Annotated in this window: 50 protein-coding genes, 3 tRNA genes and 1 pseudogene (1 of these 54 running past the window's edge); 49 read left to right on the top strand and 5 right to left on the bottom strand. The window is 58.8% G+C overall.

Going from position 1 to position 57,671, the window contains the following annotated elements; translation table 11 throughout:
* The 9 genes and pseudogenes from DXD49_RS03595 to DXD49_RS03635 form a co-directional block, all read left to right on the top strand.
* Positions 1 to 195: pseudogene (locus DXD49_RS03595) on the top strand (GDP-mannose 4,6-dehydratase); the annotation flags it as partial.
* Between the two features lie 12 nt (positions 196 to 207).
* Positions 208 to 1,683 (top strand): sugar nucleotide-binding protein, encoded by a 1,476-nt coding sequence (locus DXD49_RS03600; RefSeq protein ID WP_117794225.1) that lies wholly within the window; start codon positions 208 to 210, stop codon positions 1,681 to 1,683.
* Positions 1,683 to 2,264, top strand: coding sequence for a DapH/DapD/GlmU-related protein (locus tag DXD49_RS10010; protein WP_117794226.1), 582 nt, complete (start codon positions 1,683 to 1,685; stop codon positions 2,262 to 2,264). Before DXD49_RS03600 ends, DXD49_RS10010 begins: the two co-directional genes overlap by 1 nt.
* The gene (locus DXD49_RS03610) at positions 2,251 to 3,246 is read left to right on the top strand and encodes a glycosyltransferase family 2 protein (protein ID WP_117794227.1); all 996 of its coding nucleotides are present in this window, start codon (positions 2,251 to 2,253) and stop codon (positions 3,244 to 3,246) included. The genes DXD49_RS10010 and DXD49_RS03610 overlap by 14 nt, the downstream gene beginning before the upstream one ends.
* Positions 3,243 to 4,496: a hypothetical protein gene (locus DXD49_RS03615; protein ID WP_117635098.1), complete on the top strand. Its 1,254-nt coding sequence runs from the start codon at positions 3,243 to 3,245 to the stop codon at positions 4,494 to 4,496. Before DXD49_RS03610 ends, DXD49_RS03615 begins: the two co-directional genes overlap by 4 nt.
* Positions 4,497 to 4,498: 2 nt before the next feature.
* Positions 4,499 to 5,758, top strand: a complete 1,260-nt coding sequence (locus DXD49_RS03620; RefSeq protein ID WP_158564852.1) for an oligosaccharide flippase family protein — start codon at positions 4,499 to 4,501, stop codon at positions 5,756 to 5,758.
* A gap of 10 nt (positions 5,759 to 5,768) precedes the next feature.
* On the top strand, positions 5,769 to 6,863 hold the full coding sequence (locus tag DXD49_RS03625) for a polysaccharide pyruvyl transferase family protein (RefSeq protein ID WP_117794229.1): 1,095 nt from the start codon (positions 5,769 to 5,771) through the stop codon (positions 6,861 to 6,863).
* A gap of 8 nt (positions 6,864 to 6,871) precedes the next feature.
* On the top strand, positions 6,872 to 7,900 hold the full coding sequence (locus DXD49_RS03630) for a glycosyltransferase (RefSeq protein ID WP_117635101.1): 1,029 nt from the start codon (positions 6,872 to 6,874) through the stop codon (positions 7,898 to 7,900).
* Positions 7,901 to 7,904: 4 nt separating this feature from the next.
* A complete protein-coding gene (locus DXD49_RS03635; RefSeq protein ID WP_158557597.1) occupies positions 7,905 to 8,744 on the top strand; it encodes an SDR family NAD(P)-dependent oxidoreductase in 840 nt (279 codons plus the stop codon).
* Between the two features lie 35 nt (positions 8,745 to 8,779).
* On the opposite strand, the gene DXD49_RS03640 is transcribed toward DXD49_RS03635, so the two are convergent.
* Together DXD49_RS03640 and DXD49_RS03645 are read right to left on the bottom strand one after the other, a co-directional pair.
* Positions 8,780 to 11,365 (bottom strand): transglutaminase domain-containing protein, encoded by a 2,586-nt coding sequence (locus DXD49_RS03640; RefSeq protein WP_117794231.1) that lies wholly within the window; start codon positions 11,363 to 11,365, stop codon positions 8,780 to 8,782.
* 194 nt (positions 11,366 to 11,559) lie between these two features.
* A complete protein-coding gene (locus DXD49_RS03645) occupies positions 11,560 to 12,231 on the bottom strand; it encodes a hypothetical protein (RefSeq protein ID WP_117794232.1) in 672 nt (223 codons plus the stop codon).
* An 862-nt stretch (positions 12,232 to 13,093) separates the two neighbouring features.
* On the opposite strand from DXD49_RS03645, the gene DXD49_RS03650 reads away from it, so the two are divergent.
* Positions 13,094 to 13,978, top strand: a complete 885-nt coding sequence (locus DXD49_RS03650) for a DUF4238 domain-containing protein (protein WP_117794233.1) — start codon at positions 13,094 to 13,096, stop codon at positions 13,976 to 13,978.
* Positions 13,979 to 14,080: 102 nt separating this feature from the next.
* On the opposite strand, the gene DXD49_RS03655 is transcribed toward DXD49_RS03650, so the two are convergent.
* Positions 14,081 to 14,749: a hypothetical protein gene (locus tag DXD49_RS03655; RefSeq protein ID WP_147347828.1), complete on the bottom strand. Its 669-nt coding sequence runs from the start codon at positions 14,747 to 14,749 to the stop codon at positions 14,081 to 14,083.
* A gap of 349 nt (positions 14,750 to 15,098) precedes the next feature.
* Here DXD49_RS03655 and rfbB point away from each other — a divergent pair, with 349 nt between their 5' ends.
* The gene (gene rfbB / locus DXD49_RS03660; RefSeq protein ID WP_199568961.1) at positions 15,099 to 16,118 is read left to right on the top strand and encodes a dTDP-glucose 4,6-dehydratase; all 1,020 of its coding nucleotides are present in this window, start codon (positions 15,099 to 15,101) and stop codon (positions 16,116 to 16,118) included.
* Positions 16,119 to 16,293: 175 nt separating this feature from the next.
* Here the strand turns inward: rfbB and DXD49_RS03665 are convergent, their stop codons facing one another.
* Positions 16,294 to 16,635, bottom strand: coding sequence for a hypothetical protein (locus DXD49_RS03665; RefSeq protein ID WP_117794236.1), 342 nt, complete (start codon positions 16,633 to 16,635; stop codon positions 16,294 to 16,296).
* A gap of 286 nt (positions 16,636 to 16,921) precedes the next feature.
* On the opposite strand from DXD49_RS03665, the gene DXD49_RS03670 reads away from it, so the two are divergent.
* From DXD49_RS03670 to DXD49_RS03715, 10 genes are all read left to right on the top strand, one after another.
* Positions 16,922 to 17,854 carry an Abi family protein gene (locus DXD49_RS03670; RefSeq protein WP_117794237.1) on the top strand — a complete coding sequence of 311 codons (933 nt, stop codon included), beginning with the start codon at positions 16,922 to 16,924 and terminating at the stop codon, positions 17,852 to 17,854.
* A 1,066-nt stretch (positions 17,855 to 18,920) separates the two neighbouring features.
* Positions 18,921 to 19,580, top strand: a complete 660-nt coding sequence (locus tag DXD49_RS03675) for a hypothetical protein (protein ID WP_117794238.1) — start codon at positions 18,921 to 18,923, stop codon at positions 19,578 to 19,580.
* 167 nt (positions 19,581 to 19,747) lie between these two features.
* Entirely contained in the window at positions 19,748 to 20,059 is a 312-nt protein-coding gene (locus DXD49_RS03680) for a hypothetical protein (protein ID WP_117794239.1), read from the top strand.
* A gap of 128 nt (positions 20,060 to 20,187) precedes the next feature.
* Entirely contained in the window at positions 20,188 to 20,508 is a 321-nt protein-coding gene (locus DXD49_RS03685) for a helix-turn-helix transcriptional regulator (RefSeq protein WP_117794240.1), read from the top strand.
* Positions 20,509 to 20,576: 68 nt separating this feature from the next.
* Positions 20,577 to 20,810 carry a hypothetical protein gene (locus DXD49_RS03690; protein WP_117794241.1) on the top strand — a complete coding sequence of 78 codons (234 nt, stop codon included), beginning with the start codon at positions 20,577 to 20,579 and terminating at the stop codon, positions 20,808 to 20,810.
* A complete protein-coding gene (locus DXD49_RS03695; protein ID WP_117794242.1) occupies positions 20,795 to 21,028 on the top strand; it encodes a hypothetical protein in 234 nt (77 codons plus the stop codon). The genes DXD49_RS03690 and DXD49_RS03695 overlap by 16 nt, the downstream gene beginning before the upstream one ends.
* Before the next feature lie 230 nt (positions 21,029 to 21,258).
* Complete coding sequence (locus DXD49_RS03700; RefSeq protein WP_233505273.1) at positions 21,259 to 22,230, top strand: LacI family DNA-binding transcriptional regulator; 972 nt, start codon at positions 21,259 to 21,261, stop codon at positions 22,228 to 22,230.
* A gap of 184 nt (positions 22,231 to 22,414) precedes the next feature.
* On the top strand, positions 22,415 to 23,815 hold the full coding sequence (locus DXD49_RS03705) for a PTS transporter subunit EIIC (protein WP_117735025.1): 1,401 nt from the start codon (positions 22,415 to 22,417) through the stop codon (positions 23,813 to 23,815).
* A gap of 107 nt (positions 23,816 to 23,922) precedes the next feature.
* Positions 23,923 to 25,464 carry a glycoside hydrolase family 32 protein gene (locus tag DXD49_RS03710; RefSeq protein ID WP_117735026.1) on the top strand — a complete coding sequence of 514 codons (1,542 nt, stop codon included), beginning with the start codon at positions 23,923 to 23,925 and terminating at the stop codon, positions 25,462 to 25,464.
* Between the two features lie 95 nt (positions 25,465 to 25,559).
* Positions 25,560 to 26,552 (top strand): PLP-dependent transferase, encoded by a 993-nt coding sequence (locus DXD49_RS03715; protein ID WP_158550225.1) that lies wholly within the window; start codon positions 25,560 to 25,562, stop codon positions 26,550 to 26,552.
* A gap of 101 nt (positions 26,553 to 26,653) precedes the next feature.
* Here the strand turns inward: DXD49_RS03715 and DXD49_RS03720 are convergent, their stop codons facing one another.
* On the bottom strand, positions 26,654 to 26,998 hold the full coding sequence (locus tag DXD49_RS03720; RefSeq protein ID WP_117735028.1) for a winged helix-turn-helix domain-containing protein: 345 nt from the start codon (positions 26,996 to 26,998) through the stop codon (positions 26,654 to 26,656).
* 193 nt (positions 26,999 to 27,191) lie between these two features.
* Here DXD49_RS03720 and DXD49_RS03725 point away from each other — a divergent pair, with 193 nt between their 5' ends.
* The 28 genes from DXD49_RS03725 to ffh all read left to right on the top strand — a co-directional run.
* Positions 27,192 to 28,703: an IMP dehydrogenase gene (locus DXD49_RS03725; protein WP_117758167.1), complete on the top strand. Its 1,512-nt coding sequence runs from the start codon at positions 27,192 to 27,194 to the stop codon at positions 28,701 to 28,703.
* 370 nt (positions 28,704 to 29,073) lie between these two features.
* On the top strand, positions 29,074 to 31,650 hold the full coding sequence (gene leuS, locus DXD49_RS03730) for a leucine--tRNA ligase (protein WP_117794243.1): 2,577 nt from the start codon (positions 29,074 to 29,076) through the stop codon (positions 31,648 to 31,650).
* Between the two features lie 258 nt (positions 31,651 to 31,908).
* Positions 31,909 to 32,403 carry a ribosome maturation factor RimP gene (rimP, locus tag DXD49_RS03735; RefSeq protein WP_117794244.1) on the top strand — a complete coding sequence of 165 codons (495 nt, stop codon included), beginning with the start codon at positions 31,909 to 31,911 and terminating at the stop codon, positions 32,401 to 32,403.
* Position 32,404: 1 nt separating this feature from the next.
* Positions 32,405 to 33,652 carry a transcription termination factor NusA gene (gene nusA, locus DXD49_RS03740; RefSeq protein WP_006234042.1) on the top strand — a complete coding sequence of 416 codons (1,248 nt, stop codon included), beginning with the start codon at positions 32,405 to 32,407 and terminating at the stop codon, positions 33,650 to 33,652.
* Positions 33,653 to 33,743: 91 nt separating this feature from the next.
* A complete protein-coding gene (gene infB, locus DXD49_RS03745; protein WP_117735032.1) occupies positions 33,744 to 36,458 on the top strand; it encodes a translation initiation factor IF-2 in 2,715 nt (904 codons plus the stop codon).
* An 11-nt stretch (positions 36,459 to 36,469) separates the two neighbouring features.
* Complete coding sequence (gene rbfA / locus DXD49_RS03750) at positions 36,470 to 36,880, top strand: 30S ribosome-binding factor RbfA (protein WP_006234038.1); 411 nt, start codon at positions 36,470 to 36,472, stop codon at positions 36,878 to 36,880.
* Positions 36,873 to 37,916 (top strand): bifunctional oligoribonuclease/PAP phosphatase NrnA, encoded by a 1,044-nt coding sequence (locus DXD49_RS03755; protein ID WP_089571696.1) that lies wholly within the window; start codon positions 36,873 to 36,875, stop codon positions 37,914 to 37,916. The genes rbfA and DXD49_RS03755 overlap by 8 nt, the downstream gene beginning before the upstream one ends.
* Before the next feature lie 15 nt (positions 37,917 to 37,931).
* Entirely contained in the window at positions 37,932 to 38,864 is a 933-nt protein-coding gene (truB, locus tag DXD49_RS03760; RefSeq protein WP_117794245.1) for a tRNA pseudouridine(55) synthase TruB, read from the top strand.
* Positions 38,861 to 39,868: a riboflavin biosynthesis protein RibF gene (ribF, locus tag DXD49_RS03765; RefSeq protein WP_233541739.1), complete on the top strand. Its 1,008-nt coding sequence runs from the start codon at positions 38,861 to 38,863 to the stop codon at positions 39,866 to 39,868. Before truB ends, ribF begins: the two co-directional genes overlap by 4 nt.
* On the top strand, positions 39,861 to 41,960 hold the full coding sequence (dnaG, locus tag DXD49_RS03770) for a DNA primase (protein WP_117794246.1): 2,100 nt from the start codon (positions 39,861 to 39,863) through the stop codon (positions 41,958 to 41,960). Before ribF ends, dnaG begins: the two co-directional genes overlap by 8 nt.
* A gap of 110 nt (positions 41,961 to 42,070) precedes the next feature.
* Positions 42,071 to 43,420 carry an RNA polymerase sigma factor RpoD gene (rpoD, locus tag DXD49_RS03775; RefSeq protein ID WP_117742812.1) on the top strand — a complete coding sequence of 450 codons (1,350 nt, stop codon included), beginning with the start codon at positions 42,071 to 42,073 and terminating at the stop codon, positions 43,418 to 43,420.
* 165 nt (positions 43,421 to 43,585) lie between these two features.
* Positions 43,586 to 43,660: transfer RNA gene (locus tag DXD49_RS03780), tRNA-Asn, on the top strand.
* Between the two features lie 34 nt (positions 43,661 to 43,694).
* A tRNA-Asn gene (locus DXD49_RS03785) sits at positions 43,695 to 43,769 on the top strand.
* Between the two features lie 34 nt (positions 43,770 to 43,803).
* Positions 43,804 to 43,878: transfer RNA gene (locus DXD49_RS03790), tRNA-Asn, on the top strand.
* Positions 43,879 to 44,039: 161 nt separating this feature from the next.
* Complete coding sequence (locus DXD49_RS03795; RefSeq protein ID WP_195919456.1) at positions 44,040 to 44,429, top strand: Asp23/Gls24 family envelope stress response protein; 390 nt, start codon at positions 44,040 to 44,042, stop codon at positions 44,427 to 44,429.
* A 27-nt stretch (positions 44,430 to 44,456) separates the two neighbouring features.
* Positions 44,457 to 46,118, top strand: a complete 1,662-nt coding sequence (locus DXD49_RS03800) for a DAK2 domain-containing protein (RefSeq protein WP_117794247.1) — start codon at positions 44,457 to 44,459, stop codon at positions 46,116 to 46,118.
* 10 nt (positions 46,119 to 46,128) lie between these two features.
* The gene (gene recG / locus DXD49_RS03805; RefSeq protein ID WP_117794248.1) at positions 46,129 to 48,306 is read left to right on the top strand and encodes an ATP-dependent DNA helicase RecG; all 2,178 of its coding nucleotides are present in this window, start codon (positions 46,129 to 46,131) and stop codon (positions 48,304 to 48,306) included.
* A complete protein-coding gene (rsmD, locus tag DXD49_RS03810) occupies positions 48,303 to 48,959 on the top strand; it encodes a 16S rRNA (guanine(966)-N(2))-methyltransferase RsmD (RefSeq protein WP_117794249.1) in 657 nt (218 codons plus the stop codon). The genes recG and rsmD overlap by 4 nt, the downstream gene beginning before the upstream one ends.
* A complete protein-coding gene (gene coaD / locus DXD49_RS03815) occupies positions 48,952 to 49,449 on the top strand; it encodes a pantetheine-phosphate adenylyltransferase (protein WP_117742816.1) in 498 nt (165 codons plus the stop codon). Before rsmD ends, coaD begins: the two co-directional genes overlap by 8 nt.
* 68 nt (positions 49,450 to 49,517) lie before the next feature.
* Positions 49,518 to 50,015: an ATPase gene (locus DXD49_RS03820; RefSeq protein ID WP_040358176.1), complete on the top strand. Its 498-nt coding sequence runs from the start codon at positions 49,518 to 49,520 to the stop codon at positions 50,013 to 50,015.
* Positions 50,015 to 50,569 (top strand): DUF177 domain-containing protein, encoded by a 555-nt coding sequence (locus DXD49_RS03825; protein ID WP_117794250.1) that lies wholly within the window; start codon positions 50,015 to 50,017, stop codon positions 50,567 to 50,569. The genes DXD49_RS03820 and DXD49_RS03825 overlap by 1 nt, the downstream gene beginning before the upstream one ends.
* A 64-nt stretch (positions 50,570 to 50,633) precedes the next feature.
* Positions 50,634 to 50,813, top strand: a complete 180-nt coding sequence (gene rpmF / locus DXD49_RS03830; protein ID WP_022094017.1) for a 50S ribosomal protein L32 — start codon at positions 50,634 to 50,636, stop codon at positions 50,811 to 50,813.
* An 87-nt stretch (positions 50,814 to 50,900) separates the two neighbouring features.
* Positions 50,901 to 51,920, top strand: a complete 1,020-nt coding sequence (gene plsX, locus DXD49_RS03835) for a phosphate acyltransferase PlsX (RefSeq protein ID WP_117762909.1) — start codon at positions 50,901 to 50,903, stop codon at positions 51,918 to 51,920.
* A gap of 124 nt (positions 51,921 to 52,044) precedes the next feature.
* Positions 52,045 to 52,287, top strand: coding sequence for an acyl carrier protein (locus DXD49_RS03840; RefSeq protein ID WP_117794251.1), 243 nt, complete (start codon positions 52,045 to 52,047; stop codon positions 52,285 to 52,287).
* A gap of 3 nt (positions 52,288 to 52,290) precedes the next feature.
* Positions 52,291 to 53,016: a ribonuclease III gene (gene rnc / locus DXD49_RS03845; protein WP_117794252.1), complete on the top strand. Its 726-nt coding sequence runs from the start codon at positions 52,291 to 52,293 to the stop codon at positions 53,014 to 53,016.
* 10 nt (positions 53,017 to 53,026) lie between these two features.
* Entirely contained in the window at positions 53,027 to 56,563 is a 3,537-nt protein-coding gene (gene smc / locus DXD49_RS03850) for a chromosome segregation protein SMC (RefSeq protein ID WP_117794253.1), read from the top strand.
* Entirely contained in the window at positions 56,563 to 57,480 is a 918-nt protein-coding gene (gene ftsY, locus DXD49_RS03855; RefSeq protein ID WP_117794254.1) for a signal recognition particle-docking protein FtsY, read from the top strand. The genes smc and ftsY overlap by 1 nt, the downstream gene beginning before the upstream one ends.
* A 10-nt stretch (positions 57,481 to 57,490) precedes the next feature.
* Positions 57,491 to 57,671, top strand: partial view of a signal recognition particle protein gene (ffh, locus tag DXD49_RS03860; protein WP_117794255.1) — the start only. 1,295 nt of this gene lie beyond the right edge of the window; only the first 181 of its 1,476 coding nucleotides appear in the window; it begins with the start codon at positions 57,491 to 57,493; its stop codon lies beyond the right edge, outside the window.

The following is a 57,671-nucleotide window of genomic DNA, read 5'->3' on the forward strand; positions in this document are numbered from 1 at the left end:
GCCGACCGCCCCGGCCACGACCGCCGCTACGCCATCGACTCGACCAAGCTCCAGCGCGAGCTCGGCTGGAGGCCGGCCCACACCGACTTCGCCGAGGGCCTGAAGCAGACGATCGACTGGTACGTCGCCAACGAGTCCTGGTGGCGCCCGGCCAAGGAGGCCACCGAGGCCCGCTACCGCGCGCAGGGCCAGTAGGAGGGGAGAGACATGGCAGACATCGCATTCGAGAAGGACCTCTCCGTCGCCGAGACCGGCATCGGGGGCCTCAAGGTCGTCGACCTGGCCGTCCACGGCGACTCGCGCGGCTGGTTCAAGGAGAACTGGCAGCGCGCCAAGATGTGCGCCCTGGGCATCCCGGACCTCCGCGTCATCCAGAACAACATCTCCTACAACGACAGCCGCGGCGTCACGCGCGGCATCCATGCCGAGCCCTGGGACAAGTTCATCTCCGTGGCCCGTGGCTCGGTCTTCGGCGCCTGGGTGGACCTGCGCGAGGGCAGCGAGACATTCGGCAAGGTGTTCACCTGCACGCTCGACCCGAGCAAGGCCATCTACGTCCCGCGCGGCGTTGGTAACTCCTTCCAGGCGCTCGAGGACGGCACCGCCTACACCTACCTGGTGGACGCCCACTGGTCCCTCGAGCTGAAGAGGACCTACACCTTCGTGAACCTCGCCGACCCCGAGCTCGCCATCGAGTGGCCGATCCCGCTCGACGAGGCCACCGTCTCCGAGGCCGACCTCAACCACCCGATGCTCGCCGACGTCGTCCCGATGGCGCCGAAGCGCACCCTCGTCACCGGCTGCAACGGCCAGCTGGGCCATGCGGTGCGTGCGCTCGCCGAGGAGCGCGGCGTGGCGAAGGACTTCGACTTCTGCGACATCGACACCTTCGACATGTCCGACCCGGAGGCCTACTCGCAGTACGACTGGTCGCTCTACGGCACCGTCATCAACTGCGGTGCCTACACGGCCGTGGATAAAGCGGAGACCCCCGAGGGCCGCGTGACCGCCTGGAAGGCCAACGCGACCGGGCCGGCGCTGCTCGCACGCACCTGCGCCGGGCACGGGATCACGCTCGTCCACGTGTCCAGCGACTACGTCTTCGACGGCACCGCCGAGGTGCATGACGAGGACGAGCCCCTCAGCCCGCTGTCCGTCTACGGCCAGACCAAGGCCGCCGGCGACATCGCCGTAGCGGGGTGCCCCAGCCACTACATCATGCGCTCCAGCTGGGTCATCGGCGAGGGCCACAACTTCGTCAAGACCATGAAGGCGCTCTCCGACCGCGTCGCCGACCCCGAGGACAAGCTGGACAAGGGCACCGTCGTGGACGACCAGCTGGGCCGCCTGACCTTCACGCGCGACATGGCCGAGGCCATCTTCCACGTACTGGGGACGCACGCCCCCTACGGGACCTATAACTGCACCGGCTCCGGCGCCGTGAAGAGCTGGGCGGACATCGCCCGCGCCGTCTTCGGGGCCGCCAACGGCAACGGCGACAGGGTCGTGCCGGTCAGCACCGCCGACTACTACGCGAACGCCGAGGGCCCCATCGCCCCGCGCCCGGTCCACTCCGCGCTCGACCTGTCCAGGCTCGAGGCCGCCGGCTTCCACATGCCCGACTGGGAAGAAGAGCTGGGGGAGTACCTCAAGACTTTCGCCATGCAGGATGGTGAAGCCTAATGTTTGGTCAATATGGTCCTTCTGAGACGTTTAAAAATGTGTGGGCGCTACTTCTCACCAAGGTGTTGTTCCCTGGTGCGAGACTTGTCCGCCGCCCCTTTTACCTTCGTGGTGGCAAGTGCCGCTTCGTTTATGGTGAGGGTTTCACCTGTGGTTATTCTTGTCGTTTCGACCTTGCTGGTGACGGCACCCCTCTAATTGTCGGCAAGAACTGCAAGATAAACGATCGAGTTCATATCTCTGCGCATGAGAGTGTCGTTATCGGAGATAACGTGCTCATGGCTTCGAATATTTTTATATCTGATAACAGTCATGGGTCCTATGGCGACGATCCCTCGTTGCCCGATATGGCGCCTGATGATCGAAAGATAGTTACTAAGCCCGTGCGCATTGGCGATAACGTGTGGATAGGCGAAGGTGCAGCGGTGATGCCCGGTGTGACCATTGGCAACGGTGTGATTATCGGTACCAATGCGGTGGTGACTCGCGACGTTCCCGACAACGTAATCGTTGCCGGGGTTCCCGCTAAACCCATTAAACGATTTGTCGGTGAGGGGTGGCTTCCCAGTGGAAAACGGTAAGACCCCAAAGGTAAGCATCGTCGTCCCCATGTATAACGTGGGCGAATGCGCCGCGGCTTGTCTTCGCTCCCTTATGGGCCAGACGTATAAAAATATAGAAATTTTGGTCGTTGATGACGGGGCGACCGACAATACGGCAGATATCTGTGTCCGTACCATTGCAGATGACGATCGCGTTAAGCTTGTGCACAAGGAGAACGGAGGCCTATCCTCCGCTCGAAACTTCGGCCTTGCCTGCGCCACAGGTGACTTCGTTACATTTGTGGACGGTGACGACGTTCTGGACGAGAGGGCTGTAGGACATATGGTTGCCCTTGCGCAGAAGACCGGTGCGCCCCTTGTCACATGTGAATATAAGAAAATTGATTCGACTGAAGACTTTGGTTGTCAAGAGATTGGTGAAGGCAAGATCGTTTCCGGCGACGAACTTCTTGGAATGTTGCTTCTGCTTAACGGTGAGTCCGGCTCTGCCTGCGCGAAGCTGTACGCTAGGGAACTATTCCCACTCCTTGCGTTTCCCGAGGGGCAACTGTTCGAGGACTTTGGCGTTGAAGCTACTGTCTTCTCTAGCGTTGATAAGGCTTGTATTTCTGGCGCAGAGCTTTATGGCTATCTTGCCCGCGAGGGTTCCATTACTACGAATAAGAAATACGAAGACAAGCACCTTGAGGGCATGGAAGCGTCTTTGTCAACTGTGAGAGACGTGGTTGATGATAGACCTGAGTTGAAAGATGCGTTTGCTTGCTTTGAGGCTTTTTGCTCTCTTCGCGTTGCGTCGAGGCTGGATTTGAATAAATGCATCGACAGGCGCAAGGCTAAGGCTTATGTCCTTAATGCGAGGAAACGCTGCAGGAAGGTCGCCGGCAACCCTCTTGCGAGCAAGACTTGGCGCTTTCGCTGCGGGCTTTTTGCATCTTCGCCAGCACTTCATAATCTTGTATACAGCCTTTACGGCAACTTGACCGGAAAGGTCGTAGGATGATGGATACACTCGAGCTTGATTTGACAAACTCGCATCGCATTGTTCCTCGCAAATCTGACGCCGGTGCATATAACAACGCCTATTTTCTCCTCGCCCTTCTATCATGCTTTCTCTTTCCTTTTGCTTCGATTTTCTTCATTATTCTTTATATTAGGTCCGAGAAGCATTCGAGTGTGGGCCTGGCGATTCTGGTTGGTCTTTGCTCTGGCGCAATTGCCTATGGGGTTAATACGACATTAATGGCTGACATTGATCGATATACCAACAGTCTGCCTATCTTTCGTGAGACATCATTTTGGGACCTCCTTTCAATCAAGGGTGTCTATTCCTCTGTGGGGTCTCATGGTTACAACCTTTTTGCTTGGATTGTTTCGAGATTTAATGATGACCATCTTCTGCGAAGCGCAGTTACAGCAACTTTTTACTCAGTCTTGGCCTTTATTGTTGACGATTATGCCGTGCTTCAGGGGTGGTCGTTTAGGAGGACTTGTGCCGCCCTTTTGATTTCAGTGGCAATCCCACCGTTTTTCAACGTTCTCTCTTATGCAAAAAGTACCCCGGCTTTTTCGTTGCTTCTGTTGGCACTCTATTTGGACTTTGGGAAGCGTACCGGGCCGGTTGTATTGATTTTGCTTTACGCCTTTGCCGCCTCTACTCATTCATCTGTTTTACCGGTGATAGCTTTAAGAGTTGTGCTGCTTTTCGTAAAAAATGAGATTGCCATTTACGGCATCAGTCTTGCATTACTTCCTTTATCAAATATGCTTTCCGCCGCCTTACCGGCCTCCTTCAGGACGATACCTGTTCTTTCTCTATTTATGAGCGCTTTGGATAAGTTTTCTGTATATAGCGAGTTCAGCGATTGGGGATGGGCCGCAGCATCTCAACATAGTGTGTTGCTTATGGGGTACCGATATTATTTTGAAGCTATCGCTGTTTTCTGCATCCTTTTGGTGTTTAGGCGTTACGACGTTTCTAAATCCGGTTTGCTTGTTTTTTCAGGCATTTGGTCTGCCCTATGCATTGCAGTTTCAGTATTTTTTGCCGCAGATGTTTTCTTTCGGTATGCGATGCCTTGCTCAACGTTGTTTGTCTTAGCTTCTTTGAGTCATAAGGATGATGCCGTAAATCTATTTATAGATATCGCACTTGCGATTATTGCGGTTATCGGTTTTGTCGTTCAGTGGGCTTATCTCGCAAGCGTCGCCGATATGTCCTGCTTTATTCTTCATGGTTTGTTCGGAGTTTAGTTTTGATTTCTCAACACAAACATTTCTACAGCAATGTCGTTTGGCAGTACGGACTGCAGATTGTTAAGTACATTTTTCCCCTCATTACGCTGCCTTATCTGACACGTGTGCTTCTGCCGGAGGGTTACGCGATCTACGCGTATGTTGTGTCGTTCATGACTTTCGCCCAGACTTTCGTCGATTTTGGCTTCAACCTTTCCGGTACTAAACGCATAGCAAAATCCGAGACTGTCGAAGAGGAGAACCTGGCTATCGGCGCTGTGACAGAGGCTCGCCTGTTGCTTGGTGTAGTGACCGGCGCTGTCGTTGTTGTTGTGGCCTGGTTCATCCCCATTACTCATTCGAACATGCTATATACCATGCTTGCATTTGTTGCTGTATTCGGTAAGGCAGTTGCTCCGGACTTTCTTTTCCAGGGACATGAAAACATGGGCCCATTGACGACTCGCTATTTTGTCTCGAAGGGTGTCTCTACTGCCTTGACGTTCGTCGTTGTCCATTCTATCGATGACATTCTGTGGATTCCTATTCTCGACATCCTTTCGAGCGTTATTGCCCTTGCCTGGTCTTTCATTTCCGCCAAGCGAATGTTCGGTACCACCATTACGTTCGTCCCCCTATGCGAGGCGCTTTCAGAGCTGAAGGTTTCCGCGCTCTATTGTTTCTCGAACATGGCCTCCGTCGTTTTTTCCGGTTTCACTACGCTTTTGATTGGTATCGTGATTACCAACAAGGCGATGATTTCCTACTGGTCCCTTGCTGTGACTGCAATTAATGCCATCCAGTCCCTTTATTCGCCAATTGTGAACAGTCTGTACCCCCATATGGTCAAGGGGGGTGACTACGGTTTTGCAAGGAAGTTGCTCCTTGTCTCTATACCCGTTCTGCTCATTGGCACCATCGCTTTCGCAGCGCTTTCCGATGTAGTTATGCTCGTGCTCGGTGGCAAGGACTATCTATCAGGTTCCTGGGTTATCGCCTGGGCTTCACCCGTACTCCTGTTTTCCTTCTATGCAACGATGGTCGGCTGGCCGATTCTTGGTGCCTCTGGCAAAGTCACTGAGGTTACCTTCACCACAGTTGGATCTGCTGTATTTTGCATTGTTTCGCTTTTGACCGTGTCTGCAATAGGAGTCGCGAGTTTGCAGGTCATTTGCATCATCCGTTGCCTTACTGAGGCAATTATGTGCGTGAGTCGCATTTGGCTCGCGCGCGGATACTTGTTTCCGTCTCGAAGTGTTACCGCCGATTGCGAAAGGTAGGGAATAAGAAATGAAAAAGTGCGTCGGTATATTGTCACGCCATGCAGTGCCGAACTACGGTTCCATTCTGCAAGCATATGCCCTTCAGGATGCGTTCGCCTCAATGGGTATCAATGCTGAGTATGTTGACTACCGCATCCCCCGGGACTTTCCTTTAGCAGATGCCATGAGGACCTCTGGCGCGCTCGGTCCGATTCGTGCGATTCCAAAAGCGATTGGTGCCCGTAAGTTCGAGGCGATGAGGAGTGATTTGTTGAAGCAGAGCCGTAGGGTTACCGACTCAGAAGAGCTCGGTAAGCTTCTTGCGGAGTACCCTGTCCTTTGTGTGGGAGGCGACCAAGTGTGGAACATCATGTCTGATGGAAACATCGAGGGCGCCTACCTTTTGGAGGGCGCATCAGACGATGCCTACAAGTTCTCCTTCTCTTCCTCCTTTGGTAAAAATGGCCTCGATCCACGCGAACGCGAACGTGCCGCCAAAGCGTTTGCGCGCTTTGATAGGCTTTCAGTGCGCGAGGAAAGTGGGCAGAAAACTCTTGAGGAAATGGGACTTGAGGCGCAAACCGTTGTCGACCCCGTGCACCTGCTCTCAAAAGAGGCCTGGTTTGATCGTGTTGAGCCTCGTGCTCCCCGCGGGGTGAATGGGAAGTACTGCCTGATCTACAACCTGCATCCAAGCGATGCATTCGACCGCTATTCTGCTGCCGCATGCAAGTCACTCGGCCTCGAGGTCGTTAGCATTCGTCCGTCGCTTCGTAAGACGATGGGGAAGAATTTGTTCTACCCGTCGCTTCATGAATTCCTTTGGCTGTTTGACAATGCTACCTGCGTGCTCACGGATTCATTCCACGGGACTGCTTTTTCGTTGCTGTTCAATACGCCCTTTGTCGATATTCTGCCTGAGCAGTATGCGGAGCGTAACAAAGCAATTCTTTCTCGCTACGGGTTGGATTCCCGCATAAGCACGGAGCTTCAGCCAGAAGAGCTTTGCCTCAACGATTTTGATTGGGCGGGCGTCAATGAGTCGCTTGCCGTCAACCGTGAGTCCTCCTCGGAGTTCCTTTGTGACACCGTTGGCGAGTTCTCCGCCCGTCTTGCTCGCTAGAATAATGAATGGAAGGTCGTATTTTGAGTCAGCCATCTGTTTCCATCATCGTCGCTGTTTACAAATCTGAACAATTTCTGCCGAAGCTTCTTCATTCCTTTGAGGTTCAAACCCATAAGAATCTCCAGATTATTCTCGTTGACGATGGTTCTCCCGATGACAGCGGTCGCATCTGCGATGACTATGCTACACGTGACCCTAGGGCTATTGTTATTCACAAGCCTAATGGCGGCACTTGCTCCGCTAGGAATGCGGGACTTGGTGTCGCGACGGGTGACTATCTCATGATTGTGGACGGTGACGACTGGCTGGAGCCCGATTGTGTCGAATATTTGGTCGACTTGGCAGAGAGCACCGGCTCCGACATGTCCTACTCGGTGAATCTCTTTACAACGCGCGATAGGGAGCAGATTGTTGAGGATGTCCGAGAGACCTGGTCGGCAGAGCGCGCTACCTCTGCCATCATCTATCCCTTTATGCGACTAGGGCCTTGGAATAAGTTGTACAAACGTTCCGTAGTTGTCGACAACAATATTTCGTTTTCCGTTCCTTGGTTCGGCGAGGGTCTGTACTTTGCTACCGAGGTTGCACAGCACTCTAATCATGTGGGCGTCGGTAGACGTAAGGTCTACAACTACCGTCTGAATAACATGGGTAGCGGTCTTACCAACTACAACGTTCAAAATGGCAAGAACGCCCTTGGAAATATTAAATTCATTAAAGAGAACTTGACTCTGGACACTCCGATGGTTCGCCACGCATGCGATTGGCATATCTGGCGAAACTACGAGTTCCTACTCACTCAGATAATAGGTGCGGATGAAATGGACTCCGAAGGTGAACTCGTGAAAGAATGTACGGCGTACGTTAGGAAGAACTGGCTGTCCGTGTTCAAGAACAGCGAGGTCGGCCGTTCCGAGAAAGTAAAGATTGCATGCTGCGGCATGGCACCCGTGCTTTACGCGAAGCTGGTCATAGATCGAAATCGGAAGGGGCTCGAGGCCGATAAAGGCAAGTTTATGGATGTCGAGGAGTAGGTGCATGGCGAATTTAAAGCACGCAATCAAGCAGGGCATCGTCGCTCTCAAAGCCAAGAATATACAGCCTGTGATGCAGACCGTCGGCGATGAATGCTTGCTCAAGGGGAAGACCGCCCTCGTAGTGGGAGGCTCAGGCGGAATCGGCAAGGCGGTCGCCAAGGCGTTCCTGAAGAACGGCGCGAATGTTGTCATCGCCGGCACTAGGCGCGCGAAGGTCGACAAGGTGGTGTTAGAGCTTGGCGGGAATTGCGCCGGGGTTGTTGTCGACCTTGCCGAGCCAGAGACCTTTTCGAAAGTCATCGACGAGGCGGTGGCATTCTACGGCCCCATCAATATCCTAGTCAATTCTGCCGGCGTTCACACCGAGGACGTCTCCATGGGCGGGTTTCTCGATTTTTCAGTTGAGGAATACGATCGTATCTTGGACATCAACCTGCGCGGCGTCTACTTCATGGTGCAGTCTGTTGCAAAGCGCATGATTTCCGATAAGGTCAGCAATGGGCATATCCTTATCGTCTCATCCTCGGCCGGCAACGAGCCCGCATGGTCTCCCTACCGCGTGTCGAAGTGGGGTCTGAAGGGCATCACTGAGGGCATGGCATCCGCCCTGGTTCCTCATGGCATTGTAGTCAACGCGATTGCGCCCGGCAGTACGGCGACTCCTCTTCTTGGCGTCGAGAAGGGCGACAGCATCTCCGCTGAGGACAACAGGCTTGGCAGGTTCGCCATGCCCGAGGAGATCGCAGAGTTCGCCGTGATGTTGGCCAGCCCCATGGGCGACATGGTCGTTGGCGATACTTTGTACGTCTCCGGTGGCCGTGGGGTCTGTGATATCCGGTAGCGGCTTTGCGGGCGCTTCAAAGTATGAGATCTCCTTTACCGTAGAAGCAGCCTGGCTGCCTCGGAGGCTTGCGTCGAACCGTCTTCGAGGGAGACTAAGCATCGAAACAGCCTCTTTGCCAAGCCTTCGGTTGCAATGAAACTTATGGTGCAACTTTTCGAGGTGACACCTCCGATTGCGGTGTTGTACCAGGTCCTGCCTCCGTTGTCAGAACATTGCCATTGAAATGCGGCCGCGTGCTCAGCGTCGATTGAGAACGAGGCCTCAATTCCTGCGCTCGTTGCGCAATCTTTCGGCTGCGTGGTGATCCTCTCTTTATTCGACAATAACGAGAGTTTGGCGTTTTGAGTCGCAGCTGTTGTTCCATCCTGGAAGGTGACAACGCACCTGTAGAGACGTTTCGCAAGTGCGGCACTGGCGGTGAACCGCAGCGTAGGCAGCTTTGAGGCGGCATTGCCAATCCCGGTGTCGTACCAGCCCTTCCCATCATTGTCGGAACATTGCCACTGGTACGAGATGGCACCTAGGGCTCGCACGGAGAAAGACACTTCGGATCCAGTCGAGGCGGCCGTGTCTCGCGGTTGCCCGGTTATTTGGTTAGCGCTTAGTTTTAGTTGCGCAGTGTTTGAAGCCGAGCTAGTCCCATCAGGGAAGAATGCCAAGCATCTATAGCGGCGTTTTGACAATCCCGTACTTGCAGTGAACTCGATTCTCGCCTGCGTGGAAGTCTCACCTCCGATCCCCGTGTTGTACCATGATCTGCACTCATTGTCGGAGCATTGCCACTGGAACGAAGTAGCCCGCTCTGCTTCGATGGCGAAGAACGCTGTTGACCCTGCGGCAGTTGTGCAGTCTTCGGGCTGGGAGCTGATGGCGTATCGGGCGACAAGGACGAGGCGTGCGGGCTCGCTTGCGAGGGTGCTGCTGTTCGGGAACGAGACTAGGCAGCGGTAGAGCCTCTTCGCGAGCTGGGCATTGGATGCAAACCTCAGGGTTTTCTGCCTGGAAGTTTCGCCGCCTATACCCGTGTTGTACCAACTTGAACCTCCGTTGTCGGAGCATTGCCATTGGAACGATGTCGCGCTTGGTGCCGTTACGGTGAATTCGGCTTGGGCTCCGTTGTATACTTCACAGTCCTTCGGCATGGTTGTTATGGCGTACGTGGTCTCATAGCTTGCTGTGAGGTCGTACTTGGCGCTCCATTTGCTGTTCGATTCTTTTGTGACGCTAGATGCCGCAGTAAGCTCAACCTTGGCGCCACCGGTCTTCCACTCCCTCTGATTCATCGCATAAGCAACAATCCCATTCTGAATCCCCGAGATGCTCGGCGGGAACGACTGGTTATCAGCGTCAATGGAAAAACTCTCTTCTTTGGCATCCAGATGCTCCTGAATGCGGTCGGCATACTTCTCTGCCCATTCGTCTGCCTTGCCATTTCGCACAAAGTAATTGTTGGAAAGGTCGGTCGAGCGGTAGGCGTAGCCGTCCTTCTGGTAGTTAGCCGTGTGGTCGGAGTGGGCGATTGCCATGAGCTCGTCGGTCAGGCCAAAGTACAGATGGCGCTGGTCCAGGTCTCCGTACCAGTTGTCGCTGGTGTCGTCCCAGGTTAGGTCCATCTGGCACCATTTGCCGTCGATCTTTACGGCGTTCCAGGTGTGGCCGTTGCCGGTGATGCGGCCGTTGGCGATGCCCGCGGCGTTAAGGAGCTTGGAGTAGATTCGCTGGTAGCTCTCGCAGGTGCCCTGGTGGCGCGTGAGGCCGCTTTCGGCCGAGCACCAGTTGAGGCTGTGGTCGTACTCCAGCCGGTCGAGCGTCCAGTCGTGGAGCCACAGCGCCATGTCGTATTCCGAGCCGGAGGTTTCCTGCCGGCACTGGGCCACGGCGTTCGTGATTATCTGATCAATCGAGGGATGTGCATCGTCTGAGACCTCAGCTTCGGCGGCTACGCGAAGGCTCCAGACGCTGCTCTGTGCGTCCTGTAGGTAGAAGCGGTAGTAGTAGCGTCCGCTGGCCGTCATGGTGAACTCGTAGTCGCAACCTGTATCGGAGCTGGTCCACGTCATCCACTGGCCACGGGAGGTATCGGCAACCATTTCGCCGAAATAGCCCTCGCCTGGGTTCATGTAGAAAGGCGCGTCCATACGAAACTTGTACGCGCCCGAGCCGCCCGTGGCGCTCAGGTGGAATCTGGTGGGCTCGCCTGCGGCGGCATCGTCCCAACTGAGGGTGAGCGTGACGCCGTTTTGATTGGCGGTAACATTATGGGCATAGCCCGTTTCTGCCGCTGTGGTGATCGCCTCGGGCGTGCTGTTGGCTTGGGCGCGGAGGGATGGTTGGGGATTGGGGGTTGCTGGGGTGGGCGTGTCGGTCGCGTTGGTCGCGTCGACGGGGGTGTCGCTGTTGCCCTGCGTATCTGATGTGGGGTCACTTGAGTCGGTGGCGTTTGAGCTTGTGGTTTCTTCGATCTTGTCGGTGTCGCTGGTTGCGGTATCGGTTTGTGGCTGTTGCTCGGCTGTTGCTTGAGACTGCATGGCTTCTGCTATGGCCGCCATGGGCATCGTCGCGCCGACCATGGACGTGCACGCGATCGCGCAGAGCAGGTAGTAAAGGGGTCGTTTCATAGCGGAGCCTCTCGGTGAGCAGCCAATAGGGTCCGAAGGCAGCTCCAGGCCAGCACTTCGCACATATTTTGTTGGGTTTATTTTACGGGAATACTAGTCAACATCAGCGAACTTTTTGGGGGATGTTGGGGAGGGGGAGGGGCGGTGGCTTTCTGTTTTCCCATCTGGCGGCTATGCGGCATGCGTTGGGTTGTCTATGCGTGCTGCGGAAGCTTCAGTGCGAGTCTGTGTTGTTCCTCCGTGAGGCTCGACACGGGCGTCTTCCAAGAAAAGCCTGTGAGTTGGCTACCCAGATCCAGCTCTGCGTGGCCATATTCTTCGATTTTGCATCCAGGGTGCTTGGTATCGGGCCTCAGGCGGCACTCGACCGGGTTCGACCCGATGATTCGATATTCCTGCTGGTAAGCGTACTTGGGCGTTTTGATAAGTAGGTTGCAGATCGTGCCTTGGAAAATTTCCTCGATCCGCTTTGGTCCGGGGATGCCATAGGAGATGGCGCCGTGGGTGTATACCTCCTCGCCGCCGGTGGTGTGGCTGTCTATAAGGCGCGCGAAGCTGTCGTACCGCAGGATGCCGATCCATCCGTCTGCACATCCGAACTCCCGGATCATGCGCTTCGGGATTTGGACAGAACCGTCGACGATGTCGTTCTCGCGGACCGTGTACATGCAGTAGATGGGCAGACGGTAATTGCCGTAGATGCATGCCGGGAGGACCATGGACGCCTCGAGCGGATCGCCCTGTTCGCCAGGCAGGCCATGATAGTAGCCGGCTGCATTCATATAGAGATGTCCGTTCAGCAGGTCGTCGATGTACACCTCCTTGGATGCGAACTTTAGTAGGTAGGCGATGTTGTTGTTGGACATGGTGTTTCCTTTCTTGGGTAGTGATGCTCTGGGTCGCTTTGTGTGTCCGGGTTGCTTGCTACCAAGGTAAGGGTGTCAGGCGGGGCCCTCGTGCGGGAATGGTGCGCGCCTGGCGCTTGCTGGGGTTGTGATCGCCCTCGGCGCCGGGGTTGCATGTCTGTGGAGCGTTCCGGGGGCTGTTTCCGGGCAGGGGAGTGTCGGCTGCTGTCAGCTAATAACGAAATTGGGTCGAGCCCACAGTTGAGGCTGTCCTGCGCAACCTCAGCGGGGCTAAGTTCCCCAGACGCGTGTTGGGAGTGGTGCCGTGTGATTGGGCCTCGCTGTAGTGCCAACCGTTGCGGGTATTGATGTGGGGTCTCTGCCAAAGAGATTCATATTCGTTCTGGTTTGCCTGATGTATGAGGCTCAAGTGGTCCAGGTACTCGTGTAGTGTTTTGTAGGTATGACCGAATTAGCTGAAACAAAGGCCGAACCGTCCTCATCTAGACTCCGAGTCTCGGTTTTCAAGGGCCGACCCCGGATGATGCGGTATCTCTGCGAGTTGACGTATCCGGTCGTTTTGACAAAAGCCGATACGATTTGCCAAGGAATGGATTGCCAATCAGGCTCTTAGTTGGGGCGTAGCGTTCCCTTATCGCATAGATGAAGTAAATTGGAAACTGGCAATAGCCGAAGGTGACCGTGCTGCTCACCAAGTATTTTCCCTGCGGGTTGCTTTTAATCGCATATTGCGGCGCGTTGCCATCTTCGGCCTGTCGGCATAACGGTTGCCGGGTTTTGGGCTATTGTTTTCCATGATTTTTACGTTGACCTTCTTCCTGGTGTTTCGGCAGGGGTAAGGACGCTTTGTAGGGGCGATTATATGTCTGATGTTAAGAAACAGCACTACGTGCCGCGTTTTTATCTGAAGTCGTTTACTAATCAAGATGGTTTTCTTTATGCGGTAAAGTGTGAGCCAAGTGGTTTGGGTCGCATATTTCAAACTAAACCGGAAGGCATTTGTTTCGAGAAGTACCTTCATGAGGTGAAGAGACGGACCCCAATAGATGGGGAACGATTTATTGAACAGGGGTCTGCTGAAAAGGCATTAAGCAAGATGGAGAATGACCTTGCGTACGATTACAGACTGCTTATAGAGCATTTGGATGCCGGCGGGTTTTCTGACACTGATGAGACCTGTGAGCTGCTCGAACGTCTTATACTTCTTATTTCGTTATTACTAGTAAGGAGCCCAAAATATCTCAAGAGGGTAAGAAGTAATGCTGCATCCTACGCGGTTGAGTTGGAAGCAGAAGGATTCCTTACTGAAGTTGATCGAAAAGAGATGGGCGCCGAGGGTTTTGGCGAGGAGTTTGAATCGATTGTAGAGCTTGCTATTCAGGATGCTGCCTTGTTTAAGTTCTGTGAGGGTGCCCCGCTTCATTCGCTGGTTTCTTTGATGCTTAGAATGGATTGCGGCTTTTTCGTGGCGCCTGAGGGGTCAGAGTTTATAACCTCGTCGTTGCCCATCTTCCCTGAGTGGTTGGACATTCAGGAAAGCGATCCCTACAGCATCTACTTTCCGTTGAGCCCTCGATATGGAGTGGTTTTAAAGCAGAAATCAGAGAATGACCGCTTGGTGAGTATTTCTCACATTGATGGCTCCGCAGTCGATGTGTTCAATCGCGCGCTTATGTATGGAAATGACTCCTGGGATTTCCTTATCGCAAGAGACCGCGAGTGCTTTGAGTTGCTTGTGAAGGAATGACGGGCCGCGCGATCTTTGCCACACGGCCCACTTTGATTGCATTGTGAATGGTGTTGCAGGCGCGGAGGTGCAGGGTCCCTGATTTAAGCGGCAGCTCTTGCCTCAGCTCAATTCCGCTCGTATCACTTCCCGCCGTGCGTTATCGGCAGTTCGGAACTGGTCGTAACTTCCGTATTCAAGGGATTTGTATAAGGATGCATCGATGTCGAACACGTAATTGTGTCCTGGCACCGAGACTGTGACGGATGCGAAGCGCCGCGAGTAATCGCGGGATTGTATTTCCATTTTCAAGAGTGCTTCGCGAAGCATTTCCTCGTCAGCAAGAATAGTTGACCTGACAAACAGCTCATTTCTTCTAAAGATTTCATAATCGTCGGAGTTGAGTCTCTCCAGTTTTTTGTTAAGGGCTTTATAAACCAGCTCGAACGAATCAGTGCCCCTTGGACCAATCAGTATTCCACCTTCATAATGCGCACCGCATTGTTCGATTCGTTCGATTTGGCGTTGTTTCCAAGATTGGTTATCGATGTATGCGAGCCTGGAATAGAGGGATTCAGCTTCCCTGCTTTTTCGTGATTGGGCATCTGTTACCTCGATGCCTAGAGACCGTGTCCTATCGATCAGATCTGGCTTGTCACTGTAAGTCAGATTTCCATATTTGTTGCTATCGATAAACTGCAGAACGTGTCTTGCACAGCATTCCCAGATATCGATCTTGGTTCTATCTGGGAGTGGCTTGCCGTAATATACGCTATCGATGTGACTGTCCAAACCGCTCACCTCTGTTATTCGAATTCCTGGCTTTATGTTTTCCTTAATGAGGTTCTAGAGAATCTGTATCCATTCTTTCCGTTTCACTGCGGATCTAATCGATTTGGCGAAGAGATATAACTCAGGGGTCAACTTGTTTGAGCTGCGTGATGCTTTCAATCGTGTCTTCAAGGTTGTGGGGGCGAAGCTTGGGTACGCATGTCGTAAATACACCGGCGCAAGCTGCGAATGTTTTTGGAATCTCTGATTCTTGGACGTAGGTTGCCTTTATTCAAACTGGCGTTTTGGCGCTACGCTTGCGCAAGCATTTTCAGCGCGGTAGTTTTTACGTGTAGGAAGGTGATTGACCATCGCTGAAACGTTCAATCCCAAGAACATCATCGTCACGGGCGGCTGCGGCTTCATCGGCAGCAACTTCGTGCACTACGTGGTCGACAACCACCCTGGGGTGCACGTCACCGTCCTGGACAAGCTGACCTACGCCGGCAACCCCGAGAACATCGCCGGGCTGCCTGAGGACAGAGCCGAGCTCGTCGTGGGCGACATCTGCGACGCGGAGCTGCTCGATAGGATCGTCCCCGGCCACGACGCGATCGTCCACTACGCCGCCGAGAGCCACAACGACAACTCCATCGCAGACCCCGAGCCCTTCCTGCGCACCAACGTCGAGGGCACCTTCCGCCTGCTTGAGGCCGTCCGCAAATATGGCGTCCGCTACCACCACGTCTCCACCGACGAGGTCTACGGCGACCTGGCGCTCGACGACCCGGCGAAGTTCACCGAGGAGACGCCGTACCACCCGTCCTCGCCGTACAGCTCGACCAAGGCTTCCTCCGACATGCTCGTGCGCGCATGGACCCGCACCTACGGCCTGCGCACCACGATCTCCAACTGCTCCAACAACTACGGCCCCTACCAGCACGTGGAGAAGTTCATCCCGCGCCAGATCACGAACATCATCGACGGCGTCCGCCCCAAGCTCTACGGGAGGGGCGAGAACGTCCGCGACTGGATCCACACCGAGGACCACTCCTCGGCCGTCTGGGACATCCTCACCAAGGGCCGCATGGGGGAGACCTACCTCATCGGAGCCGACGGCGAGAAGAACAACATCACCGTGCTGCGCATGATCCTCGAGGCCATGGGAAGGGACCCCGAGGACTTCGACTGGGTCGCCGACCGCCCCGGCCACGACCGCCGCTACGCCATCGACTCCACCAAGCTCCAGCGCGAGCTCGGCTGGAGGCCGGCTCACACCGACTTCGCCGGGGGCCTGAAGCAGACCATCGACTGGTACGTGGAGAACGAGGCCTGGTGGCGCCCGGCCAAGGAGGCCACCGAGGCCAAGTACAGGGCGCAAGGGCAGTAGGGCATGCGGCGCTGGGCTTTTGACGTTATTAATGCATGCCCGTCAGGTGTGTATGGCAATGGGGTGCTTGGGTTTTGGTGCCCCGTGCGAGGGCATTGATATACTCTTGCAGATGACCTAGGAGTAACCGTGCCGAGTCAAGTGCCGCCGACCTAAGGAAGTATTTCCAAATTGATCAAGCGGCTTTATCGGTTTCGGGCCATTTATTCGCCATGGTTCTTTTGTTTTTACCGGCGATAGCCTGATTTTTGCCAGTATTGTTTTTGTATGCCTGTTCGTATTTCCTAATCTGGTCTTTGTATTCCTTAATAAGGATCTCTAAGGATTCATCGAGAAACAGCAGCATTTCGCTCCCGTCATATCCATCTGCTGTATCGTCCATGAATCGGCATCCCGAGAGCGGGATATCGCAGGAGCATTTGCCGATCAGATTTTCCAGTATTTCTAGTCGACGGAGCAGTACTCCTGCATCGTCAAGCATGTCGAGCCGGCTTCGTACCTCTTTGCAAAACAGCATGTTGATTCCTTTCGCGTTATGGCTTCGCATGACGTAAGGAATCTAAAGATTCGTGCGGACACAAATGCGCCTATCATTTATGGCCCAAAGATTTATGCATGAGCGTGGCGTTGTCACTTCGATGTGCGGGCGAAAAGCTATGGAGACTTCCGGTTGCCTTGTGTCAAGTCAAAAATTGGAGTAAATTTGTGTCAGTGGAATTGACGTGGAGCTCCTACGGGAACCACGTCCACCTGAAAGGCGGTCTCCGTTTGGCGGCCGCCTTTCGCATTTTCTAGGAGGACTTGTGTCTAAGCCGTTTCTTACGATTGAGGAGCAGGTTGGATTGCTTACTTCTCGTGGTCTCATCGTCGATTCGGAAACTGATCGCCTTTTGATGAGAGAGGGGTACTACTCCATAATCAATGGTTATAAAAACCCCTTTCTTGATGCTCAACTTTCTCGTTCCTCCGGAGACGATCGGTATGCAAAAGGAACGTCGTTTTCAAATATCTATGAGCTATTTTCTTTCGATAGGCAGTTACGTGAGCTAACGTTTCATTATTTGATTCGAGCAGAAGCAACCATTCGGACTGCCGTTTCCCACTCCTTTTCGCAGGCGCATCGCAGTTCTGAGGATTATCTACTTCAACAGAATTACTGTACGGTCGATGAGTTCGCTGCTTATGGAATGGATGCCGGCAAATACGCGTCCGAAGTGTCCCTGCTTACCGCGTTGCTTGGAAAATGCGCCAGAAAGAGTAAGGCCGAGTTTATAGTTCACTATCGTGACGTTTACGGCGCGGTTCCCCTTTGGGTTCTCTGCAATGATCTAACCTTCGGTAATCTCGAGCACTTTTTTAATTTAATGAAACCTCAAGAAAAGAAAGACGTCGCTAAGATGATTGCACTTTCAACTCGTGAACTCAACGCCCCTAATCCGGGCTTCCTTGAGGTGAATGACATGAGGACGCATCTGGAGGTGCTTGTAAAGTTTCGCAATATTTGTGCTCATGACGAGCGCTTGTACTGCGCCAAGGTTGGTGGAAGAAAAGACGTTAATTACCTCAAGATGACCTGGATGCTCGAGCACTACTTAACTCACTCGGAATTTATGGAGTATTTGAAGGACTTGTTGGGGCTTATTTCTACGGGTGTTAACGACGCCTCTATCGGACACGTCTTGTCTGGACTTGGATATCGAGAGTTCAATGCTCAGCTCCAAAAGAGATTGCGCTAACTGAAATCGAAGTTCGCATACAATGGTAATCAATACAAAGAAGTTGGTTGAGATCTTCTTATCGGGGACGCATTCGCTGAGTGTGTCCCCGTTTTCTTTATGGCCGAAGTGGCGTATATTCCGATAGGACGCTTGTCGCTCTGCCATTTACTGCGAGGATGGGTTTACATTGGAGCGTTTCGCATCAACTGAAAGCTGAGGGTCCTTCGGGTAACGTTTTCTGTTGTGTTGAAGGCTTATTACATGAGCTGTTTCCGGAAGTTCGGGGAAGAATCGAGACCTGTCGAGCACAACCGGTTGTTCGTCATCAAAACCCCAGGCCACAATTGTTTAAAAGTGTGGCTTGGTTGGCTTGAAGTCGTTTTTGCCCGCACTTCTGATAACCGATGCCGGAAGTATGCGGCAAATTCTGGAAACTCTGAGCACATGCCCTATTTTGTCCAAAGAACCCGCAGGTAGATTGATTGCGGTGTTGCCGCGTGGTCGGCGTGTTTCAAATTTGCCGCATACTTCCGGAATTAATGGTTCAACGAGGTGCGTTCTGACGTGTTAACCTGGCAAATCGCTGCACTTTATCCGGGCAAGTCGTCCGTTGCCGGGCTGCCAATCATCGCTCTCACCGTCCACCGATTGCAAAAACGATTTACGCCGAATTGTTCGCTTGTCCCGCCGTACTTCGATATGCCACGGATTCAACCTCGATACACTAATAGTTGCTGCTACCAGTCCATTTCTGGTGCGCCTCTATTGGCTTTCCGTAGGGATTGGAGCGGTCATGTCAGTCGTTTTGTCCAGTCATCATCGTCATCAGATTCTGTTTGCTGCTGTGGCCTGCCTCTGCGTTTTGCTGGGCGGGTCTTCTTAGGCCGCGGGCGCGGATAGCCTCACCATCGCGGGCCAGACGTACGACGAGCCGGGTGTCTCGGGCCCCGGCTGGGCCTGGATTGATGCTGACCATCTGCAGCTTAATGACTACGCGGGCGAGGCCATTGGCGCGGAAGGCGATCTGGCGGTAACGCTGGTGGGCCAAAACGTTGTAGACGAGGCGTAGACCGAGGATACGGACATGTGCACGAGCGGCCTTGAGGTGTGGGGCAACCTTACGCTTTGCGGCGCGGGCTCGCTGCGCGCGACGGGTTCGCAGTGCGGCGTCTTTGCACTGGGCGCGCTGGTAATCGACGGCTGTTCGGTCGAAGGCCGGGCAGACGGCAAGGGCATGAACGATGCCTCGGTAGCGGGTGTACGCGGGGCTACCGTTACTGTGCGGGGCGGCACGCACGTGGTTGCCTCTGGCAGCGGATCGGGCGAGAGTTGCCTCTTCTTTGGCGTGTACGCCTCCGATGGCCAGTTTGCCGTGGACGCTTCTTGGGTGGATGCGACCGGCGCCAGCGGGGGTGTTGCCTGCGAGAGCGGCTCACTTACGTCCGCGCAGTTTATGGCGCCGACGGGCGGGGCCTTTGGTGCCGCCTGCGTGATGGACGCCAACGGAGCCGTAGCGCAGCATGTGGTAATTGAACCCACAAGCGCCCAGCCGCCTGCGGGGGAGACCCAGCCTGGTACCGATGAACCCACTGGCGGTAATCCCGCGGGCGACACGAAGCCTGGCAGCGAAGAAAAGCCTGGCGATGAGACCAAGTCCGGCGACGGTGACTGGGCGGTTGCGTGCCTTGCCTTCGTCTATCTTGGTATGTTGTTGGTCACCATAAAAGTTTGGGCACTTCGCTGAGGGCCTTATTTGCCAATGTAGTTTCTGCCGCTTCTTTCCTACATTTCTCTGAGTCAATAATGCAGATTGCTTGAACTCGGCTTGGGGCTTGCATGTATTTGAATTCGAGTAAACTTAACTTATAAGTTAACCACATTTGGTTTCTTCTGAAGCGGAGGGGGTGGCCTTTGGTTAGTGACTATGAACTTGTCGAATATGCTGATCCCGAGGGACGACCTTTTTGGGAACTAACCACCTCCCCTGAGAACTCTCAATTTCAGAAGATGATGTCTGATCCTAAAACGAAGCTTATCGCCCGTAAAATGATCAATCAGATTTCAAAAATCTATGATTACGGGCTAAAGAATGTCAGTGGAACCTCAAAGCTTCGATGTATCGACCCTAAGATCGGACTATACGAACTCAAGGGTTTTGATGGGGTTAATCGAGAGATGGTCTACGCGATTTGCCAAGGCGTGGACAAGATTGTTTTGCTTTAAGGGCCATCAAGGATCGGGAAATATTTCTAAAGAAATTAAACGTGCAAAACAGTTGGCCGCGATAGCAAAACAGCTTTTGGGGTCATAGCGTCGGCTATTTTGGCCCGCTTACGAAACGGAGACTTGTAATGGTTAAGGTCGATTTATCGGACTTTTACGCGGAGACGGAAACGAGTGAAACGCGTGCCTATGAGCACGCGTTGGATATTGAGTTTATTGTTCATCGCGAGATGCAGCGTTCGGGCTTAAGCAAAAGCGAGCTGGCAAAGCGCATGGGCGTGAGTCTTCAGTCGCTTTCGAAATTGTTGAATTCTCAGCCCAACATGACGCTGAAAACAATCGCAAAGTTTGAGCTTGCGTTGGGTATCAAAATCATTCCTCAGGTCATTTCCAGTTATTCGAATGAGGCGCCGTTTTCTTCGTCTAATAATTCTGTCCGTGAACAATGATCTTCATTTAACAGCGACTGCTCGGCTAAACGATTGAACTTTGAGATGATTCCGGGAGGTTTGGCTGCATGAGCAAGGATTTCATTGCGCCTATTCAGGTTGTTCATTTGTTTGTTGTCGACTCAACTTTTCATATTGAGAATGAGCCATCCCAGAATATGGATTTAAAAGTTGACGTTAACTATCAGGACGTCCATCTATTGAGGGACGAGGCGGGCGAGCGCGCAGATTTAAAGCTGTATGTGTGTGGCAGCTTGATTGATAGAGACGATGCAAAAGAAAAAAAATGCGCGCTGATGTGACGGTTGCTATTTCGGTGTCTACAAAATTGCCGTTCGAACTGTCAGACGAGGAGGGGCGCCGTTATCTCCTCTCTAATGCCATTTCCATGGCGTATGGTCACGCAAAGAGCTATCTTATGGTCGTTACTGGGCTTTCGCCCATGGGGGCTTTGACGCTGCCGGCTATTCTTCCTTCGGAATTGGCGGCGGACAGCGACGCGTCTTTCCAAAGTGAGTAAGTTGTTCTCGAGTTGGATTTTGCCTGCCGCTGTGTGCAAATGTAACGGGGTGCCGAATCGGTAGTTTGACTGATTCGGCATTTATATTTCGAAGTTTCTAGTTGAAGCCCTGCGATGCCCGTGCTGCGACAGCTAAATTGACCGTGACGTCCCGTCTTGCGACACGCATGTAGCTCCGCACGGGTATTATGGTGAAAGCGATTTCAACGACAGGGGTACTCGTGGTAAAGATGAAAGATGTGGCCGAGCTGGCCGGCGTTTCGAGCGCCGCCGTCTCGCGCTACCTCAACGGTGGCTACATATCGACGGACAAGGGCGAGCGCATTAAGCAGGCGATTGAGCTGACCGGATACGTGCGGTCCAGCCAGGCTCGCGCGCTGCGCACCGGTTCCACCAAGCTCATCGGCGTCATCGTACCTAAGATTAACTCGGAATCCGTGAGCCGCATTACCGCCGGCATTGGCCAGGTGCTCGGTCGCCGTGGCTACCAGATGCTGCTTGCCAATACCGACAACGCTGCCGATCGCGAGCTCGAATACCTCGATTTATTCCAAAACCACCCGGTCGATGGCATTGTGCTGGTGGCAACCATGATTACCGACGAGCATCGCCGGGCGATTGAGTCGTGCCGCGTGCCCATCGTGCTGATCGGTCAGAATGTTGAGGGCGCGGCGTGCGTCTATCACGACGATTACGAGGCCGCCTTTGAGCTGGGTCATGCGCTTGCGGGTCGCGTGGATGGCAAGATTGCCTACATTGGAGTTACCGAGGAGGACCGCGCTGCTGGCTATGACCGCCGTCGCGGTTTTGAGGCCGGCTTGCGCGCCGCGGGCGTGGCGCTTGATCCGAGCCTGATTCGCCAGGGGTCTTTTACGCTCGACTCGGGCTATGGTGCGGCGCGTGAACTGCTTTCCGTCGCTCCCGATGTTTCGTTTATCGCCTGCGCGACCGACACCATGGCGGCGGGTGCGCTGCGTGCCATCGATGAGGTTCGCGGCGTGGGCGAGGGCATGCACCGCGTAAGCGGTTTTGGTGACAACGCGTTTTTGCGCGCGCTGACGGGCGGCATTCCCACCGTGCACTATGGCTACCTGACCAGTGGCGTCGAGGCGACCAATATGTTGCTCAACACGCTCGATGGCGTGGAGGGGGAGAGCGGTCTCAAGACGCTCAAGCTCGGCCATCAGCTTATGAATGTCTAGGGTTTGGGCACGTCTGTCTGCCTCTGAGTCGCCTGTTTTTGCCTTAAAACTACCTTTCGCCGGCTTTTTCCTACCGTTCACCCTACTATGAAAACGATTACAGACTTATATAACTGAAAACGATTACAGTATAAGTGTCAAAGATGGCCGGGTGCACATACGCCCGTTGGAGGAAAGGGAAGTCATGGACTACCGCAAATCAGCCCAAGAGGTGCTCGACAACGTCGGTGGCGCCGACAACGTTGTTTCGGCCGCGCACTGCGCTACGCGTCTTCGCCTGGTGATCGCCGATAACGCCAAGGTTAACAAGGGGGCCATCGAGAACGTCGACGGCGCCAAGGGCGTCTTTGAGGCTCAGGGCCAGCTTCAGATTATTTTTGGCACCGGCACTGTCAACAAGGTCTACGAGGAGTTCATCGCGCTTAGTGGCGTCGAGGCTGCCACCAAGGCCGAGGTCAAGGAGGCCGCGGCGCAGCAGCAGAACATCTTTATGCGCGCCATTAAGGTACTCGGCGACGTCTTTGTCCCCATCATCCCCGCCATCGTGGCTTCGGGCCTGCTGCTGGGAATCATGAGCGCCCTCAACTTTATGGCCTCCAACGGCTTTATCGCGCTCGACACCAATAACTTTATCTACAAGATCGCCGACCTGGTCTCGGGAACGTCCTTCGGCATTCTGCAGATCCTGATCGGCTACTCCGCCGCCAAGGCCTTTGGCGCCAACCCGTACCTGGGTGCCGTCGTCGGCGGTGCGTTCATCAACTCCTCGCTGCAGAGCGCCTACACGGTTGCCTCCGAGGGCGTGCAGACCATGGTCACCGTCATCCCCGGCGTGTACAGCTTTGAGTGGGTCGGCTATCAGGGCCATGTGATTCCCATCGTTATCGCCTGCGCCATTCTCGCCTTCCTCGAGAAGCGTCTCCACAAGGTTGTCCCCGAGATGTTCGACCTCTTTGTGACCCCGCTTGTCTCGGTGTTCGTGACCGTGCTCGTGACGCTCGTTGCCGTCGGCCCCATCTTTGTTTGGGCCGAGAACGCCATCCTCGGTCTGATCCAGACCCTGCTGACCCTGCCCTTCGGTATTGGTTCCTTTATCGTCGGCCTGTTCTATGCCCCCACGGTCGTTACCGGTATCCACCAGATGTACACCGCCATCGACCTGGGCCAGCTCGCCCAGTACGGCGTGACCTACTGGCTGCCCATCGCTAGCGCTGCCAATATCGCCCAGGGTGGCGCCGCGCTTGCCGTTGCCTTTAAGACCCGCGATGCCAAGATCAAGGGCCTGGCGCTTCCTTCGGCTCTGTCCGCCTTTATGGGCATTACCGAGCCTGCCATCTTTGGTGTGAACCTGCGCTTCTTTAAGCCCTTCATCGCCGGCTGCATCGGCGCCGGCTGCGGTGCCCTGGTTTGCGCGCTCACCTCGCTGGCTGCCTCCGGCACGGGCGTTACCGGTATCTTCGGTATCCTGCTGTGCCTGGCCCAGCCCGTGCAGTACGCGATCATGTTTGCGGTCGCCGCGCTGGTTTCCTTTGGCGTCTCGTTTGTCCTGTACAAGGACGAGCCCAAGGCTTCCGAGCAGGCCTAAGGGCTTTTGATTGAGGGGGTGCCCGCGGGTTGTATGCTCGCGGGCGTTTCCCGTATCTGGTGCCGATATCTGGTGCCTAGTAACTTTCGATCCGTTAGGACTTTGATATGTCTAATGCACTTGGTCGCGACCTTGTAAAGCTGGTTGCCGCTGTTGACGCTGCCGCCTCTGAGTGCGGTCATGGCGCGTATGGCCAGCACTTCCATATTATGCCGCCGGCGGGTTGGCTCAATGACCCCAACGGTCTTTGCCAAGCGGGCGGCGTGTTCCACGCTTATTTTCAATATGCGCCGTTTGATGTCGAGGGTGGCGTTAAGGTCTGGGGTCATGCGACGAGCCGCGACCTTATGACGTGGGACTACGTTGGCGCCCCGCTGCTGCCCGACGAGCCGTTCGATTGCCATGGCGTGTATTCGGGCTCCGCGCTTGCTGAGGACGGCCGCATTCGCGTGCTGTACACGGGCAACGTTAAGCTTTCCGATGCAGACGGCACGTACGACTACGTCAATACCGGTCGACGAGCCGATACTGTTTATGTCGAGAGCATTGATGGTCTTGCCGGTCGGGAGTTCAGCCAAAAGCGCGTGGTGCTGGCGTCCGATGATTATCCCGAGGATTTGACCTGCCACGTGCGCGATCCCAAGGTGTGGCGTGACGCGGACGGGCGTTATCACATGGTGCTGGGCGCCCGTCGTCGCGTGGATGGACCGCATATCGAAAGCCATTTTTGTGCGATGCACGGCGAGGGTGCCGGGCGCGATGTGGGTGAGATCTTGGTGTATGGCTCGGCCGATATGTTGAGCTGGGAACTCGAGAGCCGTGTGTCTACGCCCGAGCGTTTTGGCTTTATGTGGGAGTGCCCGGGATACCTTGAGCTTGAGGCGGATGGCGGTGCGCCGGCGAAGTGGCTGTCCTTCTCTCCCCAGGGGCTCGAAGGCGGTCGTTGGGACCGCGGCAACGTATACGCTGCTGGCTACATGCCTGTAACAGGCGACATTACCGGCGGCGACGGTGCCTATGAGCTGGGCGAGTTCCGCCTGTGGGACGCCGGTTTTGACTTCTATGCTCCGCAGGAGTTCACGGCCGAGGACGGTCGCCACATGCTGATCGGCTGGATGGGCATGCCCGATGAGCCGACCTATGGCAACGCGCCCACCGTGGTGTGCGGCTGGCAGCACTGCATGACGGTGCCGCGTGAGCTTACAGCCGGTGCCGGCGGCGTGGTGCTGCAGCAGCCGGCGCGCGAGATCGAGCGCCATTATGCCTCGGTGCGTGTGGGGGTGGGCTCGTTGGAGGTTGCCGGCGATACCTGCTTTGACGTTGTTGTCGACGGTGTCAACGACGCGTTTACCGCGACCGTTTATGACGAGCTGAAGCTGGCGTTTGTGCCCGCCGAGGGCGAGCTGCCCGCGCGCTTTGAGATGCGATTTGCCGATGAAGGCCGCGCTTCTGCCGGCTGCGGTCGTACCGTGCGCTGGGAGCCCGTCGACGAGGTTCGTAACGTGCGCGTTGTTGGCGATGTCTCGTCGGTCGAGGTGTTTGTGAACGATGGCGCGCTCGTGTTTTCGACACGCATCTATCCCGAGGCCTATGGCGTGACCGTTGACGCTCCGGGTGCGAGCGTGAACTATCACACGCTCATCATCTAGGTGATTCGTCTCATATCGGCGCTATACTGCAGCCGTTGCCCACGATGCGGGGAACACCCGCAGCGTGGGTTTTTGTTTTGAGGGGACGGTGCCGTATGAGCGTACAGCAGCTAGAAGAGGCTTGGGTTTTGAGGACCGGCGCGCGTGAAGCGCGGTTGCTCACGGCCTCGCATGTGCCAGCAGCGTTGTCGCAATTGGGGATTGTGCGCCCCGGTGACCGCCTAGTTGCGTTTGCCGATGACTTTGTCGATGCGTTTGCGCACGGCTTTGATGGCCGCGACGTTGTGCTGGTGGGGGATCCGTGCGCCGAGGCATTTGCCGCCGCGTCCGAGGGTTTTGATGCTTCGTTTGATGCCGAGGGGCCGCACCTGTGGTGGTTCGTCAACTCTATCGGCGGGTTTGGTCTGCGCGTCCCCGATCTTCGCGCTCTGGGTCGCGTGGCTCGCGAAGCCCGCGCGCTGCTTGTTGTAGATAACACCGTGGCGTCTGCTTTTGGCTGCGATCCGCTGCGGCTGGGTGCTGCGCTGTCGCTCGAGGCGCTCGATCGCGTGTGCGCCGGCAAAGCTCCGCGCAAGCTAGTTGCCGCTTCGGTGGCGCGTTCGCAGCTCAAGCGCCATCGTGTGGATGCTGCTGCCGAGTGCGCACATGCCCTGCTTGAGGGCTGCGGCTTGGCTAAGCTTGATTTGCCTGCTGACGAGGCCGATGTGCTGGAGCGTGGGCTTTCCTCGCTCGACGCTCGCATTCAGGCTCACTTCGATCGCGCCCGTGCGCTGGCCGAGTATTTGGCTGCGAACGAGATGGTGCGCAATGTGCGTTACCCCGGGCTGAGTTCGCATCCCGATCATGCAGTTGCAACGGGAATCCTCGAGCACGGCTTTGGTCCGGTAGTTGAGTTTGACCTTATCGAGCGCAGCGCAGGTGAGCTGTTCGAGGCTTTGCCGGGGGAGTTTCGCACATCGCCCGCCGGCGGCGCCGCGACGCGCCTTTCTGCTCCACGCGGCAAGCAGGGGAGTACCATCCGCCTTTTCGCCGGCACCGACGATCCTCTGGCAGTAGCGGCCACCCTAGACCACGCCCTCCGCAAGTAGCTAATTTGGGACGGGGCTTTTTTAGCTACCCAATGTCTATTTTTGGCTATGAGTCAAGAATGCTCTGGATGGGTAGCTAAAAAAGCCCCGTCCCAAATTAGCTACTCTTTGATGCTGGCGATGAGGTTGTTGGCCTTGGTGGCGATCACTTGGTTGATTTCTGCTTGCAGGCCCTCGTAGACCGCTACGGCTCGCTCGCCGGCGGGGGTGAGCGTGGATCCGCGGGCGCCGTCGCGCTCGATGAGCTTGCAACCCAGCTGTCCTTCGGCCTCATTTATGATGCGCCAGGCCTTGGAATACGCTATGCCCATGCTTTTGGCGGCGCGGTTGAGCGAGTGCTCGCGGGCGATACCCTGCAGCAGCAAGACGCAGCCGTGGCCGAACACGCCCGGCAGATCGTTGTCGCACGATTGAATGACCAGTCGCGCCGTAGTCTTGTACTCCATATGCTCCACGTCTCCCCGCTAAAGTGTTTGCTGGGCAAACACAAAGCCTGCGTCAAGCCCTCGTGTGCTCTTCTTAATTCATGCTTTGTAGCAGTCAAAGTGCGTTAAGATACTTCCCCAGTATTGGGCGCCCAAGGTTGGGCTGGGTCCTACGAGGCCTGCAGCCGACCGGTCGCATGGAAAAAGGAGAAACATGGCTACGTTCTTTCCCGGTGAGTCCCACACGTTTTCGGAGTATCTGCTGGTCCCTGGTTACTCGTCCTCGCAGTGCATCCCCAACAACGTCTCTCTTAAGACGCCGCTGACCCGTTTTAAGCGCGGTGAGAAGCCGGCAATCACCCTGAACATCCCCATGGTTTCCGCCATCATGCAGTCCGTCTCGGGCGTCGACATGGGTGTCGCGCTCGCTACCGAGGGTGGCCTGTCCTTCATTTACGGTTCCCAGACCCCCGAGTCCGAGGCCGCCATGGTCAAGGCCGTCAAGGATCACAAGGCCGGCTTTGTCCAGTCCGATTCCACGCTGACTCCCGACATGACTATGGAGCAGGTTATCGCCCTCAAGGAAAAGACCGGTCACTCCACTATGCCGGTTACCGACGATGGCACCCCCAAGGGCAAGCTCGTGGGTATCGTCACCAGCCGTGACTATCGCCCCAGCCGCGATGATCACCAAAAGAAGGTCTCCGAGTTCATGACCCCGCGTGAGCAGCTCATCGTGGGCGACAAGAACATCAGCCTCAAGGTTGCCAACGACGTCATCTGGGACAACAAGCTCAACGCTCTGCCCATCGTCGACGACAACGATCACCTCATGGGCATCGTCTTTCGCAAGGACTACGACAGCCACAAGACCAACCCCAACGAGCTGCTCGACGGCGATAAGCGCTACATGGTCGGCGCCGGTATCAACACCCGCGACTATGCCGAGCGCGTGCCGCTGCTTATCGAGGCCGGTGCCGATGTCCTGTGCATCGACTCCTCCGAGGGCTTCAGCGAGTGGCAGAAGCGTACCATCGAGTGGATTCGTGCCAACTACGGCGAGGACGTCAAGGTCGGTGCCGGCAACGTCGTCGACGCCGAAGGCTTCCGCTTCTTGGCCGACTGCGGTGCCGACTTCATCAAGGTCGGTATCGGCGGCGGCTCCATTTGCATCACCCGCGAGACCAAGGGTATCGGTCGTGGCCAGGCCACCGCGCTGATCGACGTCTGCCGCGCCCGTGACGAGTACTACGAGGAGACCGGCGTCTACGTGCCCGTGTGCTCCGATGGTGGCATCGTCTACGACTACCACATGACGCTCGCCCTTGCCATGGGTGCCGACTTTATGATGCTGGGCCGCTACTTCGCCCGCTTTGACGAGAGCCCGACCGAGCGCGTCAACGTCAACGGCCAGTACATGAAGGAGTACTGGGGCGAGGGCTCTGCGCGTGCCCGCAACTGGCAGCGCTACGACCTGGGCGGCGCCGCGAAGCTTAGCTTCGTCGAGGGCGTCGACTCCTACGTTCCCTACGCCGGCTCCCTCAAGGACGGCGTGGGCGGCACGCTCTACAAGGTCAAGTCCACGATGTGCAACTGCGGTGCCCTCTCGATCCCCGAGCTCCAGGAAAAGGCGCGCCTGACGCTGGTAAGCTCGACCTCGATCGTCGAAGGCGGAGCCCACGACGTTGTTGTCAAGGATTCCCAGCAGAGCGTCACGTACCGCTAGGCGGCTTTCCCAGGCACCGCATCTTGGGCCTCAAACCGTCGCTCGCGTACTAAAGTACGCGTCGCTCCTCTTTCGGCCCAATCTGCGGCACCTGGAAAACCCGTTCATACTAGGACTGGTAACAAATAACGGTTGACTCGCAACCACGTTATTTAGATAAAGCGAGATGCCTGCAAGTCGCAGACATCTCGCTTGTTGTATTTGCTATCATCAACCAAGTTAACCTTAGGGTCGGGCGGCTTAGCTTTGTTCGCTACAAGTTCCGCACGCAAAGAAGAGCACTTAATGTGCTCTTCGTCTTGCGCAGGACTGTCCGCAGTAGCGAATAAAGCTAAGCCGTCCGACCCCAGCTAAGATTAAAGGAGCTGATATGTGCGATTGCACAGATCATAAGGACGAGATCCCTGCTTACGACGCGCAGGCCATTGAGTCCCGGTGGATGAAGGCGTGGGACGACGAGAACCTCTTTGCCGTCGACACCGACGCCACCAAGCCCAAGAAGTACGTGCTCGAGATGTTCCCGTATCCGTCGGGTGACCTGCACATGGGCCACGCGCGCAACTACACCATCGGCGATGCCATGGCCCGTCAGGCCCGCATGCGCGGCTTTGACGTGCTGCATCCCATCGGCTTTGACGCCTTTGGCCTGCCCGCCGAGAACGCCGCCATCAAGCACAACACGCAGGCTGCCGCCTGGACGTATAAGAACATGGACCAGGCGCTCGCCACGATGAGGCGCATGGGCTTCTCCTACGATCTGGATCGTACCGTTAAGACCTGCAGCCCCGACTACTATCGCTGGGGTCAGTGGATCTTTGAGAAGATGTGGGAAAAGGGCCTGGTCTACCGCAAGAAGAACCCGGTTAACTGGTGCCCCACCTGCAAGACCGTTTTGGCCAACGAGCAGGTAACCGAGGGCAAGTGCTGGCGCTGCGGCACCGAGCCCGAGAAGCGCGACCTCGAGCAGTGGTACTACAAGATCACCGAGTACTCCCAGGAGCTGCTCGACGACCTGGAGAAGCTTCCCGGCTGGCCCGAGCGCGTCAAGCAGATGCAGGCTAACTGGATCGGCCGCTCCGAGGGCGCCGAGGTCGACTTTACCCTGTGCGATGCCGATGGCGAGCCCATTGAGGGCGACGAGGGCAAGATCACCGTCTTCACTACGCGCGCCGACACGCTCTTTGGCGTTTCCTTCTTTGTCCTCGCTCCCGAGTACGCTCGTCTGCACGAGCTCGTCGAGGGCACTCAGTACGAGGAAGCCGTCACCAAGATCGTCGAGGACTCCAAGCATATCTCTGCCGTCGAGCGCGCCCAGGGCACCCTCGAGAAGCACGGCGCCTTTACGGGTCGCTACGTGGTGAACCCCGTCAACGGCGAGAAGATCCCCGTATGGGTTGCCGACTACGTCGTGGCCGACTACGGCACCGGTGCCGTCATGGCCGTTCCCTGCGGCGACCAGCGCGATTTTGAGTTCGCCCGCAAGTACGACCTGCCGATCGTGCCGATCATTCTGGACGATGAGGATCGCGCTGCCGTCGAGGCCAGCGGCGAGACCATCGACACCTTCCATGCCGAGACCGTCGACTGGGATTGCGCCCATGCCGCCGAGGGTACGCTGGTGCAGTCGGGCAAGTACACCGGCATGCGCGGCGGTAAGCACTCCGAGGGCGAGTCTGCCATCGTGGCCGACCTCGAGGCCATGGGCTGCGGTCGTCGCAAGGTCGAGTTCCGCCTGCGTGACTGGCTCATCAGCCGTCAGCGCTATTGGGGCAACCCCATCCCGGCCATCCACTGCGAGCACTGCGGTATCGTGCCCGTTCCCGAGGATCAGCTGCCGGTGACGCTGCCTGAGAACCTGGACCTGGGCGCCGGCGAGACCCTCGCCGAGTGCAAGGACTTCTACGAGACCACCTGCCCAGTCTGCGGTCGCCCGGCCAAGCGCGAGACCGATACCATGGACACCTTCACCTGCTCCAGCTGGTATTACCTGCGCTACACCGACCCGCACAACACTGAGCTGCCCTTCTCCAAGGAAGCTGCCGACCGTTGGATGCCCGTCGATAACTACATCGGCGGCATCGAGCACGCCATTTTGCACCTGCTCTACAGCCGCTTCTTTACCAAGGCGCTGCGCGACCTGGGTCTGCTGAGCGTGGACGAGCCCTTCACCAACCTGCTGTGCCAGGGCATGGTCAAGGACGAGAACGGCGACACCATGTCCAAGTCCAAGGGCAATGTTGTGCCCCCGAGCTCGGTTATCGAGCCCTACGGCGCCGACACCATGCGTCTGGCGATCCTGTTTATCGCCCCGCCCGAAAAGGACTTTGACTGGGATCCCAAGGCCGTTGAGGGCGCCAACCGCTTTATCAAGCGCGCCTGGCGTATCGTGTGGCAGCTCGTCCAGTCTGGCGATGCCAACGTGGTCTTCGACAAGTCCGTGCTCGACGAGGCCGCACTCAAGCTCTATCGCGAGCGTCACCGCACCATCGCCAAGTGCACCGAGGACTTTGACCGCGGCCAGTTCAACACTGCCATCTCGGCCGTCATGGAGCTCGTCAACGCCGCGAGCGCCTACCTCAACGCTACTGAGGGCGCTTTCCGTGACAAGGCCCTGTGCTACGGCGTGGCCAAGGATATCGTGAGCGTCCTTGCCCCCATCTGCCCGTTCTGGGCCGATGAGCTGTGGCATGAGGCGCTCGGCTGTGAGGGCAACGCCTACACCGCCGCCTGGCCCGAGTTTGACCTGGCCGAGTCCATCGAGGACACGGTGCAGATTGTCGTACAGGTGCTCGGCAAGGTCCGTGGCCGCATCGACGTCGCCCGCGACGCCTCCAACGAGGAGATGCAGGCTGCCGCCGAGGCCGCCGTTGCCAAGTGGCTTGAGGGCAAGACGGTCGTCAAGGCCATCTGCGTGCCCGGCAAGCTGGTCAACCTGGTGGTCAAGTAAACGCTGCATGCATAGCTGACGCATAAACGACGAGGGGCGATCCGGCTGGGTTGCCCCCCGTTTTGTTTTGTCTGCCCAAAGCGCCTGCGGTCAATTGTCTTATTCTTGTGGAGATGCTGTGGGCACGCTGACCTGCGGGTTTCTGTGGCACTTGCGTGTTTCCGCAGGTATTGGTATAGTTTGCTTGCAAATGAAGTTGTAATTGAAAGAAGTGGGGTCTCGGCCCCGCTTCTTTTTTGTATGGATGGAGGTGCCGCAATGGTCAAGACCAAGACCGAGCAGGCGATCATCGACGCGCTCGAGGCCGTCGCTCCCCAGCACGATGTCGACATCGTCGACGTCGAGCTCGTGGGTGCCACCAAGGCCCCCTGCGTGCGTGTGCGTATCGAGGGTGCCGAGGGTCAGAGCCTGTCCCTCAACGACGTCACAGCCAACACCAAGTGGGTCGGCGATGTGATTGAGGAGCTCGACCCCATCTCTTCGAGCTATATGCTCGAGGTGTCGAGCCCGGGCATGGCGCGCCCGCTGCGCCGCCCGTGCGACTTTGCCCGCTTTGTGGGCGAGGACTGCGAGCTCACCTCCACCGCCACCGAGGGCCGTCGCAAGTACGCCGGCAAGATTGCCGCCGCCACCGAGACGAACGTGACCCTTGAGCTCGAGGACGGCGAGTCCGTTACCCTCGATTTCTCCGATGTTAAGAAGTGCAAGTTGAAGCCCACCTACGACTTCAAGCCCGCGAAGGAAGGAAAGTAAGATGGCAGCATCCGACATGATGTCCGCCCTGATGGAGCTTTGCCAGGAGAAGCACATCGACCAGCTCTACCTGATCGACCGCCTGGAGCAGTCGCTCGCCAAGAGCTACGCCGAGATCCTGCATCTTGAGTGGGGCGCCAAGGTGACCATCGACCGCACCACCGGCAAGATCTATGTCTACCGCCTGGAGCCGATCGACGATTCCATGGACGAGGAGGGCAACTTTACCGAGTTCGAGGAGATCGACGTCACTCCCAAGAACACGAGCCGCATCGCCGCCCAGCACGCCAAGGCCGAGATCAACGCCATCGTTCGCAACTCCGCCCGCGAGCAGATCTACGAGGAGTTCTCCGGCCGCATCGGCGACCTCATCAGCGGTACCGTGCTGCAGTCCACCCCCGACTTTACGATCGTCAAGATTCGCGAGGGCGTCGAGGCCGAGCTTCCGCACTTCGACCAGCGCCGTTACGAGAACGAGCGCAACGAGCGTCCGATGGGCGAGCGCTACCTGCACAACCAGCACATCAAGGCCGTGATCATCGACGTTCGCGACCCCAACTCCAACCTGCAGCCTGTTCGCGGCGAACACAGCCGTCCGCCGATTGTCATCTCTCGTACCCACCCCGAGCTCATGCGTCGTCTGTTTGAGCAGGAGGTGCCCGAGATCTATGAGGGCACCGTCCAGATCAAGTCGATCGCCCGCGAGCCCGGCCAGCGCTCCAAGGTCGCCGTCCACTCGCTCGACGATCGTCTGGATCCCGTGGGCGCCTGCGTCGGCCCCAAGGGCAGCCGTGTTCGCGCTGTCGTGGGCGAGCTCCGTGGCGAGCGCGTCGACGTCATCCTGTGGGATGCCGATCCTGCCGTCTACGTCGCCAACGCCCTTTCGCCCGCTAAGGTCACCCGCGTCCTCATCGACGAGGAGAAGGCCTACGCCGGCGTCATCGTGCCCGACGACCAGCTGTCCCTCGCCATCGGCAAGGAGGGCCAGAACGCCCGCCTCGCCGCGCGCCTGACCGGCTGGCACATCGACATCAAGTCCGAGACGCTTGCCGCCGACATCCTCAAGAACGTTCCCGTTCACGAGGAGCCCGCCGCCGACCTGATCGGTGACGAGGAGGACGAGGATGTCCGCCGCTGCGAGTACGTGTCCGAGGACGGCATCCAGTGCCGCAACCAGGCTCGTCCCGGCTCCCGTTTCTGCGGTGTCCACGACACCGACGCCTTCGATGATGCGGAGGACCTGATCTAGCGCGCGGTCGCGCCGGGCGGGTCCCGGCGCATCTCCCACGCTCGTTCAGTCTCTAGGCACCCAAGGTGCCAGAAAGGGTAGGTGAAGTCATATGGCAAAAGTCCGTGTGTCCACCCTGGCCAAAGAGTTCGGCATGACCTCCAAGGAACTGATGGGTCATCTCGCCGATATGAAGATTCCCGCTAAGTCCGCTTCCTCCACCTTGGAGGACGCCTATGTCGCTATGGTCCGCAAGCAGCTCGCTTCGGTGATCGAGGCCCGCGCTCAGGAAGTCGAGGCCGCCAAGCAGGCCGAGGAGGAGGCTGCCGCCGCCGAGGAGGCCGCTCGCGCCGCCGAGGCCGAGCGCGAGCGCATCGCCGCCGAGAAGGCCCGCGAGGAGGAGCGCCGCCAGTTTGCCGCAGCCCAGGCTGCCGAGGAGGCTGCGCGCGCCGAGGCCGAGGCCAAAAAGAAGGCCGAGCAGGAGCGCCTTGCCCGCGAGAAGGAGGAGGCAGCCCGCGAGGCTCAGCGCCGCGCCGTTCCCGCTTCGGACTCCGGTTCGCGCTTCCGTTCGCTGCTCGACCAGATCGCCGCACAGGAGACCGTGCTCAAGGAGAAGAAGGACGCCGAGGACAAGGCCAAGGCCGAGCGCGCCGCCGAGCGCGGTAACCGTCGTGGCGGTAACAACGACCGCCGCGGTGGCCGTCGCAACGACCGCAACGCCTCCGACAACAACTCCGAGCGCAACGTCTCCGAGAGCCGCCCGCACAGCCATCGCACCAACGCCAGCAACAACGTCGCTGCCGGCATGGACTTCCCCAACCCCGACAAGCAGGGCAAGGGTAAGAAGCGCAAGGGCGGTCACAACAACGAAGAGGACCACTACAGCCGCATGGCTCGCGAGGCCGAGGAGTACAGCCGCGAGAAGGTGCTCGAGGAGGCCCGTGCCGCCGTCGAGGAGGCCTCTCGCGAGTCCACCGGTCGCCGCAAGAAGCGCAAGGAGAAGCGCGAGCGCGAGGCTGCAAAGGCTCAGGAGGAGCGCAAGATAGAGGAGGCATTGGCCCAGGGCGTGAACCCCGAGGAGCTCGATGCCATCAAGGTCTCCCAGGGCGTTACGGTCCAGGAGCTCGCCGAGGCGCTTGACGTTCCGGCCAACGATATCATCAAGCGCCTGTTCCTGCTGGGTACGCCGCTCACCATGACGCAGTCCATGTCCGACGACCTCGTCGAGCTCGTTGCCGACGACCTGGGTCGTCAGATCAAGATCATCACCCCCGAGGAGGAGAACACCTTCTCGTTCTACGACGATCCCGCCGACCTTAAGCCGCGCGCACCGGTCGTCACCGTCATGGGCCACGTCGACCACGGTAAGACGTCGCTGCTCGACGCCATCCGTCACACCGGTGTCGCTGCCGGCGAGGCGGGCGGCATTACCCAGGCCATCGGCGCTTCGCAGGTCATGATTAACGACCGCAAGATCACCTTCATCGATACCCCGGGCCACGCCACCTTTACGGCCATGCGTGCCCGTGGTGCCAAGGTGACCGACATCGTCATTCTGATCGTGGCTGCCGACGACGGCGTCATGCCCCAGACCATCGAGTCGATCAACCACGCCAAGGCCGCCGGCGTACCCATCGTCGTCGCCGTCAACAAGATCGATAAGCCGGGTGCCAACCCCGACCGCGTGCGCCAAGAGCTCACCGAGTACGGCATCATCCCCGAGGAGTGGGGCGGACAGAACATGTTCGTCAACATCTCGGCAAAGCAGAAGATTGGTATCGATGATCTGCTCGAGACCGTGCTGCTCCAGGCCGACGTGCTCGAGCTCAAGGCCAATCCCGACACCTTTGCCTCCGGCAACGTCCTCGAGGCCAAGCTCGACAAGGGTCGCGGCTCGGTTGCCACGGTGCTCGTCACCCGCGGTACCCTGCACGTGGGCGATACGCTGGTCGCCGGCCTTACCTACGGCCGCGTCCGCGCCATGCTCGACCCGAAGGGCAACGCCGTCACCGAGGCCGGTCCTTCCGACGCCGTCGAGATTCTGGGTCTTCAGTCCGTGCCCAACGCCGGTGATGAGTTCCGCGTGTTCGAGGACGAGCGCGAGGCTCGCGCCCTTGCCGACGAGCGTTCGCTCAAGGCCCGTATCGAGGAGCAGAGTCGCGTTAAGCACGTCACGCTCGAGAACCTCTTCGAGACCATTGCCGACGCCGAGGTCAAGGAGCTCAACCTGATCATCAAGGCCGACGTTCAGGGTTCTATCGAGGCCCTTCAGGACTCGCTCGACAAGATGGACCAGTCCGAGGTGCGCATCAACACGATCCACTCCGCAGTCGGTGCCATCAACGAGACCGACGTCGTCCTGGCCGACGCCTCCAACGCCATCATCATCGGCTTTGGTGTCCGTCCCGACGGTAAGGCCCGCTCCGCTGCGGAGCGCGAGGGCGTCGAGATCCGTTGCTACGATGTCATCTACAAGTGCCTCGAGGAGCTCGACGCTGCCCGTATCGGCATGCTCAAGCCCACCGAGGTCGAGGTCTCCACGGGTACCGCGACCGTCCTGGACACCTTCAAGGTGCCCAAAGTCGGTATCGCCGCCGGTGTCCGCGTCGAAGAGGGCGAGATCGCCGCGACCGATTCCGTGCGTCTGGTGCGCGACGGCATCGTGGTCTTTAACGGCAAGATCGCCTCGATGCGCCACTACAAGGACGAGGCCAAGAGCCTCAAGAGTGGTTCCGAGGGCGGCATTGGCCTGGAGAACTTCCAGGACATCAAGCCCGGCGACCAGATCGAGGGTTACCGCATCGACCAGGTTGCCCGCACCGAGTAGGGGGTAGCGCTATGAAGCAAACGCAGGCAACCCGCCGTCTGGGCGAGCAGCTTCGCGAGAAGCTCGGTTATATCCTGCTCTTTGAGGTTTCCGATCCGCGTCTCGACCTGGTTACTTTGACCGCGGTCGAGGTCGCGGTGGACCGTTCGTTCGCGCGCGTGTACGTGTCGTGCGATGCGAGCCGCTACGATGAGGTCATGGAGGCGCTCGCAAGCGCCAAGGGCCGTATTCGCAGCCTGTTGGCTCGCTCGCTCGATTGGCGTGTTACGCCCGAGCTCGATTTTCGCATCGATCGCTCGACCGATGAGGCAGAGCGCATCACGCGTGCGCTGGAAAACGTTCCCGCCACGCTTGCGATCGAAAAGGACGAGGACGGCTACCCCATAGCGGATGCCGCCCAGGAGGCAGCTTTAGATGACTAATTCCGCCGACCTCGCCTCGTGCGAGTCTGCAGATATTCAGCGACGCATCCTCGAGCTCATCGAGGATGCGTCCTCCATTGCGATTTCGGGACACACTTCTCCCGACGGCGACGCCCTGGGCTCCGTGCTGGGTCTGGGCCTCTCGCTTATGAAGTTTTTCCCCAACAAGGACATTGCCCTGCTGCTAGCAGACGATGACCCGGTTCCGCGCATCTACCGCTTTATGGAAGGCTCCGATCGCCTGGTGCCGGCATCTGCGTACACCGGCAATCCTGACCTGTTCATCTCGGTGGACGTACCGGTCGTCGAGCGCCTCAATAATTCCGCCGAGGTGCTTCGCCGCTCCAAGCATGTGGTGTGCTTCGATCACCATCCGGCGCGCGAGGAGTTTGCCGAGCTAAGCCTGAGACGCGTCGAAGCTGCAGCCTGCGCTATGATTATCGACCGCTTCTTGGACAATTGCGGCATTGTCGCACGTGATGGCGTTGCGACCTGTCTGCTGTGTGGCCTGGTTACCGACACCGGTCGTTTTCAGTACCAAAACGCCGATGCCGCCGCATTCCATGCGGCCTCGCGTCTGGTTGCTCACGGTGCCGATCCGGCCCGTGTTGCGCTCGAGGTCTACCAGAGCATGCGCGTTGAGTTTTTGCACCTCAAGTCCATCGTTATGGGCCGCATCAAGACGGTGGCCCACGGACGCGTCGCGTATAGCTACGCGTACCAGAGTGACCTTGAGGCTTGCGGTGTCACCTCGGATGAGTGTGACGGCCTAGTTGACGTGGTGCGCTCGGTGATGGGCGTCGAGGTCTGCCTGTTTCTGAAGGGCATTGAGGGCGATACCAAGGTGCGCGGCAACCTGCGCTCCAAGGGCGACCTCAATGTGTCTGAGATCGCTGCTGCTTTTGGCGGAGGCGGACATCCCGCTGCCGCCGGTTTCTCCAACAACGGAACGATTCTCGAGACGCTTACCGTGGCACTTCCCATGCTGGCCGAGCTGGTGGGGGAGGATCCCGCTTCGGTGACCGTCGAGCTTTAATTTTTTGGATGGTACATGGCTCGTCGTACACCTTCTCAACTGAATATGCTGCTTGCTGTCGATAAGCCGGTGGGCTGCACGTCCCACGATGTGGTTTCGCAATGCCGGCGTGCCCTCCATGAGCGGCGCGTCGGCCATGCCGGCACGCTCGACCCCATGGCATCGGGTGTCATGGTGGTGGGTGTGGGCCAGGCCACCCGTCTGCTGGGCATGCTCACGCTCGATACCAAAAGCTACGTCGCCGACATCTCGTTTGGCGCCGAGACCAATACCGATGATGCGGAGGGCGAGGCGGTCCGCACGGTGCCCGTTGCACCCGAGCTGCGCGATCCGGCCTATGCCCGCGAGCGCTTGGCCGCCATCTTGGGCCCGCAGATGCAGGTGCCGCCGGCTTTTTCGGCTATCTCGGTAAATGGCGTTCGCGCCTACAAGTCTGCTCGAGAGGGCAATGCGGTGGACCTACCTCCGCGCCCTGTCGAGGTCTATGCCGCCGACCTGATCGCCGTGGGCGGTGAAGGTGATACATGTGTGTGGACCGTGGCGTTCTCGGTGAGCAAGGGTACCTATATCCGTGCACTCGCTCGCGACTTGGGCCGCGCCTGTGAGAGCGCCGCGCACATTTCCGCGTTGCGCCGCACGGCCTCCGGTGTTGTTTCCATTGGCGCTTGTCATGCGGTCGAGGAGCTTTCTCCCGAGTCCGCGGCTGGCTTTGCCCTTGATCCCATTGCGGCCCTGGGCGCCACGCGTGTTGACTTGCCGGGCAATCTTGCCGACGACCTGCTCTGCGGCCGACGCATTCCCGTTGAGCGTGCGCTTGCCGATTTCGATTCCTCGAAGGCGCCGTTCGCGCTGGTGCTCGATGGCGGGCTCAAGGCGCTCGCCCGCATTGAGAGTGGCCGCTTTGTCATGGATCACGTGTTTCCGCAGGCAATCGGCGGTGTTCGATGATGTTTTCCGCTCGCGAGCTCGCGCGTATCTTTTTCGCGGGCGAGTCGGACGAGGCTCGCATCGTTACTGCCGATGTGTTTGATGAGTGCGAGCACTTGGGTGCTGCCTCCATCGCCATCGGCGTGTTTGATGGTGTGCACCGTGGACACCAGGAGCTTGTTGCGGCGCTCGTCCGTGATGCCCGTGCCCATGGCTGCAAGGCGGTCGTAGTTACCTTCGATCCCGACCCGGACGTTGTCGTGAGCCCTTCACCCGCTCAAAAATTGATGACGACGGCCGACCGTCTGCATGCCTTGGCTCAAACCGGGGTCGATGCAGTGGTGGCCGTTCCCTTTACGCCTGAGGTTGCGGCACTCGACCATGTCGGTTTTCTCGCACTGTTGTCACGCGTGGTCGACATTCGTTCGATTCGCGTTGGCAGCGACTTTAGGCTGGGTCGCGGCGGTGCTTCTGGTGTTGCCGAGATGCGCGTCTGGGGTTCCGAGCGCGGCGTTGATGTGTATGGTCACGACCTGCTTTGCGAGGGCGGTGAGGCCATTTGCGCCACCCGCATTCGTCACGAGCTGGGACAGGGCCATGTGGGGCTTGCTGCTGGGTTACTCGGCCGCCCGTATATGGTGCGTGGCGGTGTTATTCGCGGTCGTCACGAGGGTTCTGGCATGGGCTTTCCCACGGCAAACCTGCAGGTTCCCAGCGGCATTCAGGTGCCTGCCGATGGCGTGTATGAGGGTCTGGTGCTGGTCGATGACACCGTGTGGCCCGCTGCTGTCAACGTCGGCCTGCCGCCAACGTATGCCGACGATGCGGCATCTGCGCATCTCGAAGCCAACTTAATTGGGTATATGGGCGACCTGTACGGCGCTTCCGTTTCGCTGGCGTTTACGCGCTGGCTGCGTCCGTCACGCGTGTTCGATTCCCTGGACGAGTTGATCGCGACCGTCGAGGGTAATATCGATGATATCCGTCATAACTTGGGTGAGCAGGGGGTGAGTATCCGTGATTAGCGATGAGGAGAAAGACCAGGTCCGCGCTGCGTCCGATCTGGTAGCCATCGTGCAGGAAACGGTTGAGCTCAAGCCCCGCGGCCATGAGTTTTGGGGCTGCTGCCCCTTCCATGGCGAAAAGACCCCGTCGTTTCACATTATCCCTGCCACGCAGGTGTGGCACTGCTTTGGATGTGGCGAGGGCGGCGACGTCTTCACCTATATCATGAAGCGCGAGAACCTGAGCTTTCCCGAGTCAATCCGTTATTTAGCCGATCGCGCGGGTATTGAGCTGCACGATACCGGAGACCGCCGCGAGCGCGGTACTAAGCGTGCCCGAATCTACGATCTGTGCGCCCAGACCGCCCAGTTCTACCACACCATGCTCATGCGCGGTAAGGACGGCCGTCCGCGTGAGTACTTCGCCAGCCGCGGCATGGGTGGCGACGTCTGCCGCCGCTACTGCCTGGGCTTTGCACCGGGTCGTAACATGCTGGTGGCTCATCTGTCGCAGGCGGGCTTTACTCCGCAGGAGATGATCGACGCCAACGTGGCTGTGAGTCGCGGGCGCGGGCAGCTTGCCGACCGCTTCTACGACCGCGTGATGTTTCCCATTTTTGATGAGCAGGGGCATAACATCGCCTTTGGCGGTCGCATCATGGGAGACGGCCAACCTAAGTACCTCAACACCGCCGAGACGAGCGTGTTTCATAAAAAGCGAAACCTCTACGGCTTTAATTGGGCCAAGGAGTTTATCGTCGCGCAGGATACCGCTATCGTGGTAGAGGGCTATACCGACTGCATCGCCTGTTGGGAGGCGGGGATTAAAAACGTCGTCGCCACGCTGGGCACTGCGCTCACGGAGCATCACGTCAAGACGCTCACCCGCTTTGCCAAGCGCATCGTGTATATGTTTGACGGCGATGCCGCGGGCCAGAAGGCCGCCCGTCGCGCGATACAGTTTATCGAGCAGGATTCGATGGACCTGCGCTGCGTGGTGCTGCCCGACGGCAACGATCCCATGGAGTTCATCACGGCGCACGGCGGAAAGGAGCTGCAGGCGCGCATCGACGCCGCCGAGCCGCTCATGGACTTCGTGTACCGTTCGCTGCAGGAAGCGAGCGACATCACCACGCCGGGCGGTCGCGCCAAGGCGCTGGAAGATGCGCTGACGCTTATCTATCCGCTGCGCGATAGCTATATGATCGACACGTACTTTATCCAGATTGCCGATCTGCTGGGTTTGGATTTGGAGACGGTGCGCGCGAGTTCGGGTCGCGTGTTTCGCGATGTCGCCAAGCGCGAAGATGCGGAACGACGTCGTGAGCAGAATTATGAACGCCAGCGGGCGCAAGCCGAGCGATCTGGTAGCGCGGGCGGTCGGTCGTCTGGTTTGCAAGGGACATCTCGTGGTGCTTGGGCGTCGGGCGCGACGCCGGCAGTAGCGGCGCCGGTCGAGGAAGAGCCGTACGACTATGTCCCGCTCGATGCTTACGGTGCCGCTCCTGTGGAGGTCGTCGACGACCTGCCGCCGATCGACGTGCCTGATGGTATGGGCTCTGCGCCCGCCGGTGCTCCGGTAGACGCCTCGTTCCCTATGGTTTTGACCGATCTAGAGCGCAAGTCCTTGGCAGGGGAGCGCGAGCTGCTGACCATGCTCACGAGCTACCCCGACCTGTTCCGCACGTATGCTGACCGCATCTGCTCCATCGAGTGGGTCGACCCGCGCCACGAGTCCATCGTGTGGGCCGTGCTGGCAACGCCGCCGGGTACCGATCCTGCGACCTGCATGGATGCGGCGCGCTCGGTGTGTCCCGAGGCGGCAACGCTTGTGAGTGCCGGGCGCATCTCCGCGACGAGCAAACACCCTACCGAGACGAACATCGTGTTCATGCTCGATACGCTCGAGCTCTACACCATTAAGCGCCGCATGCGTGCCGCACAGGCCAAGCTGCGCCAGGATCGATCGCTCGATGATGAGGCCCGCCGCGCGCTGACCGTGCAGGCCGCGCAGGATTCGCAGCGTCAACGCGAGCTGCAAAAGTCTATCGGCGGCGTGGCGGACCCGTTCCGTTTGATCGGTTTGGAGACCGCGGGCACCGAACAGGCCTAGATGTTGTGGTCAACCAGCGTATTCTCGCCTATATCCAGTTCTCTTTTTGGGTATAGACGTCTATGTGTGTGCTAAAGTATTGAGTCCTGTGGACTATGAAGGGAGAATCTGTGCCAAAAAAGACTGAGAGCACGGGTACTGGGCTGGAATCCTGCGTTGCAAAGCTCATGGGCAACGGCTCAAACAGGACTTCGGTAACCGAGGACGAGATTCAGGTCGCCCTGAAGGATATCGATGTTTCTGACGAGCAGCTCACCGCGGTGTATTCCGCGCTGCGCAACAGCGGCATCCAGATTATCTCCGCGAGCGGTAACGACGACGCCCCCATGGACGTCGACGATGACGATAACGATACCGATACCGACGATTTCGATGACGACGACGAGCACGATTCCGGCTCGCTCGACGATCATGAGCTCAAGATGGCCCGTCAGGCCGACGCCGAGATGGGTTCTTCCAAGAGCAAGAAGAAGCGCACCGTGCGCACGTCCCGTTCACGCTCCCGCGTGCGTGGCATCGATGCCTCCACGGTGATGCTGACTGGCGATCCGGTTCGTATGTACCTCAAGGAGATCGGCAAGGTCGACCTGCTGACCGCCTCCGAAGAAGTCGATCTGGCCATGAAGATCGAGGCCGGTCTCGAGGCCACCGAGAAGCTCGAGGCTGCCGAGGCGGGCGAGCTTGAGCTCACGCGTGCCGAGATGCGTCGTCTTACGCGCATTGAGAACGTGGGCCTAGAAGCCAAGCAGGCACTCATCAGCGCAAACCTGCGTTTGGTCGTCTCCATCGCCAAGCGCTATGTCGGTCGCGGCATGCTGTTCCTGGACCTGATCCAGGAGGGCAACCTCGGTCTGATCCGCGCCGTCGAGAAGTTCGACTACCAGAAGGGTTTTAAGTTCTCCACGTACGCCACGTGGTGGATCCGTCAGGCCATCACGCGCGCTATCGCCGACCAGGCCCGTACCATCCGTATTCCCGTGCACATGGTCGAGACCATCAACAAACTCGTCCGCGTGCAGCGGCAGCTTCTCCAGGACCTGGGTCGCGACCCGACCCCCGAGGAGATCGGTGCCGAGATGGACATGAGTGCCGACCGCGTCCGCGAGATCCAGAAGATTTCGCAGGAGCCCGTGTCGCTCGAGACTCCCATCGGCGAGGAAGAGGATTCCCAGCTGGGCGACTTCATCGAGGACTCCCAGGCCATCGTTCCGCCCGATGCGGCCAGCTTCTCCATGCTGCAGGAGCAGCTCACCCAGGTGCTCGATTCGCTTGCCGATCGTGAGCGCAAGGTTATCGAGCTGCGCTTTGGCCTTGTCGACGGACATCCCCGCACGCTCGAGGAAGTCGGCCGCGAGTTTGGCGTCACGCGCGAGCGTATCCGCCAGATCGAGTCCAAGACCCTGGCCAAGCTCCGCCATCCGAGCCGCTCGAGCAAGCTCAAGGACTACATTGAGTCTTAGTAGTCACGGCGTTTCCGTTTCGGCAGTTAGGGACGTTCCTTTTTTGCCGGCACTTTGGGACACTCCTTGCCGCAACGGTTGGGTCGGAAAATTTCTTAAAAAAGTTCTTGCCCTGAGCTGATTCGTCCGTATAATAAACTTCGTTGCTTGAGAGCACGCTCCTATTCCTCGGTAGCTCAATGGTAGAGCACGCGGCTGTTAACCGCGCTGTTGTAGGTTCGAGTCCTACCCGGGGAGCCAGAATTTTTCAGCCCATTCCGCTGGGCTTTTAAATTCCTCGGTAGCTCAATGGTAGAGCACGCGGCTGTTAACCGCGCTGTTGTAGGTTCGAGTCCTACCCGGGGAGCCAGAATTTTTCAGCCCATTCCGCTGGGCTTTTAAATTCCTCGGTAGCTCAATGGTAGAGCACGCGGCTGTTAACCGCGCTGTTGTAGGTTCGAGTCCTACCCGGGGAGCCAGGTTGTAAAACCCGTCGCTTATGCGGCGGGTTTTTTCATACCGCGATCGCCTGGCGCGAACGTTACCATATCAACATTTCGTGTCGAGGATGTAATCCCGCGACCCACCACCTCAACATGGCGCGCTCGTTGTAGAATATTGCAATGATTGCTCCCACGAGATGGTGCCGCGAGCACCAGATAAGGAGATTCTTGTGTCTGAGACCATTAACGGCAGCCTGAGCGTCTCGAACGACGTCATTGCCGATATTGCCGGTTATGCCGCGATGACGTGCTATGGCGTTGTCGGTATGGCCGAGCAGCTCCAGGGCGCCGAGAGCGTGCGCCTGCTTGCCGGTCAGCGCCTCCGCAAGGGCGTGCTTGTCTCCGCCGACGAGAACGGCCTCACGGTCGACCTTCACGTCGTGCTCGAGAACGGCGTCAACATGAAGTCCGTCTGCCACAATCTTTCGAGCTCCGTTGCCTTCACTCTGCAGGAGGTCGCCCAGATCGATCCCGCCAGCCTTAAGATCGGCATTCACATCGACGCGCTCAAGAGCCGTCTGAACTAGCATCCGAAAACGGAGATTCAAATACCCATGATTGCAAAGACCATTCGCACCTGTTTTCCGATCGCTGCGGCTGCTGTTTCCGACAAGGCCGAGGAGATCAACAAGCTCAACGTCTTCCCCGTACCCGACGGCGACACCGGTACCAACATGTCGCTCACACTCGCCTCGGTGACCAAGGAGCTTTCCGCCCTTCCTGCTGACGCCGACATGGAGGCCATCGCCGGCGCCATCACTCACGGCTCCCTGATGGGTGCCCGTGGCAACTCCGGCGTCATCACCTCGCAGATTCTGCGTGGTGTGGCCGAGGGCCTTGTCTCTGCCGATGAGCCCATCACGTCCGCCAACATCGCCTATGCCTTCCGCCGAGCCGTCAAGGTTGCCTTCCAGGCAGTGCGTAAGCCCATCGAGGGTACGATCCTCACGGTGCTGCGCGACGTCTCGACCAAGGCAGACGAGTGCGAGAAGAAGAAGTTCTCGGCCGAGGACGCGCTCGACGCTATCGTTGTCGAGGCCTATCAGTCCGTCGCCCGTACGCCCGACCTGCTGCCTGTTCTGAAGGAGAACGGCGTGGTCGACTCCGGCGCCTTTGGATTTGCCATCTTCCTTGAGAACTTTGTTGCCGCCGCGCTTGGTCGCAGCACCGTTGTCGAGGATTTCTCCACCATGTTTGACTCCGCTGGCTCTGCCCGCGACGCGGCCCTCGACCGCGTTGAGATCGAGGCCAACGACGACTGGGAGGGCTCGGAATTCCGCTACTGCAACGAGTTCCTCTTTAAGGCCGACGCTCCCTTTGACGAGGACGAATGCCTTAAGTTCCTGGGCTCCATGGGTGACTGCGAGCTGCTCGTGGGTGCTTACCCCGATTACAAGATTCACGTGCACTCCAACACCCCCAACTTGGTGCTCGAGCACATGCTGCAGCTTGGTCAGATCTATGAGGTCTTTATCCACAACATGGAGATGGAGGCCCACGACCGTACCGCCAAGATCCATGAGGACCAGGAGAAGGCCGCCGAGCCCGCCAAGGCGCTGGGCTTTGTCGCTGTTGCCGCCGGTTCCGGCGAGGCCGATATCCTCAAGTCCCTCGGCGTCGACGTGATCGTGTCGGGTGGTCAGACCATGAACCCCTCGACTGCAGACCTGCTGGGCGCCGTCGACCAGGTCAACGCGACCTCGGTCATCATCCTGCCCAATAACGGTAACATCCGCATGGCCGCCGAGGCTGCCGCTTCTGCCTGCACCGACAAGAAGGTTGCCGTCGTTCCCACCAAGACCGTTCCGCAGGCCTTCTCCGCGCTGTTCGCGGTCCTGCCCGATTCCGAGCTCGAGGAAGCCGTCGCCGCTATGGTCGACGCCATCAGCGAAGTCCGCGATGGCGAGGTCACCCGCGCTGTGCGCGACTCCAGCGCCTCCGACGGCTCGCCGATTCACTCCGGTGACGTTATGGGTATCATTGCCGGTTCCATTGACGTGGTCGGCTCCGATGTGAAGCAGGTCACGCTCGATTGCATCAACCGCATGCAGGAGGAAGAGGAGGGTGACGCGCTGACGATTCTGGCCGGCGAGGAGCTGTCCGATGAAGCCTTCCAGGAGATCGTCGACGCCATTGAGGAGGCTCAGCCCGATCTGGAGATTGACGCCCATCGTGGCGAGCAGCCGCTCTATCCCGTGATCTTCTCGATCGAGTAGGCAACTGCCCATGTCCGAGCTGTGCTCCGTGCCGCGCGTCTCGGAGCGCTTTGCCCAGAGCAATGCGCTCGACGAGGATATCGCTCGACTCAAATATGTTTCGGGTAAACGTGAGGAGGCCCTTCGCCGTCTGGGAATTCGGACGGTGGGGGACCTCCTTCTCCATATCCCTCATCGATACCTCGACTTTACCCGCTCGTGGTCCATCGAGATGGCGCCCATCGGTACCGTGTGCACCATCATCGCCACGGTTGACCGTATCGTCCAAAAGCAGCCGCGTCCGCGCATGCAGGTGACCGAGGTCTCGCTCGTTGACGAGACGGGCGTGCTGCAGGTCGCCTTTTTCCGCCAGCCCTGGATTGCCCAGCAGCTTAAGCAGGGCGACCGCCTGGCCGTGATGGGCAAGGTCGAGTTTGCCTATGGTTTTAAGCAGATGGCCTCTCCGCATTTCGAAAAGCTCGAGGACGGGCGTGCCGCGGGCACGATCCTGCCGGTCCATTATGTGAGCGATGGGGTGAGCCAGGCATGGATGCGCCGCATTGTAAGCGGCGCGCTCGAGGTTGTCGGCAATCCCTTTGATCCCATTCCGGCACCGCTGCGCGCAAAGCGGAAGCTCATGAGCAATGCCCGTGCTTTGCACTCGATCCACTTTCCCTCGAGCATGGCTGAGCGCGATATCGCGCGCGCACGGCTTGCCTACGAGGAGTGCCTCTACCTGCAGCTGGCGCTGCGCCTGCGCAACGACGGCGGCCTGGTCGATGTGGTGCCCTATGCCCATACCGCGGGCGATCACCTGGCCGCGCTCAAGCAGGCCCTGCCGTTTTCGCTGAGCGACGAGCAGCAGGCCGCGTTCCAGGATATCCTGCGCGATATGTGTGATGGCGGGCGCGTGATGAACCGCCTGCTGCTGGGTGATGTCGGTACCGGTAAGACCGCCGTCGCCGCCTGCGCACTGGCTGTCGCGGCCGATTCGGGCACCCAGGCCTGCGTTATGGCGCCCACGGGCGTGCTGGCGCGCCAATATGCCGATAAGACTGGCCCTCTGCTCTCGCAGGCCGGCATGTCCTGGGCGCTTCTAACGGGTGCCACGCCGACCGCAGAGCGCGAGCGCATCCATGCACAGCTGGAATCGGGCGAGCTTGACGTGCTCTTTGGCACCCACGCGGTGCTTTCGGATAACGTTGCGTTCAAGCACCTGTCGCTCGTGGTCATCGATGAGCAGCACCGGTTTGGCGTCGGCCAACGCAACGCCCTGCGCGCGAAGGGCCCCGGTGCCGATCTGCTCGTTATGACGGCAACGCCCATCCCGCGTACGCTGGCGCTTTCGGTCTATGGCGATCTGGACACGAGCATCATCCGCCATCGGCCCGTCCCTGGCGCTGGCGTGACGACACGCGTGCTGACCGATTCGAGCCGTGACCTCGCCTATGGCGCTATCCGTGAGGCGCATGAAAAGGGTCAGCAGGCTTACGTGATCTGCCCGCTCGTGGAGCCGAGTGACTCGGCCGATGAGCTGGAGGACGTGCCCGGTATCGCCCGCGACGACGAGGGCCGCGTGACGGTCCCCGTGCCGCTGCACGATACGGCAACCGAGCTCGACCGACTGCGTCTTGCGTTGCCTGGGCTTACCGTCGAGCGCCTTCACGGCCGCATGCCGGCGGGGGAGAAGGATCGGGTCATCGATGCCTTCAAGCGTGGCGAGATCGACGTGCTCGTCTCGACTACGGTGGTCGAGGTGGGCGTCGACGTGCCCAATGCCACCGTCATGGTTATCGAGAACGGCGAGCGCTTTGGTTTGGCTGCCTTGCACCAGCTGCGCGGTCGCGTGGGCCGTGGCAGCGTGTCGGGCACGTGCCTGGTCATGACGCACTCCAAGGGCAACGGCGGCGCGTCGGCAGCACAAGATCGCCTACAATCGCTCGAGAAGACCTCGGATGGCTTTACGCTCGCCCAGATGGACCTGCGTCTGCGCCACGAGGGCGAGATCCTGGGGTACCGCCAACATGGCGGTGTGACCCTGCGCTTTGTCGACCTGGATGCCGACGAGGAGCTGATTGAGTGGGCCCATTTGGACGCGGTCGAGCTCTTGCGGTATGCTTGCACCCTTGACTCCGTGGCGACGCGCCCCCTGCGCGATGCGGTCGCCATGCGATATCGACACATTTTTAAGGAGGTCAGCGGAGGATGAGAATCATCGGCGGCGAATGGCGCGGTCGTAAGATCGAGGAGCCCCGTGGTCGCGATGTCACCCGCCCCACGACTGATCGCGTACGCGAGGCGTGCGCATCTATGGTCATGTCGGCATTCGACTTCGATTTGGACGAGGTCCGTGTGCTGGACGCCTTTGGCGGCTCCGGTGCCTTTGGGTTAGAGATGCTCTCTCGTGGGGCCCGCTCGCTCACGACGTTTGAGATCGATCGCAACGCCGCGCGGCTCATTACCAAGAATATCGAGTCGCTCTGCTGTGACCGTGCGCGTTGGCGCGTGGTAGCGGGCGACATGCTGGCGAGTGCTTCGCGCGGTCGTGTGCCGGGCGGCCCCTTTGATCTGGTCCTGCTCGACCCACCATATGCTTTTGGTGCCGAGCCGGTCGAGGAGCTGCTGCAGAACCTGGCTCAGCAGGGTCTGCTTGCATCTGGTGCTTATGCCCTGTTTGAGCATGCCGCTGCCGATGCGGGCGCGCATCCGGCAGGTTTTGAGACCGTGCGTGAGAAGCGTTATGGCATCACCTCGGTCGATCTGCTTCGTTGGGTCGGCGATGACGATGGTGAGGGTGATAACGCCGGCACCGATGCTGACAACAACGATGCCACGACGTTTCAGGAGGACGCCCATGAGTGACACCATTAACCGCGTCATCGTTCCGGGCACCTTCGACCCCATTACGTTTGGCCATATCGATGTAATCCGCCGCGCCCGCCGCATCTTTCCCAGCGTGATCGTCGCTGTTGCCGAGTCGCAGGGTAAAAACGGTGTGGGCACGACGTTTATGCTCGATGAGCGCGTGGCGCTGGCCCGCGAGGCGCTCGGCGATATCGACGGCGTCGAGGTCCTGCCCTTCACCGGCCTCTTGGTCGACTTCGCTCGTGAGCAGGGGGCGGGGGCCGTGGTCAAGGGCTTGCGCGCCATGACCGACTTTGAGTACGAGCTGCAGCAGGCAGATCTCAACTATCGCTTGGATAACGAGCTGGAGTCCATCTTTGTCATGAGTGCGCCGCAGTACGGCTATATCTCGAGCTCGGTCGTTCGCCAGATCGCCTCACTCGGCAGCGATGTATCGACGTTTGTCCCGCCCAACGTGGTCGAAGCGCTCAGACTTCGCTTTTCGTGACGTTTCTTATTGCCTGGTGGCATGTGGTAAACTAGCACGATGATATGTTACCTATGAAAGGAGACCGGATGCCGGGCGAGAATTTTCCTGGCGATAGGATCGTCAGCTTGGTCGATGAGCTCGAAGGGCTGATCGAGGAAGCCAAGCCGCCTTTCGGCAAGAACGCTCAGTTCAAGGTCATCGACGCCGACGTGTTCTTCAACATCCTCGACGAGATCCGCATGAGCTATCCCGAGGAGTGGCAGAAGTCCCGCCGTATCCTTAAGGAGCGCGAGGAGCTTATGGCTTCCGCTGCCGCTCAGGCCGATTCCATCATCGCCGACGCTCAGCAGCAGGCTCTTACCATTGCCGGTGAGCAGGAGATCGTCCGCTTAGCGCAGCAGCAGGCCGACGACATCCGTGATCGTGCCCAGCAGTACGAGCGCGAGACGCGTTATGCTGCCGAGGACTACGCAGAGCAGGTCTTTACGCACCTGGAGGAGAACCTCAAGAGCCTGACCGGCACCGTTACTCGTTGCCGTCAGCAGCTTAACGAGGGTGCCGCCCAACAGAATGGTCAGTGGTAATGGCTGAGTTCCCGAGCGTTACCGTCGATCTATCTGAGCAGCTCGAGTTCCCTGGAGATTCGTATCCGCTGACCGGTAAGGTCAATGTCGCCACCTACACGGTGGGCGAGAAGGAGTACCAGCTACAGGACGGCATCGACTACGACGTTGTCTTTACCAACGCCGGTACCGGTGTCTTGCTCACGGGTATGGTCCGCGCGCACGCCACCGGCGAGTGCGACCGTTGCCTGGAGCCCGCTTCGTTTGATATCGCCGGCGAGATCGAGGAGTTCTACCTCTTTGAGGAGCCCGAGGACCCCGAGGCCTACGAGGACGGCTACGAGCTCCTGGGTGAGGACCGCATCGTCGATCTGGGTGAGCCCATCAATGACGCGGTCGTCATGGACACGCCGTTTGTGGTGCTCTGCAAGCCCGATTGCCACGGTCTGTGCCCCACTTGCGGTTGCAATCTCAACGTCGAGCAATGCGATTGCGCCGCCCAGACGGAGGCCGAATGGGCCGCTGCCACGGAAAATCCATTTGCAGCATTGAAGAATCTCAAGCTTGACGAGTAAAACTGTGGTAGTATCGCTACTTGCGCGTAATCGCCACACTGGATAGTTCATAAGGAAGGTCACTATGCCCGTACCTAAACAAAAGCAGGGTCGTATCCGCACTCACACCCGTCGTTCCGCCAACATGAAGATCTCGGCTGCGGCTCAGTCCACGTGCCCCCGTTGCGGCGCCGTCAAGCTCCCGCACCACGTGTGCCCCAGCTGCGGTTTCTACAAGGACCGCGAGGTTATCGTTACCGAGTAACGGTATACTCTGGATGCGATGCCGTTCCAAATGGAACCACAATGGCCGGCTCAATGAGTCGGCCATTTTTGTATAAGGAGCATGTATATGAGTAACGTTCGCGTTTGTGTAGACGTTGTGGGCGGAGACGAGAAACCTCAGGTTGTTCTCGATGGTATCGAGGCTGCGCTTGCCGCCGATCCCGATATCGAGGTCTTGGCAGCTGGCCCCGCCGAAATCGTCAATCCCTTTGCAGCTTCCCATGCACGTGTTGAGGCCCTTGAGGCACCCGACGTTATCGCCATGGATGACGATCCCATTCGCGCCGTGATGACCAAACGCAAGTCTTCGATCGTGTTGTCGTGCCGTGCCATCAAGAAGGGAAATGCGGACGCGTTCTTCTCTGCCGGCTCGACCGGTGCCATGACCGCCGCCGCCACCGCCTATGTGACGCCGTTTAGGTATCAGGCCGAAGGCAAGAAGCAGCCGGTGCGCCCCTGTCTGACCAATGCGCTGCCCAATCGCGCCGGCGGTCTGACGGTGCTGTGCGATATGGGCGCCAACCCCGATGTCGAGGTCGATGACATGGTGCGTTTTGCTCAGATGGGTAGCGCCTATGCCCGCGTCGTCCTGGGCATTGAGCATCCCCGCGTGGGCCTGCTTGCTAACGGCACCGAGGACGAGAAGGGCTCCAACTTTACCAAGGCGTGCTTCCCGGCCATGAAAGCCGTCGTTCCCGGCTTTGTTGGTAACTGCGAGGGCACCGATCTTACGTCGGGCAATTTTGACGTCGTGGTCGCCGACGGTATGTCGGGCAACATCGCGCTCAAGGCCACTGAGGGCGCTGCTAAGTTTTTGCTGCAGGAACTCAAGGGCGTCTTTATGTCTTCACTTGGCACCAAGATCGCCGCGCTGCTTATTAAAAAGCAGATGCGCGAGATCAAGGCCAAGCTCTCTGGCGACGCCAAGGGCGGCGCGATTCTTTTGGGCCTGCGCGGCGTGGTTCTGATTGGCCACGGCGCCACGTCGGTCGAAGCTGTCAAAAACGGTACGCTCGCGGCGGCCGAAGCCGTGCGCGCCGGGCTGGTCGAGAATGTCGCCAACTCTATGGACGGTATCGTTTTATAAGAGCGAGTTAGAGCGCTGTTATGCGCCTCGGGGCGTGCGTCGTGGGGTAGAATCAGAACCGTGTCTTGGTGCCGCCCGGGCGGTACCATTCTTTTGGTATTCATGCACTATGAGAGGAAGCGCTATGGACCGCTCCGAAATCTTCGACAAGATCGCCGAGGTCGCTGCTGACGTTCTGGGCGTCGATGTTGCCAAAATTAGCGATGAGACCACCTTTGACGACCTCGATGCCAACTCGCTCGAGCGCCTGCAGCTGGTTACGGCTATCGAGGACGAGTTCAACCTCGAGATCGATGACGAGACTCTGCTTTCGCTCAACTCTGTCGCCGACGCCGTCGACGCGATCGAAAACGCCAGGGAGGCCTAGGTCTTGGCTTTGTCTGAACGACTTACGCGCGCCCAGGAAATTCTGGGCCATGAGTTCAATAATAAGGTGCTGCTGCGCGCGGCGCTTACGCATCCCTCGGCAGTCGAGGGCCAGCCGGTTTCTGCCAGCTATGAGCGCCTTGAGTTCTTGGGCGATTCCATTTTGGGCGCCGTGGTCGCACGCTCCCTGTTTGAGTCCTATCCGGAGTTTGACGAGGGCAAGCTCACGTGCCTGAAGGTGTCGCTTGTCTCGGGCGCCACGCTGTCCGAGGTTTCTAACGAGCTGGGCATCGACGACATCATCATCTTTGGTGCCTCCGAGACCGGTACGGGTGCGCGCGGCCTGCATTCGGCGCTCGAGAACGTCTACGAGTCGCTCGTGGGCGCGCTGTACCTGGATGCCGGCTGGGATGCGGCGGCGGAGTTCATCCACCGTACGCTTAAGCCGCACCTGGCTTCCGAGCGTGCCGAGCACCCTGCGAACCCCAAGTCGTTCTTGCAGGAGTGCGTGCAAGCCGACGGTCACGAACCCCCGGCGTATAAGCTCGTTGGCTCCGAGGGCCCGGCGCATGCGCCCACCTTTACCGCCGTGGTGTTGATCGATGGTATTCGCCAGGGTCGCGGCTCCGGCTCCTCAAAGAAGGAAGCCGAGGGGGCCGCTGCACTCGAGGCACTTGACCGCATGGGCTACACCACTAACGGCGTGATTCTCAACAAGAAGCCTGTGTAAGCGAGGAACCGTGTATCTCAAGTCCCTCACGCTCAAAGGGTTCAAGTCGTTTGCCGACCGCGCCCATATGACGTTTGAGCCGGGCCTGACCGTCATCGTCGGTCCCAACGGCTCGGGAAAATCGAACATCTCCGACTCCATCCTGTGGGTTCTGGGCGAGCAGAGCGCCAAGCAGCTGCGCGGCCAGGCCATGGAGGATGTCATCTTCTCGGGCTCGTCGGCTCGCAAGCCGGTGGGTGTCGCCGAGGTCACGCTGGTGCTCGATAACTCGGACCATGTGCTACCCGTCGATTTTGACGAGGTCGCCATCACCCGTCGCATGTATCGCTCGGGCGAAAGCGAGTACCTCATCAACTCGAGTCCGTGCCGCCTGATGGACATTCAGGACATCCTGCACGATTCGGGCCTGGGTAAGGATACGCATTCCATCATCAGCCAGGGCAAGCTCGACGCCATTTTGCAGAGCCGCCCCGAGGAGCGCCGTGCCCTCATCGAGGAGGCCGCCGGCATCTCCAAGCACAAGCGCCGCAAGGAGCGTGCGCTCAAAAAGATCAAGTCGATGGACGAGCACCTGACGCGTGCCCGCGACATCAATAAGGAAATCGCCCGTCAACTGCGACCGCTGGAGCGTCAGGTCGATCGCGCGCGCAAGTACAAAGAGCTGTCCTCGCGCGCGAATGAGCTTACGCAGATGCTGGCTGTCGACGAGCTGCGTTCGCTGCAGTCGCAGTGGAACGACTTGGAGAGCCGCTCCAAGGAAGGTGCCGCCGAGCTGGAGCTTGCGCAGTACCGCATGGGCGAAAAGGAGCGCGAGCTCGAGAAGCTCCAGGTTATGCTCGAGGAAAAGGGCCTGTTTGTGGGCGATCTGGGCGAGCAGCGCCGCCATATGCAAGACGTGGTCGGCCGCATTAACTCCGATATGCGCCTGCTCGAGGAAAAGGGCCACAACATGGTGTCGCGCCTGTCCGACATGCGCGGCCAGATTTCGAGCTCCGAGCATCAGCGTCGTCGCGTGGTCGAGGAGCTCGAGGACGCGCGTGCGCAGCTTGAGGAAGTGACTGGTGCGCACATGCAGGCCCAGGAGGACGTTGACGCCGCTGGTCCTGCTGCCGCCGAGCTCCACGAGCGCCGCGTGGCGCTCGACAATCAGATTTCGCAGCTTACGCGTGAGCAACGCGATGTGCAGCGCGTGGCCGATAACGCCGCGCTCGAGCTCGCTAAGGTGAAGGATTCCTTGAGCAATGCCGAGGTCGAGGACAACATGTACGCCTCGCGCCTGGAGCAGATCGATGAACAGCTCGAGGAGGTCACGGCTTCGCTCGAGAGCCGTCGCGACCGCGCCGAGGAGCTTGAGTGCGCTCTTGACGAAGCGCGCCAGGCTCAGGTCGATGCGCGTGAAGCCACCGAGACGGCACGCGCGGTCCTGAAGGGCCTGCGTGCCCGCGAGAGCGAGGCGCGCAACAAGTTATCCGAGGTGCGCTCGGAGCTTGCCAGTCAAAAGAAACTCGATGCCCGCATGGCCGACAGCTCGCCGCTCGTGAGCCGCCTGGTGGGTGCGCTGGGCGACGATGTCTCGGGTCGTCTGGGCGACGTGCTCGAGGCCCCGCGTGAGCTTGAGGGCCTGGTTGAGCAATTGCTCGCCGGCGATATCGATGCGCTGCTGTTCGACGATACGTCCGCGCTTGAGCGTGCCGGTCGTGCGGCCCTGGACCAGAAGAAGGCCTCGGGCGAGGCGCTGCTGGTAGCGCGCGGCGTGAGCGGCACTGCTGCCGCCGAGGGCGCTGCCGGTTCGCGTCTGGTTGATCGCCTTTCCGTGCGTGCCGGTTATGGTCCGATTGTCGAGGCGCTGCTCGGCGGCTATTACGTAGTGGACGATCTTTCTGCCGCGCTGTCGGCGCCGGTCGTTGACGGTGTGACCTATGTGACCCCCGATGGTGCCCGCGTTGCCTGCGGCGGCTTGGTGCGTGTGGGGCTCGATGCCGGTGAGGCATCGGGTGCCTTGGAGCGCAAGCGCCGCATTCGTGAGCTCGATGGCTTGGAGCCCGATCTGGCTGCCGTGTTTGAGCATGTGTCGGATCAGGTCGTCGAGGCCAATGCGGCCGTTGAGGAAGCGCGTGCCGCTGAGGGCGATGCCGCCGGCGAGATTGCCCGTCTTGAGGGCGAGCGTCGCTCGCTGCTCTCCGAGATCGGCCGCTTGGAGCAAAGCGCCAACAACGCAGAGGTCGAGCGCATGCGCATTTCCAAGCGCCGTGAGCAGGCTTCCGAAGCCGTTCGCGCTGCGCGTCCGCGCGTGGACGAGCTCGCTCGTTCGCGTGACGAGGCTCGTGCGCAGGCGAGCGACCTGGGCTTGCAGATTGCCCAGGCCAACGATGAACTTGACCGCGTTCGTCGTGACGATTCCGAGGCTGCTGGCAAGCTCGCCGACGCCAAGGTTCGCCTAGCTCGGACGAGCGAGCGCCTGCGTTCGCTGAAGGGCCGCGTGCCCGACCTGGAGCATCGTCTTGAGGGCATCGACCGTCGTATCCGCGGAACACGCCAGGCTTCGCGCTCGCTCGAGCTGCTGCGCCTGCGCGTCGACCCCATGCACGAACGATATTCTGCCCTGTTGGAACGCGCGTCGGATTGGGCAGCGCGCCTGCGTGACCAGGCCTCTCTGGAAGAGGCGGACTCCGCTTCGCTCAAGAAGACCATCGAGGATGCCAAGGCAGAGGTTGCCCGCGCTAAGGAGCGGGTCGATACCGCCACCGCCACGCAAAACGAGTTTAAGGTCGCGCGTGGCAAGCTCGAGGTGCAGGTAGAGGCCGCCATTAAGGCCATTACCGCCGATGGCACCACGGTACTCGAGGAAGCGCTCATGCTGCCCGCGCCCACGGACCGCGATGCCGCCGAGCGCGAGCTCAACCAGCTTGTGCGCCAGATCAACAACCTGGGCCCTGTGAACCAAGTTGCCATGGAGGAGTACGAGCAGCTCAAGCGCCGCGCCGACTACATCGAGGAGCAGCTGGCCGATCTGGAGCGCGCGCGCAAGGCGCTCACCAAGATCACGGTGGCCATTGATCGCAAGATGCGCAAGGCGTTCCTGGTGACCTTTGAGAAGGTCGACGCGAACTTCCGCGAGATCTTCGCCATGCTCTTCCCGGGCGGTCAGGCTCATCTGGAGATGACCGATCCCGAGCATCCGGCCGAGACGGGCATTGAAGTCGTGGCGCAGCCGCGCGGCAAGCGCATCACCAAGATGATGCTCATGTCGGGCGGCGAGAAGAGTCTGACGGCGCTCGCCCTGCTCTTTGCCGTGTACCGCACGCGCACGGTGCCGTTCTATGTGCTGGACGAGGTCGAGGCGGCGCTTGATGACGCCAACCTGTCCAAGCTCATCGGCGCCCTCGATGTGCTGCGTTCCGATACGCAGCTCTTGGTCATTTCGCATCAGCGCCGTACTATGGAGGACGCTGACGTTCTCTATGGCGTCTCGATGCAAGCCGACGGCGTCAGCCGCGTCGTCTCGCAAAAACTCGATCGCGAAACCGGAAAGGTCGTGAATGCATAATGGGATTCTTTGACGCTCTCTCGCGCGGACTTGAGCGCAGCCGCGAGGCACTCAACGAGGTCTTCTACTTTGGCGGCGAGGTCGACGAGGATTTTTGGGAGGACCTGGAGGACACCCTCGTCATGGGTGACATGGGCGCCGAGGTCGCCATTCAGGTCTCCGATGACCTGCGCGATGCCGCGGCAAAGAAGAACCTCAAGACCGCTCCGCAGCTTCGCCGTGCCCTGGCCGAGCAGCTCGAGCAGCACTTTGTGCCCATCGAGCGCGATCCGTTTTCCGATACGCCGAGCTGCGTGCTGTTTGTGGGCATTAACGGTGCCGGCAAGACCACGACGGTCGGTAAGATCGCGAGCGCCATGGCCGCCCGCGGCAAGAACGTCGTGATCGGTTCGGCCGATACCTTCCGCGCCGCCGCCATCGAGCAGCTCGATGTGTGGGGCCAGCGCGCCGGCGTCCCCGTCATCAAGCGCGACCGCGGCTCCGATCCGGCGAGCGTGTGCTATGACGTGCTCGACGAGGCCGATAAGCGCGGCAGCGACCTGGTGCTGATCGACACCGCCGGTCGTCTGCACACAAGCCCCGAGCTCATGCGAGAGCTTGCCAAGGTGGTCAACGTGACGCGTAAGCGCGCCGCCAATATGGCCGCCGGCCCCATGCCCGTCTCGGTTGTCCTCGTGATTGATGCCGCCACCGGTCAGAACGGTCTGAACCAGGCGCTCGAGTTTAACGAGGCGCTGGGTCTGGACGGTATTATCATGACGAAGCTCGACGGCACGGCAAAGGGTGGTATCGCCATGGCCGTGGCTGAGAAGCTCAAGCTCCCGATCCTGCGCATCGGCGTGGGTGAGCAGGTCGATGACCTGCAGGAGTTCAATGCCAAAGATTTTTGCCGCGCCCTGGTGGGCGAGTCCAATTAAGGAGTGACTAGTGTTTGATTCCCTGAGCGATCGCCTCAACGACACATTTGACCGCCTGCGCGGCAAGGGCAAGCTGACCGAGGCCGATATCACCTCGGCCATGCGCGACATCCGTATGGCGCTGCTCGAGGCCGACGTCAACTTTAAGGTCGTCAAGGAGTTCGTCGCCAAGACCAAGGAGCGCTGCATGA

This window comes from Collinsella sp. TM05-38, assembly GCF_003466445.1.
Taxonomy (GTDB): Bacteria; Actinomycetota; Coriobacteriia; order Coriobacteriales; family Coriobacteriaceae; genus Collinsella.

Bases quoted from the DNA above. Each gene is read 5' to 3' on its own strand.
- rsmD (WP_117794249.1), top strand. From the start codon at position 48,303: ATGAGAATCATCGGCGGCGAATGGCGCGGTCGTAAGATCGAGGAGCCC.
- DXD49_RS03800 (WP_117794247.1), top strand. From the start codon at position 44,457: ATGATTGCAAAGACCATTCGCACCTGTTTTCCGATCGCTGCGGCTGCT.
- truB (WP_117794245.1), top strand. From the start codon at position 37,932: ATGGCTCGTCGTACACCTTCTCAACTGAATATGCTGCTTGCTGTCGAT.
- DXD49_RS03640 (WP_117794231.1), bottom strand. From the start codon at position 11,365: ATGAAACGACCCCTTTACTACCTGCTCTGCGCGATCGCGTGCACGTCC.
- DXD49_RS03635 (WP_158557597.1), top strand. From the start codon at position 7,905: ATGGCGAATTTAAAGCACGCAATCAAGCAGGGCATCGTCGCTCTCAAA.
- DXD49_RS03700 (WP_233505273.1), top strand. From the start codon at position 21,259: ATGAAAGATGTGGCCGAGCTGGCCGGCGTTTCGAGCGCCGCCGTCTCG.
- ftsY (WP_117794254.1), top strand. From the start codon at position 56,563: ATGGGATTCTTTGACGCTCTCTCGCGCGGACTTGAGCGCAGCCGCGAG.
- DXD49_RS03725 (WP_117758167.1), top strand. From the start codon at position 27,192: ATGGCTACGTTCTTTCCCGGTGAGTCCCACACGTTTTCGGAGTATCTG.
- DXD49_RS03630 (WP_117635101.1), top strand. From the start codon at position 6,872: ATGGAAGGTCGTATTTTGAGTCAGCCATCTGTTTCCATCATCGTCGCT.
- leuS (WP_117794243.1), top strand. From the start codon at position 29,074: ATGTGCGATTGCACAGATCATAAGGACGAGATCCCTGCTTACGACGCG.
- DXD49_RS03690 (WP_117794241.1), top strand. From the start codon at position 20,577: ATGAGCAAGGATTTCATTGCGCCTATTCAGGTTGTTCATTTGTTTGTT.
- nusA (WP_006234042.1), top strand. From the start codon at position 32,405: ATGGCAGCATCCGACATGATGTCCGCCCTGATGGAGCTTTGCCAGGAG.
- DXD49_RS03665 (WP_117794236.1), bottom strand. From the start codon at position 16,635: ATGCTGTTTTGCAAAGAGGTACGAAGCCGGCTCGACATGCTTGACGAT.
- DXD49_RS03795 (WP_195919456.1), top strand. From the start codon at position 44,040: ATGGTGCCGCGAGCACCAGATAAGGAGATTCTTGTGTCTGAGACCATT.
- DXD49_RS03715 (WP_158550225.1), top strand. From the start codon at position 25,560: ATGAGCGTACAGCAGCTAGAAGAGGCTTGGGTTTTGAGGACCGGCGCG.
- DXD49_RS03625 (WP_117794229.1), top strand. From the start codon at position 5,769: ATGAAAAAGTGCGTCGGTATATTGTCACGCCATGCAGTGCCGAACTAC.
- recG (WP_117794248.1), top strand. From the start codon at position 46,129: ATGTCCGAGCTGTGCTCCGTGCCGCGCGTCTCGGAGCGCTTTGCCCAG.
- DXD49_RS03705 (WP_117735025.1), top strand. From the start codon at position 22,415: ATGGACTACCGCAAATCAGCCCAAGAGGTGCTCGACAACGTCGGTGGC.
- rimP (WP_117794244.1), top strand. From the start codon at position 31,909: ATGGTCAAGACCAAGACCGAGCAGGCGATCATCGACGCGCTCGAGGCC.
- ribF (WP_233541739.1), top strand. From the start codon at position 38,861: ATGATGTTTTCCGCTCGCGAGCTCGCGCGTATCTTTTTCGCGGGCGAG.
- DXD49_RS03685 (WP_117794240.1), top strand. From the start codon at position 20,188: ATGGTTAAGGTCGATTTATCGGACTTTTACGCGGAGACGGAAACGAGT.
- DXD49_RS03650 (WP_117794233.1), top strand. From the start codon at position 13,094: ATGTCTGATGTTAAGAAACAGCACTACGTGCCGCGTTTTTATCTGAAG.
- DXD49_RS03675 (WP_117794238.1), top strand. From the start codon at position 18,921: ATGTGCACGAGCGGCCTTGAGGTGTGGGGCAACCTTACGCTTTGCGGC.
- DXD49_RS03695 (WP_117794242.1), top strand. From the start codon at position 20,795: ATGCGCGCTGATGTGACGGTTGCTATTTCGGTGTCTACAAAATTGCCG.
- DXD49_RS03720 (WP_117735028.1), bottom strand. From the start codon at position 26,998: ATGGAGTACAAGACTACGGCGCGACTGGTCATTCAATCGTGCGACAAC.
- DXD49_RS03755 (WP_089571696.1), top strand. From the start codon at position 36,873: ATGACTAATTCCGCCGACCTCGCCTCGTGCGAGTCTGCAGATATTCAG.
- rbfA (WP_006234038.1), top strand. From the start codon at position 36,470: ATGAAGCAAACGCAGGCAACCCGCCGTCTGGGCGAGCAGCTTCGCGAG.
- coaD (WP_117742816.1), top strand. From the start codon at position 48,952: ATGAGTGACACCATTAACCGCGTCATCGTTCCGGGCACCTTCGACCCC.
- infB (WP_117735032.1), top strand. From the start codon at position 33,744: ATGGCAAAAGTCCGTGTGTCCACCCTGGCCAAAGAGTTCGGCATGACC.
- DXD49_RS03820 (WP_040358176.1), top strand. From the start codon at position 49,518: ATGCCGGGCGAGAATTTTCCTGGCGATAGGATCGTCAGCTTGGTCGAT.
- rpmF (WP_022094017.1), top strand. From the start codon at position 50,634: ATGCCCGTACCTAAACAAAAGCAGGGTCGTATCCGCACTCACACCCGT.
- DXD49_RS03615 (WP_117635098.1), top strand. From the start codon at position 3,243: ATGATGGATACACTCGAGCTTGATTTGACAAACTCGCATCGCATTGTT.
- DXD49_RS03840 (WP_117794251.1), top strand. From the start codon at position 52,045: ATGGACCGCTCCGAAATCTTCGACAAGATCGCCGAGGTCGCTGCTGAC.
- DXD49_RS03645 (WP_117794232.1), bottom strand. From the start codon at position 12,231: ATGTCCAACAACAACATCGCCTACCTACTAAAGTTCGCATCCAAGGAG.
- DXD49_RS10010 (WP_117794226.1), top strand. From the start codon at position 1,683: ATGTTTGGTCAATATGGTCCTTCTGAGACGTTTAAAAATGTGTGGGCG.
- plsX (WP_117762909.1), top strand. From the start codon at position 50,901: ATGAGTAACGTTCGCGTTTGTGTAGACGTTGTGGGCGGAGACGAGAAA.
- DXD49_RS03825 (WP_117794250.1), top strand. From the start codon at position 50,015: ATGGCTGAGTTCCCGAGCGTTACCGTCGATCTATCTGAGCAGCTCGAG.
- DXD49_RS03710 (WP_117735026.1), top strand. From the start codon at position 23,923: ATGTCTAATGCACTTGGTCGCGACCTTGTAAAGCTGGTTGCCGCTGTT.
- DXD49_RS03600 (WP_117794225.1), top strand. From the start codon at position 208: ATGGCAGACATCGCATTCGAGAAGGACCTCTCCGTCGCCGAGACCGGC.